This is a genomic window from Pseudoalteromonas sp. SG41-1 (genome assembly GCF_014164575.1).
GTDB lineage: Bacteria > Pseudomonadota > Gammaproteobacteria > Enterobacterales > Alteromonadaceae > Pseudoalteromonas > Pseudoalteromonas rhizosphaerae.
Window position 1 is genome coordinate 1 of the sequence record NZ_JACJFL010000004.1, and the last position, 57,671, is coordinate 57,671.

Here is a 57,671-nt window from a genome sequence, read left to right on the forward strand (position 1 = left end):
AAATAAAGCGCTAACTGCGTTATAATTTTTTCAAGTAGAACAACTACATGTCAAAATTTACGCCTTGTTATCACTGTATTTATCTGTCGCTATAAATGGTCAGTAACTTAACACGATTGGTATTACAAGCACACAACAATCATAGCGACTGCAGCAGCTAAACCAACCAGCCATGATAAAGAACGCAGTACGTCTAAATTTAGATAGTAAAAAGCACAATATAGAACGCGGGCAATAATATAAGTAATGGCTAATAGCTCAGTAACTTGGTGGACATTATTGGTGCCCAGCACGGTGGCTAACGCTACAGCAAACACGGCCAATGATTCAAAACAATTTTGATGTGCTGCCAGCGCCCTTGCGCCAAATCCGGTGAGCTTAGACTGTTGCTCTCTTGGCTGCTTATTATCGTAGCCATCGAGCTTGTTCATTGCAAATGCCACGGGGGCCTTGGCAAAGTAAGGCATCAGTACAGCAAGTAGTGCGCAAATAAGTAATATCGTCATCGTTACTCCTAATCATAGTTTTCATTAACTTAGCACAGCTAAACTGATCGCGTAATTGACTTGAGTAATAAAAAAGCCGCAATGACTTATATGAAATAAATACAAGGCATTGCGACTAACAATAACATCGCGATAACTATAGCCCAAAAAGTTGGATTTGCAGCTGTGGCATATTGTCGCAGCAAAGATATTTTCATTTTATGGAATCTTAGTTCGCTTTAGAGCCCTGGCACTGGTAACTTATCCGCCTCTGTGAATTGCTGTTTTTTCATTATGACTTGGATCTTTTTAACTATTTTAGCCGCTTTTATGCAGTCGTGGCGCAACGCTTTACAAAGTAAACTAAGTGCGCATGTGAGTGTTGCAGGCGTCACCTTAGCGCGCTTTATACTTGCAAGCCCACTTGCTTTGGCATATCTCATTTCATTATATCTCTATCAAGATGCTCCCTTACCCACCTTCAACCTAGCTTTTATTAGCTACATTGTCGGCGCGAGCATAGTGCAAATTATTGCAACAGGATTAATGGTGACGTTATTTAAAATGAATAACTTTGCTGTTGGTGCTGGTCTTGCAAAAAGTGAAGCTCTCGTTGCGGCTATACTAGGAGTATTATTTTTTGGCGCGACGCTATCTTTATTAGGCTGGCTTGGCGTGTTTATTGGCTCAATTGCAGTATTACTATTAAGTGGAATTGCTAACATTAAGCACTTTAGCTTAAAAACAGCCTTACTAGGCTTGGCCTGTGGGACAGCATTTGCACTCTCCTCATCATGGATACGCGAAGCAAGCCTAAACTCAGGTCTGTCGTTTCCTTATTCCGCAGCATGGGTTTTACTGCTTATTATCAGCCTGCAAACTATCATGCTATGTGGTTATATTACAGTAAGGGAACGCTCAACATTTCACGCTATGTGGAACCATAAAAAAACCACCAGTGCAGTGAGTTTTTTTAGCTGCATAGGCTCGATTGGTTGGTTTAGTGCGATGAGTTTACAGCATGTTGCCTATGTCAAAACCTTAGGGCAAGTAGAAGTATTTTTTACAATCTTGATCTCAGTTTTATGGCTCAAGCAGCCTTTAAAACGCCAAGATACCGCAGGGCTGGTGTTAATTGCTATAGCCGCAGTATTAGTCATGTTACCTTCGATATAAACAACAAAGGCGGCTCACTGCAACGTGGCCGCCTTTCGATTTTTTAATTCACTGAATTAATGGCTGATTTTCAATGTGATAACACCGCTAATAATCATTAATACACCGGCAATACGGCCGAATGTTGCTGCATCATTATAAAATAGTATCCCTACTAAAAATGTTCCTGCCGCGCCAATGCCTGTCCACACTGCGTAGGAAGTCCCCATCGAAATATCACGCTGTGCCAGCCATAACATAAAACCACTGGCGACCATAAACGCCACTGCAATGCCAATACCTAACCAGCGATGTTCACCCTCTTGCGACATTTTTAATCCTACAGGCCAGCCAATTTCCAGCAAGCCTGCAATAATTAAATAAATCCACGCCATTAATTTTCTCTCTTTTTCAATATTACATCGTACAGATCTTCACGACGATCTTTTAAGTTACGCACCGTGCCTTCACTGTGCAGAACTTTTAATTTATCCATATCTAAATCACTAAATAACAGCATTTCAGTATTGGGGGTTGCTTCATTAAGCGTAGCATCATGAGGGAACGAAAAATCAGACGGTGTTAATACCGCTGATTGTGAATACTGCACATCAAGACTTTCAACTTCTGGTAAGTTACCTACCGATCCGGCAATAACCACGTAGCATTCGTTTTCAATGGCCCGCGCCTGCGCGCAGTGGCGTACTCGTAAATAACTATTTTTGGTGTCGGTCCAAAATGGCACAAACAGAATATCGAGACCTTGTTTTGCTAAAATACGTGACAATTCAGGAAATTCAACATCGTAACAAATTTGAATACCCACGCGTCCAGCATCAGTATCAAATACCGCAATTTTGTCACCACCTTGAATCACCCAGTCATTTTGTTCATGAGGCGTGATATGAATTTTACGTTGTTCGTCAATTTTACCACTGCGATGGCATAAATAACTGACATTATAGATTTTATCGCCTTCAGCAAGCGGCATTGAGCCGGTGATAATATTCGCATTATACTCAATCGCCATACGCGACATCGCATCACGAAAAGTCTCCGTGTATTCGGCTAAATAACGAATAGCCTCGGTCTGATTTCTTTGCTCTGTAAGCCCCATTAGTGGCGCATTAAAAAACTCCGGAAAAAGAATAAAATCACTTTTGTAATCAGACACTGTGTCTACAAAATATTCGACCTGCGTGAGCATTTCTTCAACCGACTCAACACTGCGCATTTGCCATTGCACTGCGCCTACTCGCACTATCGACTTCGTTGATTCAAGTACCGTGTCGGTCGGTTCAAACATAATGTTATTCCACTCAAGTAGCGTGGCATAACCCACCGAATTTTGATCTTCCGGTAAATACTTTTTAAGTAAGCGTTTAACCTGGAAATCATTCGACAATTGAAAACTTAAAATTGGATCATACAGCTCTTTATGATCGACTTTGGCAATATATTCTGTTGGACTCATGTCACTGCTATGATTGTAATAACGCGGAATACGTCCGCCCGCCAAAATAGCCCGCAGATTATACTGACGACATAATTCTTTACGCGCATCATAAAGCCTGCGCCCTAAACGCATACCACGATGAGTAGGCGAAATAACCACATCTAAGCCATACAGCGCATCACCATCGGGGTCACTAAATACCCGGTCATGGCCGTCAACAATATCTTCATAGGTGTGCGGATTAGAAAAGCGCGTGTAATCAACTTGCACACTCAACGCAATCCCTACCAGCACGCCATCATCCACCATGCCCAACTGCCCTTCAGGGAACTGGTCAATCAGTCTAAATATAGTATGGCTTGGCCATGCACCACCTAAATCTGGATAAGCCTGATCCATCAAAGTTTTTACTTGTGGATACTGCTCTTTAGTTAAATTACAAATCTCAAGATGGGTTTTTTCTGCCGACATACACAACTCCTTTAGGCGTAGGACATTAAATTTGATAGTTCAATACGCGCATAATACGTGATCAGCTCTGAACGCTTGCTTAGTGCAGCATACCTAGCGCTGGTTTATTTTTAAGATAGCACCAACAACAGTGTTGAAGTAAGTATAAGTAGGTATAAATTTTTAGTTTTACACCTCTTTGCTCAGCTAACATTAACGCTGGTTTAGCGGTTTTCGACCTAAAGCTTAGGTTAATTGCACTTTATAAGAGTAAAAGTAATGGCCGAAATCAAGCGGCCACTACCTCAAAACAAGGTGGCTTTACTCATTTAAAGCTCATTTGCAGGTAATATTGTGATCTCATGCATTAGTGTTTTCGGTAATAGCGGCGTTGGTTTTGCAGCTACGTAGTCATCAAATCCTGCGCGATAAAATGGCGATAGTGGATGACCTGACTGGCCACCGGGAATGGCCATTATGGCGTTTTCTAAATGCCCAGGTTGAGCAATAAATCGCTGTGACGCACCAAAACTACGCCCCTGCACTGCTGGCATATAACTGTCGCCAAATCCTGGCGCTGTCGGCATATTTAATAATTTACTTAGTTGTGGTATTTGCTGTGCGAATGGATGCTCAATAACCAATTCATTAACTGTCCCCCACTGCCAACCTTTTAAGTTACTGCCAAACTCTTTACTTAAATTACTGACAACTTGACTAAATGAATCAGTTAATTGTGCATCCCAATCAGCAAATTGTGGATTTAACCAGCTATCTGGTTGCTGTTCAATAAGCTGCCATATTGCCGGCTCTAAATCACGTTTAACATACTTTAATGAACCGCCCTGAGCCTGTAAATTTGCTTGCATAGCCGTAAATACACTATTGATAACTTCATCACGATAACGCCTAACCAGCGTGTAGCCTATTGACGTTGCACAGGCGCAACCTTGCCAGTTATCTAACTCTTTTATGTACTGCTGATTAGCCGAACTATTTCTATTAAGCTGTTGCAGCAATAAGCTATGCCACGGTTGTAAAAAGCGCGCCTGATTATCATGCTGCAACTGGTTAAAATTAGCTTCATTAAAATGTTGCTTTTCATACAATCTATCACGAATTTGACTCGATCGTGCTCCCAAGGCATAACCACCATTACCAAAACGCTGGTCATCCAAAGCCGATACAACGCGAGAGTTCCCAGTCCATAAACGGCCATCAACAGGATTTTTAACTTCCGGCCTTTGCTGTTCATTATGCTGCCAAAGTGTTGAGTAGTCATTTTCCTGAACAGCTAGTTCACTGGGCTTAATACGCCCTGGAATGGCTCCCATATTTTTCCAACCCGCATTGCCTTGGCTATCTACCACCATTAAGTTTTGTACTGGAATACCCACTTCACTGGCAATCAGCAGCGCGTCATCGACAGTTGTTGCTTGTTCTAATTTCAATAAATCCATATCGACTGCATAAGGTTGATGGCCAACCCAGCTAAGCGCATAAGGCTTGCCATTTATTTCTCGCACTGGACCATACTCACTCAATGTCAGCTTATATTCTTCAATTGACCCATCGGGTAGTGCTATTTGCTCAACTTCTTGCCATGTTTTACTGTTATCAGTTAATGCTACCCAATCGGCAGTATCGAGGTAACCATTAGTAAATCCCCACGCAATATTGTTATTAGTTCCCACCACAATTGCTGGTGCGCCAGGCAAGGAAACCCCTGTCACTTGGCTCACTTTTCCTGACATTGCATAGTTAAGTTGCGCACGATACCAAATAACCGGCACCGCCATCGACAAGTGCATATCATCCGACAGCATCCCAGCACCTGTGGTAGTTAACTGCCCAGTCACCGCCCAGTTATTACTACCACGTTCTTGATTTGCATCAATCCTGAGTAAAGCTTGTAAGGTTTGCTTAGGAAATTCAGGAATAGTTAAATTATATGGTGCGAGTGTGCTGCCATCTAAAGCCGCTTGATATTGACTGGGTTGAGTTAAAAAACTGACCATTTCTGGGCCATAAATATCGGCAATTTGAATTAACGCTTGGTCACGTTCAAAGGTCGCCGTTTGTAAATCTAAGTACATACTGTAAATCACTAACAAACTGTCTTCACTGCGCCAAGGCTTTTGCTCAGCGCCTGTTAGTAAATATTCAAAACTGCTAAAACCTACCTGTGCTAAGCCTTCGTTAACGCCAGCGGCATAACTTGTTAATAATGCTTGATCTGCTTGAGGCAATTGCTCAACTATCGCAGCGCTGCGTTTTCGTAACTGGTGGAAGCGCATTTTTTTATCCAAACCTAATGCTGCTTTACCAAACAGTTCACTCAATTCACCTGCAGCATTACGGCGCAACAAATCCATTTGAAAAAATCGGTCTTGACCATGTGCGAAACCTAAACCATACGCAGCATCAAGGCGGTTCTCAGCTGAAATAACTGCTTGACCCAGTTGGTCTCGGGAGATTTTTACCGCTTGGCTGACGTGGTTACTACGCCCATTACCATCAAGCGCCGGTAAGCTAATTGACAGTACACCATAAATAACTGCTGTTGCAGCCAATCCTAAAATTACGATTGCTAACACCAACCACTTGATAATTTTAAACATGAACCAGTCCTTTCACTCTTAATTAGCTCTATCATAACCATAGTTTTATGAAAAAAGTGGGGTAATTTAAATAAAAAAAACAAATAGCTCAATTGATCGGACTATTTTTATTTCCGTGATAAATTGACTATAGTTGAACAGCCAAATATAAAAGCACAAGTCGCTAATGCCATTGTTAAAAACAGATGATCACAAACAAGTCTACAAATTTAAACTGATATTTTGGTGCTCGCTCGTTTTTATTTTATTAATCAGTTTAGTGCTTGATCAGATCAGTTATAAACGTGCCCAAGAATCTCATCGACTATTAATTTTATCTGAAGTAAGTAGCTACCGTACTCAACTTGAATCAACATTAGTATCGAATATTCAATTGGTGCGTGGTTTAGCTGTTGCAGTTGCTGCAGAGCCTAATTTAGATCAACAACGTTTTGCCCAAATTGCCGCGCCATTATTCGACACCTCATCTGAATTACGCAATATCGGTGGTGCACCTAATATGGTGATCCGCATGACTTACCCATTGGCAGGCAATGAAAAAGCCATAGGGCTAAACTTTTTAGATAACAAAGCACAACGTGCAGATGCAATTCGTGCGCGTGATAACAATGAAATAGTTATGGCAGGCCCACTTACATTAGTGCAAGGTGGCGAAGCATTAATTGCCCGAGTCCCTGTGTACCTTCCCCCTGACAAGCATTTTTGGGGACTGCTCTCGGTGGTACTCGACATAGACAAAATATATAAAAGAGCGGGTATCTACGAACTAGAAGAAGACTATGATGTTGCCATTCAAGGACGCAATGGCTTGGGTCTAAAAGGAGAGTTTTTCCGTGGTAAAGCGGATATTTTAGAGCGTAACCCTCTGGAATTTACTTTAACCTTTCAAGGTGGCGAGTGGGAAATTTTTGTTACTCCTAAAGTTGGTTGGGCACCTCCGAACTCTGCGATTTGGCCGCTGAGATTAGCAATATTTACTATTTGCGGGTTACTAATTTTAGCTTTCTTATTATTCTTAAAAATGCTCAATCGCCAGCTAAGAAATGAAAAAATGCTAGTGACAATGAGTAGTCTTGCAAAAATTGGCGCTTGGTCATTTAACCTTGAAACACAACAAGGATATTGGTCAGATATGACCAAAAACATTTTCAAATATCCGCTAGACGAACAACCGAATTGGCCAACGAACTTTACTTACTTTAAAGAAGGCGAAAGCCGTGACACGATAAAAAAGCTCGTTGAGCGAGCGATTAAATATGGTGAAAGTTACGAAGTTGAGCTCGAAGTTATCGATTCTAAAGGTAATGCTTTATGGGTGTTAGTGCATGGTGAGGCCGAAATCCGTAATGGCCGTTGTATTAAGATTTTTGGCTCTTTACAAGATATAAACGTCCGTAAATGCATTGAATTAGAAAGCAGTAAAACTGCTTTGCACAATGAGGTACTCGCCTCACTTACCGTTAATAACGCAGTGCTAACTGGTAATTTAAAACAAGCAAAAGATATTATTACACAATCAATTTGCGATGCATTTAATGTTGAACGTGCCAGTATATGGCTGTTCAATGATGCAAGAGATCAACTGCAATCATTTGCCCATCATGGTAAACACACCCCAAAGAACACTGCGTTACCAGCATGGCAGCAAACTGAGTTAAATGATTTTTTTACAGCGATTGATAATCAAGCTGTGATCCGCGCCTCAAATGCACTGAGCAATAAATTTACAGCCCCGCTTACAGCGCACTATTTAGCCCCTTTCGACATAAAATCAATGCTTTGTGTATCTATTCCTACTGGAAGCGGGGCGATTGGTATTGTTTGTGCTGAGCATTGTCAGTATCCGCGGGCATGGTCGCGTAACGAAGAAAGCTTTTTAATTGCCGTTGCCGCTTTAATTGGCAGTTTATATTCTAGCGAGCAACGTATAGAAACCGAGCAACAATTAGTCACAGCAAAAGAAGCAGCGGAACAAGCTGTAACCGCTAAAGGTGAGTTTTTAGCGAGCATGAGCCACGAAATTCGCACCCCGATGAACGGTGTGCTCGGGATGCTTAATATTGTGCAACAGACTAAGTTAGATCCTCAGCAAGCGCATCATATTGAATTAGCACAATCATCAGCGCAATCGCTGCTTAATATAATTAACGATATTCTGGATTTTTCAAAAATTGAAGCTGGTAAATTAAATATCGAAAAGATTGCTTTTAATTTACCGAAATTACTCGGTGAAGTGGTCGAGTCATTTGCCCTTAAAGTAGAGCAACATAATACTAAACTGATTTTAGATGCCACTAAAATTAATGTAAATAAGATTGTTAGTGACCCAAATAGGCTTCGCCAAATTATTAATAATTTACTCGGTAATGCCGTTAAATTTACTCATAATGGTGAAATTATCGTGAGCGCAAACTTAAAAAATACCACTAACGGGACTTTTTTAGATTGCTCAATTATTGATACCGGTATTGGTATTAAAGCCGACAAACAAGCTTCGTTATTTGATTCTTTCACTCAAGCCGATACCTCAACTACTCGCCAATATGGCGGCACAGGCTTGGGCCTGGCGATTGTTAAGCAGCTGTGTAATTTGATGGATGGAGAAATCAATGTCACGAGTGTTTATGGCCAAGGCAGTACATTTACTTTTTCCATTAAAGTACAGCCGCTACTGGGTAAAGAACAAGACTTACCGAGTCATTTAATTACAAACAAACATATTTTAATTGTCGATACTTGTCCGTTAAATAGCTCAATTGCGCAAAAACAACTGAATGTGTGGGGGGCACGTGCGCATATCCTCAAAAACTACCTAGCTTTGAGTTACTATCTCAATTCTAGCGATGAATTGATTGATGCTGTGCTGCTTGATTATAGCTTTTTTCAGCAAGCCGACGCCGCTGCAATTAATACATTGAAAACTTACCTAAGCAAGCATCACGTAAAACTGATCCTTATGGCACCAATGAGTTTCTCACAAGAAGCACATGCAAACTTGCCAATCGAAGCCGATTGCATGATTTTTAAACCACTAACGCCTTCGGACTTGTTTGATTCTTTGGCGAATGAAAAATTTATCGAGCAACAACAAAATAACAATGCACTACCAGCAAGTATTGCAATCAACAATACACACTTTGTAAATCAAGACAAAATCCTGCTGGTAGAAGACAATAAAGTAAATCAAGTCGTAGCCTGTGCATTACTAAAACAAGCAGGCATAAGTTTTGATATCGCTGAAAATGGTCTGGAAGCTATTGAAAAACTAAAAAACAAAACCACAGAACCATACAAGCTATTGTTAATGGACTGCCAGATGCCAGAAATGGATGGTTACCAAGCAACTAAGGCAATCCGTAATGGGGATGCGGGTGAATACTACAAAAACGTAACTATTATTGCGTTAACCGCAAATGCTATGCAAGGCGATAGAGATAAATGCCTCAGTGCAGGAATGACTGATTACCTAACCAAACCACTCGATTTTGATGCGCTTAATCCGAAACTGCAACAATGGCTTGGTAAACAATAAAGGTGTAAGCTAAGGCATAACAAAAAGAAGGATTTATTATGCAACTCACTGCTATTGAACAACGTGTGATCGGCTGCCTACTTGAAAAACAAAGCACCACACCAGAGCATTACCCGCTGTCACTAAATGCATTGACCAATGCGTGCAATCAAAAATCGAACCGAGAGCCAGTGCTCACGCTCAGCGAAACTGAAGTACAAGAGGCGCTAGACTCGCTAGTTTCCCAGCGGTTAGTTACATTAGACGAAGGGTTATCTGGACGCGTAACTAAGTTCGCACATCGCTTTTGCAATACTGAATTTGGTAATTTACAGTTAACGGAGCAACAGCGCGCTATTATTTGTTTAATGCTGCTACGTGGCCCACAAACCCCTGGTGAATTAAGAACCCGCAGTAATCGGCTCGCTGAGTTTAATAATGTTGCTGAAGTTGAGTCGGCATTAAATGCCTTGATGACTGCCGAACATGTGACTAAACACCCGCGAGAACCCGGCAAACGTGAAAGCCGTTACAGCCATTTATTTGCTGATCCACAAAGTGCTGTTGCAGTAGAACCACCTGAATTACCTGCACTCAAAGCTGACGAGTTGAATGAGTTACTTGCTGAAATTGATGAGCTAAAAGCTGAATTACAAAAAATTAAGCTACATTTAGGGCTTTAAATTAAACCCTTTGAATTAGATAATAATTCCAATTGCATTAAATAGAGATCATGCTTTTAAGCTAATTGGTATAACCATGACAACCAATAATATTATTAGGAGAGCTCAGCATGCGCGCTGAAATAGTGGCAGAAATGAAAGTCCAGCCAAATATAGACGTCAACAACGAGATCACACGCCGCGTAAACTTTATAAAAAACCGTTTAGTGGCAGCACATTCACGCTCTTTAGTGCTGGGGATTAGTGGCGGTGTAGATTCATCTACCTGTGGTCGCTTATGCCAACTCGCCGTTAACGAATTAAATGCGCAGCAGCAAACCGACAAGTATCAATTTATTGCGGTTCGCTTACCGTATGGTGTGCAAGCTGATGAAGCTGAAGCGCAATTGGCTGTTGATTTTATTCAACCAAATAAACGCCTAACAGTGAATATTAAACCCGCAGCAGACGGCATGCATGAGCAAGCATTAGCGGCAGTGGTAGGTTGCGGTGATGCACTGCCGGAACAAGCACAAATTGATTTTATAAAAGGTAATGTGAAAGCCCGCCAACGCATGGTCGCGCAATATGAAATTGCCGGACTGTGCCAAGGCCTCGTTGTTGGTACTGATCATAGCGCCGAGAACATTACTGGCTTTTATACTAAATTTGGTGATGGCGCATGCGACTTAGCGCCATTATTTGGCTTATCAAAACGCCAAGTACGCGCATTAGCCAAGCAGTTAGGTGCACCCGATTTACTCGTTAATAAAGCGCCAACAGCCGACCTAGAGTGTGATCGCCCTGGCCTTACTGATGAAGAAGCCCTTGGTTTAAGCTATGAACAAATTGATGACTTTTTAGAAGGCAAAGAAGTCAGTGACGAGGTAAGTGAAAAACTCATCGCAATTTATCTACGCACTCAACATAAACGCCAAGCTATTCCAACCATTTACGACGATCTTTAGGCTGTCATAAGTTCATAAACCGTAAATGACACTTCTAGGGCAATTAACAATAAGAAAAATGTGATTAATTGCCCGCTTTTCACTTTAGCACAAACATAAGCCCCTAACGGTGCTCCTACTACAACCACTGGAATAGCCGCTAATAAATACGACTGTATTTCGCTGCTTAAGCTATTGAAGAACCATACGTTAGCAATGCTTGCCACTACAGACGTTATTGCCATGATAATCACCGAGGTTGCAGTCGCTTTTTGAATATTAGCGTTGCAGGCGATAATCAATAACGCAAAAATAGCAATGTCAGCTCCCGAACCAACTAAGCCAGATGCAACTCCTCCAATAACAGCAACTAATGCAACTGTAAATGTACTAACGTGTATATCGGTTTGACTACATACATGTTGCACCCTGCAGTAAATACGCCATAAAAGAGTTAATGCGAAGCATATTAAAAGTACGCTAAAGACTCCTTTAACCACCAGTCTTGGTAATTGATCGGCAATAAAAGTAAGGCTTAGTAATACGCCAACTAATGCAGCAGGAGCTGCGATTAATACCACTTGGCGATAATATGGAATACCAGTAAAAATAATGGTTAATGCGGCCGCACTCATACCAAAACTTTGAATCGCTAACGAGAATACTTTTGCGGTTACAGGATCTATTGCCAGTAACTTAGCCATCACAGGAAATGCTACTGCGCCACCACCAAGTGCAGTGCCACCAGCAACAAAAGACCCAAAAGCCATAGTCACAACAATGCTAAACTCTGCGATAACACTTTGTAGCGCAGCATTTGCGCCTTGCCAAGCAATTAATGAACAATACACGCCAGCAACAAATAACCAGGGGATCATACGCAGTTTATGGATCGGTTTAGGTGGTGATTGCATAGTTACAGATCATAAATTGAAGTTTTATTATTATGCCTGACAATCATCGCAGAGCAAATGATCGCAACTGTTCGTTACGGCGTACAAACAGATTGTTATATGAGTGCAATATCTTTGCAGTAAAGATGAAATAGTTCTGTAATTTAGTTTATAGTTGTTAGTAAACACATGGCAATCCAGCTCATCGCATTAAAAAACCTAAGGATTTGTATTTAGTTATGACATCGCCCATTTTAATAACAGGTGCCGGCCAACGTATTGGTTTAGCACTGGCAAAACATTTTATAGCCCAAGGGCAAGCTATTATCGTTACTTACCGAACTCGCCATCCCGCTATTGATGAATTATCTGCCCATGGTGCTGTATGTGTTTACGCAGACTTTAGCACTGACAACGGCATTAATGAGTTTGTCAGTCAATTAAAGCTGCACACAAATAGCTTAAAGGCGGTGATCCACAATGCATCGAGTTGGGACTGCGAAGCGAATAATCCAGATAGCAGTACGCTATTTGATAACATGATGCGGATCCATGCAAAAGCACCTTACTTAATTAACTTAGCGCTTAGCGAGTTACTGTTAAATTTTCAGCAACAGCAGCAACACCCTGCTGATATCATTCATTTAACTGATTATGTTGTTGAAAAAGGAAGTCCAAAGCATATCGCATATGCCGCAAGTAAAGCCGCCTTAGAAAATATGACAAAATCATTTGCAGCTAAGTTTGCCCCGAATATTAAAGTGAACGCTATCGCCCCTTCATTAATTATTTTTAATGATCACGATAGCGATGAGTACCGAGAAAAAACCCTTAAAAAATCATTAATGGGCATCGAGCCCGGTTGTCGCGAAATTATAAACAGCGTCGATTTATTGCTTAGCAGCCATTACATCACGGGACGTTCTTTACCCGTAGATGGTGGCAGACATTTAAAATAACGGATTAATCGAGAAATTTATGCACGATCAATTAAAAAATAGTTACCACGAAATTATTACTGCTGTAGGTGAAGATCCACAACGTGAAGGCCTATTAGACACGCCAAAACGCGCCGCCAAAGCGATGGAATATTTGACCAAAGGCTATCGTCAAACATTAGAAGAAATTACCAATAATGCGGTATTTACTTCTGATGCAGATGACATGGTTTTAATTCAAGATATAGAGCTTTATTCGATGTGTGAACATCATTTATTACCATTTGTAGGGCGCTGTCATATTGCTTATATTCCTAACGGCAAAGTGCTGGGTTTATCGAAATTTGCGCGTATTGTTGATATGTTTGCACGCCGCTTTCAAATTCAAGAACAACTGACTCATCAAATCGCTAAAGCGGTTGAAGAAGTCACCGGTGCTAAAGGCGTTGGTGTAATAGTGGAAGCAAAACATATGTGTATGATGATGCGTGGGGTTGAAAAACAAAACTCAAGTATGCGTACGTCGGTAATGCTAGGTAACTTCAGAGCCGATCCAAAAACCCGCAATGAGTTTTTACAACTTGTAAAAGGCTAATCCTATGGCCAATGCAATTATCCATGTAACTAACTTACGGCTGCGCACTTTTATTGGCTTTAACCCCGATGAACGTGAGAAAAAGCAGGATGTAGTGATCAATTTAGAAATTCACTATCCTGCTGAGCAAGCCTGTGAAACGGATCAAGTTGAACAAGCACTTAATTATAAAGTGATCACCAAAGAAGTGATTAGTATTGTTGAGCAAGGTCACTTTTTATTGCTTGAAAAACTAGTGGCAGAAATACTCAGTGTTTGCCATAGCCATAGCAGCGTGAATTATGCAAAAGTGCGAGTTGATAAACCTCACGCTTTGCGTTTTGCAGATTCAGTATCGCTAACACTCGATTGGAGTAAAGCTTAAAGCAACTTATCCAGCCCAACGGCAAAGGCTAGTACAAGCAAGTAACGTGCGCCTTTGCCAAGGGTAACCAGCCATAAAAATGTCCACCAGCGCACTTTAAAAATGCCTCCTACAACTGTTAGCGGATCACCAATAATTGGTAGCCATGCCAACAACAGGCTATAAACACCATACTTTTCAAAGCGCTCTGCAGCCTTATCGATACTTGCCTGTGACACGGGAAACCATTTCCGATCCTTAAAACGTATGACTTGCGTGCCTAACCAGTAATTAACGCAACTACCTAGTACGTTACCAACTGTGGCACTGAGCCATAACAACCAAAGTAAATATTCTCCTTTGGTCACCATTGCTGTGAGTACCACTTCTGATGAGCTTGGCAATAATGTTGCCGAAATAAACGCAGTAAAGAACAGAGTTAAATAAGCCATCTAAGCCTTTATTAATACATATAAAAAACCCAGCATTTGCTGGGTTTGATAAAAATGAAGAGTAGTTTATTTTATCAATTGTAAGCTAAATGGGTAGTTAAACTCTTTACCGTCATTAGTTTTGATTGCGCCAATCACCACCATAATAAACGAGAAAATAGCGACTATAGGTAATAGAATTACTCCGATAACTGCAAACATCAAAATCAAACACACTATATATGCTATGAACATAGTGATTTGAAAGTTAAGCGATTTACGCCCATGTTCAGCCACTAATGGCATTTCGTCTTTTTTTATTAACCAGACAATCAGCGGACCGATGATACTACCCATAGGTATAATAAATCCGGCTAATGCGCTTAAATGACATAACATCGCCCACATACGCTCATCTTTACTCGTTATAACTGGTTCAACCTGTTGATTATCTTCCATTACCATCTCCTTATTTCGTTAATACCTATATGCTGACCTTTTTCAGTCTTAATGTCTAGATTTTAATCAGCGTCGTCGATACTGCTAAGCTCGAGCAAGTGTGCAAAACCACAACACTTAATTTAGACAAAAAATTAAGACGTAACCTAAGTCACGCCTTAATTGTAAAACACTAAAATCAGTTATTACTTTTTAATACCAGCTAAATCTAAGATAAATGCATAATTTAGAGCTGTATCTTGAAGGCTTTTAAAACGCCCAGATGCGCCACCATGGCCTGCTTCCATATCAATTTTAAACAGTAATTTATTATCATCGGTTTTAAACTCACGTAATTTTGCAACCCATTTTGCTGGTTCAAAATATTGCACTTGAGAATCATGCAAACCTGTGGTGACCAACATATTTGGATACGCTTGTTTACTCACTTGATCGTACGGTGAGTAAGACAGCATATAATCATAATATAGTTTGTCATTTGGGTTGCCCCACTCGCCGTACTCGTTGGTTGTTAATGGTAAGCTCGCATCTAACATAGTGGTCACTACATCAACAAATGGCACAGCCGCAACCATCCCCTGATAAAGCTCTGGTGCTTGGTTTGCCACGGCGCCCATTAATAAGCCGCCCGCACTGCCGCCCATCGCGAATATTTTATCTTGCGCACCATACTGCTGGGTAACTAAGCCTTTGGTTACATCAACAAAGTCATTAAAAGTATTCTTTTTATTGAGTAGCTTGCCATCTTCATACCAAGGACGACCAAGCATCTGCGAGCCACGAATATGCGCGATAGCAAATACAAAGCCTCGATCAAGTAAACTCAAACGGCTACTAGAAAAACTTGGATCCATGGTTGCCCCATACGACCCATAGCCATATTGTAACAATGGATTAGTGCCATCTTTTTTGAATTTATCTTTGCGATAAACTAAACTCACCGGTACTTTTACGCCATCTCGCGCAGTAATAAATAGTCGCTCCGATGCATAATTATCGGCATTAAAATCACCGATCACTTGTTGCTGTTTTAACAGTGTTTTCGTTGTGCTATTCAAATCGATATCATACGATGAACCAGGCGTCGTCATACTGGCATAATATACTCGTAAGCTTTCGCTATCTAATTCATTATTACCATATGTACTGACCATATAACTGCTGTCATTAAAGCTCAGCTGCTGTTCATCACCCGACTTTAAGTTGCGTATCGTTAAACGAGATTGCCCCATTTCACGCTCTTTATACACTAAATGGTCAGTGAACAAATCGATGCCTTCAAGCTTAATATCATCACGCGCAGCGATCAGTGTTTGCCAATTCGCTTTGTCGTGCGCTTTATCTTTATCCACCGTCATTAGCTGAAAGTTTACTGCGTTAAGGTTAGTGACTATGTAATAAGTATCACCGAGTTTAGCAATATCATATTCTAGGTTTTCTTCACGTTCAATTAAGCGCTTTGGCTGTGCCTTGACGTCATTAGCATCAATTACCGACACACCTGAAGCGTTAGTACTGCCATGCCAAATATAAATTTCTTGTTTGTCTTTACTCTTACCAAGGCCAGTGTAATAACTTGTGTTAGTCTCTTCGTACACTAACTCATCTTGTGCTTGTGACGTACCTAAGGTATGGCGATAAACCTGATAACCTAGCAATGTCTGTAAGTCTTTTTTAATGTAATAAAAAGTTTTATTATCATTCGCCCAGACGATATCACCATCTGTCCCTTCGAGCTTATCTTCTAGTAATTTACCGGTCTTTAAATCTTTCACTAAAATAGAGTAGATTCGTCGACTTACCGTGTCTTCACCATATGCTAATAAGTGACCATTTGGGCTGACAGATAAACCTGTTGCCGCGAAATAGTCATGGCCTTTTGCCAACTCATTTACATCTAATATAACGTGTTGATCAGTGCCCTTATCATCGCTACTGCGAACATAAGTCGGGTATTCATTATCCCCTCGCGTTTGCGATGAATAATAATAATCGCCACTTTTAGTTGGCACGGAGTCATCATCTTTTTGAATGCGCCCTTTTAACTCTTCAAACAAAGTAGTTTGTAAAGCTTTAGTATGCTTTAGCATCGCATCAGTATAGGTATTTTCTGCATTAAGGTGTGCTATGACAGCTGCATCTTTTCGTTCATCGTCACGCATCCAATAGTAATTATCGGTGCGCGTATCACCATGAATAGTCATTTCGAAAGGGATCTTATTGGCTACCGGTGCAGTTACATTAACCACTGCAGCTTCACTCTGTACAGCCTCGGATTTTATATTATTTTGTTCTGGAGCTTTATTACAGCCCGCTAAAATAGCTAACGACAAAGCCGCTAACGCAAATGATTGACGTGTTTTCATAGTATTCCCTAGAGTTATTATTATTCCACTACTAGCAATATATCTAACTAGCTGTTGATTACCTATATTAGTTTGTAAAGCAATGTAAAAAGGGAGCCTAAGCTCCCTTTGTTTGATTAACTTTGCTCGTTAATCACTGATAATTAAAATGACTAACTAAACAATTAATTACTTTTGTTTTCGGCGGCGCATAAATGCAAATGGTGCAATAAGCAATGTTAACCATGCTAGTGAACCGCTGTCACCGTCATTATTATCGTCATCTTTGCCCACAATATTCTTTACTCGTACTTCAACATCAACAGCTTTAGAGTTATTACCCGCACTATCAACAGCGATAACACTAAATGTAAAGTTACGCTCATATTCATAATCAATACTACCTACAACAACAATTTCACCCGCAGCATTAACAGTGACTAAGTCAGTGCCTGACACAATAAACTTAGTAACAGGACTTACATCAGCATCTGGATCACTAAAGTTAAGTTTACCAATCACAGTGCCAAGCGCTGTATTTTCATCAACACTAAAGCGTTGATTATCAGCAATAACTGGCGTGTTTTCTAATGCGTCTTGCGCTACAGTGATTGTTACTTCAACAGCTGCAGATTGATTACCAGCACTATCCGTTGCGCTAACCATCAGCTTTATCTCAGGTGTTGCATCATAATCAACGTCACCCGCCACTGTGATTTGGCCAAGTTCATCAATTGCAATACCGTTATGACCTGCAACTGTGTAGCTTACAATTGGTGTTACTGCTGTATCTGGATCAATAGCACGTATTTGACCAATCACAGTGCCTACCACGGCATTTTCTTGCACTTTAAAAGTTTGCCCGGCTTCGATAATTGGCGCAACTTCTGCTCCTTCATCAGCGACATTTAACACGTTAATCGTCACAATTTCAGCAGCTGACTGATGACCATCTTCATCAATTGCGACTATCTCTAACGTAATAGTACTTTGCTCTTCAAAATTAAGTAGTTGAGCAACGGTTAGCATCCCCGTATTATCAATCGTGATTGCATCACTTCCCGCTACAGTAAACATAGTGATTGAACTGTTATCTGGATCTGTGAAAGCTAATTGAGCAAATGCGGTAGCTACTGGGGTGTTTTCTGCAACAGAGAATACTTGGCCAGAATTTATAATTGGGGTTACTTCGCTCGCTTCATCTGCAACATTGGTAATGTTAATAGTAATAACAGCTGGCTCTGATGTATTTCCCAAAGTATCGATGGCAACAACGACTAGTTCAGCGATGTGCTTACCAACTTCAAAATCAACTAACTCGCTGTTTGATACAAGAATTTGCCCTTTATTATCAACACTAAAGCCTTGATGAGTTTGCGATTGCACATAAAACTCAGCAATCGCTAAATCTCTATCTGATTCCACAACACTCAAGGTGCCAACGAGATGGCCGTTTTCCGCATTTTCAACAACATCAAATGATGCATTTGCAAGCTTAGGAGCCTGCGTTTTTGGTAACACTAAGTCTTCAGCAGTCACTAGTTTCAGTACATCTTGTAATGACGATGCTGTAAAAGCAAATGGCGCACTAGCATTCACAATCGCTTTTTCACCTGGCGCAAGTTGATTTACGACTGTATCACTGCCATCCACCGCAGTTAAACTCACTGACGCTGAAGAACTAAAGGTCGTAGCGCCAACTAGACTATCTGTTTCAAAGTACACGCCGCCACCATAAGATGGATAGCCTACAGATGCCTTAATATTTAACGGATCACCTAAATTATCACGTGTTAATCCAAGTGTGCTGCTACATACCGAGAAGGTAATAGTATCTGCACCGGCTGATTGATATAACGGTGTCAAAAACCGAAGCGTTTCTGCGCCAGCGTCATCGATAGTACCAATAACAGTACGTGAACGCCCTGGCGAAGTCGTTTTACGACCTCGGTCATTGTAGTTCTGCATAAGGAAGTCATAGGCACCATCGTTGTTGGTGTCTATATCTAAACGATAACCTGCTTGGAATACATGAGTGATCTCATCACGTAACTGAATCGATGCTGTAACTAATACACCAGATTCACATCCTTCAGCTGCTATTGCATTGAATGTAGTTGCAAGAATATTGAACGGTGCCTCTGCTGCTGACTTAACTTTACCAGTTGCAACAATATTTTCTGTCATTGTTGAAACTGTTGTTGCCCCGGTATTCTCAACGATAAGTTGCATCTCATTACCAACCACTTCCGGAGCAATACTTAATTCACTAGCCGCTTTTGGTAGCGCATGATAAACAACATGTAGCGCATAATCTGAATCAGTATCATCCACATCGTCAAACACTAAGGCGCCGTCAAACTCTGCGAGCGTTAATGCGGCGCTTCGTGCAGCTACCGACTCGGCATCAAATGGGTTTTCCAGTTTCCACTCGTGCAATTTACTAGGATCAACCGTTAGCGTTACATCAAACTCTGTAGTTTGACCTGCGGGAATTGTTACGCTGGCTGGAATATCCCAACTGATTGCACCGCTGTTTTTATCATTTGCGTAACGTGCTTCAGTCCGTAATTTGTAGGTTTTTTCTTGTGTCGAGAAATTTTTCACGGTGACTGTTTTGCTGATTGACCTAACGCCAGTAAAATTTTCTAAGCCAAACGATAATGCCGCTTGTTTAGTTTTAAACTCGGTATTATCAACCCATGCTGCAACAGGCAGATTAACCGCTTTTTCAACGTTAACTAAACCAGCACCAATCATACTAATTGGTGCTAATTCAGAATCTGGATTTGTGCTAAGCGGCTCATTAGTCACATTTAGATCTGCCGTATTCATTAATGTTGCTTTAATTTCAAAGGCATTACGCTGTGGGTGCGCTGCGCGTACTAACGCAACCGCACCGGCAGTAATCGGTCCTGAAAAGGATGTACCTGAAGCTGGAGCTAGTTGATCTTGCGTACCAGTTGCTGCAACCATAATGCTTGTACCTGGCGCTGTGATTTCAGGTTTTAATAAACCATCCATTGATGGACCGCGCGATGAAAAGGTTGCCACAGCACCTGATGTTACTTTACGCTCAACAACTAAGCTATATGTAGCCTTGCCTGATACTTTAAGCTCCGCTTTTATCGCTGCCCCGGCAGCATAAGTAATGCCAATATTTGGGATGGTAACCGTGGCATCAAATCCACCCATTGAAGCAGGAGTACCGTCATCTTCGTTATTTGCAATAAATACAAACGATGCGCCGCGCTGTTGTGCATGCAGTACTTTTTTCGTGAAATTACATTCACCACGATCTATAAGCACCGCTTTATTATTAAAATCGGTGTCTTCTGAAAATGCTTCACAGCCATTTTGATTTGCGGTTGGGTAAACAAGTTCAGCATCGGTATCTGCCATAGCAAATGCGGTTTGCGGACCAAAACCTGAAACTTGAAAAACAACCTCTTCTCCAAGCACGGTACCTGAAGCAATCCCAATATCTAATGTTGGATGCGTCATCGCACCAACTGCAAGTGCGTTTGGCGTGGTACTTGGTCCCCCAATACGAAAAGGATGATCGCCATCATTGCCTGCTGAGATAACAACATTTACACCTAAATCAACCGCTTTTTGAATTAAGTATTGAGTACCTCCGTCAGTTTCAGTGCCACCAAACTCGCCACCTAAAGACATATTAATAACATCTACGCGGTCAGAGATATCGCCATCACCATTAGGATCCATTGCCGCTTCTAATGCTGATGCTTGTGCTGCACTTGGACAACCACCACCACACACTGAGTACACATATAACTCTACTTCAGGAGCAATTCCAGTGACAGAGTGAGAAACAGACGTACCATGACTGGTCGGTTCATCAACATCGGGGATCACGACTACAGGATCATGTTCAATTGGATCAGCATCGTCACGAATAAAGTCGTAGCCACCATGTACGATGCCTTGCGGCCAAGCTACAGAAGTAGGATCAGCTTGAGCTGCGTCATACGCCTCTACGGTACCCGCACCACCAAAAACGTTGTGCGTGTAGTCAACACCTGTATCCAGTACCGCTACCGTTTGACCTTTACCTGTTACAACCCCATTTGCAACCAATGGTGAAGCTTTTAAATAATCTGCAGATGCGGCGACATGTAATTCATAATCATACATTGGCAGCACTTTCTCAACTCGGTAGTCACGGGCAATTTTTTCTAACGCCTCAGGGCTTGCTTGTACAATCAAAGTAGGCGCCAGCACTTTAGTTTGGCCGATTACTTTTGTACCAAAATCTAGACTACTTAGTTCAATTGTCACTTCACTTTGCACTTGCTCAATTTGTGCAATGGTTGCACGGCTGTCACCTATTTGATAAATACCTTGCGCCATTAGATCGGCGGCGGTTGTCGCTCTTAGCACAATCATATGAGCTGATGGTAACTGTTCTTTAACTTCGGTTTCATTAAATGTAGCTGTAGAGAAATTATTGAGAGCGGTAATACTGTGTGCTGTTTGCACTGTTTGTGCATTTACCGATGCCGCCATTAGCGCTGATGATACTGCAATTGATAAGGCTGTTTTTGTTATTAACTTGTTAGACATAAATTCCTCTGATGAGATTATTGTTATTAAATGTCCCCAAAAAGAAACATCAAGTCCCGAATACTACACCAGCAAGAAACAAAAAAACAACATTGAAACAAAAAGTGTAACCATTTTAGGTAATCACAATAAATTTAAAACAAAAAAAATACCGCCCAATGGCGGTATTTTAACTAAAGCTATATGCCTTTAGAGGCTATATTACTACTTTTGTTTACGGCGACGCATAAATGCAAACGGTGCTACAAGCAGCGTTAACCATGCTAGAGAACCAGAGTTGTCATTGTCGTCATCATCGTTCGCACGTAGATTGTTAACACCAACAACAACACTCACGGCTTTAGACACATAACCTTTGCTATCTTCAGCTTGAACACTGAATACGATTTCACGGTCAAATTCGTAATCAATTTCGCCAGCAGTAACAATTGTTCCATCTGGATTTACTGAAACTAAATGGCTACCTGATACAATAAAGCGTTCAACTGGTGACACATCAGAATCAGGGTCAGAGAATGCAAGAGTACCAATAGTTGTTCCTAAAGCAACATTTTCATCAATTCTGAAACGTTGATTCATCTCAATCATCGGTGCATGTGAATTAGGATCAATTTCCACGTTAAGCATTACAGTAACAGGTGCAGACTCTAAACCGCTATCATCAGTTAGCGTAACTTCTAACTCAAGTGTTGGCATTGCATAATGATTTAGGCTACCAGTAACGACTAATTCACCCATTTCATTAATTGCAATTACGTCAGAACCTTTAACACTGCCTGAAACAATCATCGTTGCTGAACTTTCGAAAAGCTCCGCTGCTAGTTTACCAATAACAGTACCTTCAGCTGCAGATTCAATCACGTTGAATTTTTGACCTTCAGCAACAACCGGAAGTTCATCAGCTACGTTATTGATTGTTACTGTAAATGTTACTGGTGCAGACTCAGTACCAATAACGTCAACAGCTTTTACTGTGATTGTAATTTCTTTAAGACCAGCTTCTGAGTCAATTAAATCAGTGTTATCAACAATGATATCACCAGTATCAGCATCAACAATAAGACCCGGAGCAGACATACTCAAAGTTTCAAAATAAGCAATATCAAGTGCTGCCTCAGCATCGAGTTTGATTGTGCCAATAGTTAAACCAGTAAGCATTGTTTCGTCGATTGCAAAATCTTCAATTACTAAGTTAGGTACTTTAGGTGCACCAGGAATATCTCGTGGCGCAGATAAATAAACTTTCGTTCCTGCAGGTGATGTAAGAGCAAACGCACCGCTAGATTTAACAACAGCTTTTTGACCTGGCTCTAGTTTAGTGATTGCATTATCTACGCTATCAGTCGCATACATTGTTACTGCAGGGTTCGCTGTAAACACAGTAGAACCAGCTGCACTATCTGTTTCGAAGAATACACCAGCCTGATAACTTGGGTAACCAACTGAAGCTGCAATATTAATTGTTCCTCCCAGCATGTTTGCATCTAATCCTAACAGATTACTACATCCAGAGAAGGTCACTGTATCTTCGCCAGCAGCATGATACATAGGTGTACCCCATTGCCATACATCCTCACCCGCCGCATCGATTTCACCAATTAATGTACGGCTGCGTCCAGGTATTGCAGCATCACGGCCAACATCATTAAGATTCATCATAAAGTGATCATAAACACCGTCATTATCAATATCGAGATTCATACGAACACCGACTTGACGCATATGGGTAATTTCATCTCGTAATTGAATTGAAGAGGTAATAAACACTCCAGAATCACATGTTTCAGATGCATAAGCAGCAAATGTAGTGCTAAGAATGTCAAAATCTATCTCAGCATTTTCAGGGCTAGATGCAACGACCTGCTCAGATGTTGGCTCTACAGCCAGCGCACCAACGTTCTCAACAACTAACTGCGTAGAACCATCGATATCTTCAAAAGAGAATTCTAACTCAGCACCGGCCTTAGGTAATGCATGATAAACAATGTGTAAGTCGTGATCCGTATCGGCTGTTGAAGTATCATCAAATACCAATGCGCCATCAAATTCAGCCATTGTCAGTGACGGACTACGAGCAGCTAGATCATCTTGGCTAAATGGGTTTTCTAATGTCCACTCATGAAGTTTAGATGGATCAACTGTCATGGTTACTTCGAATGTTGTTACCGTATTTGCCGCAACAGTTACACTACGTGGAATATCAAAGCTAACAGCACCTGTATCCACATCATTCATATAACGCTCTTCAATACGAAGGTCATATGTTTTGTCTGCATCAGAGAAGTTTTTCAGCGTCACTGTTTTTGTAAAGCTGGTTGTTTCTGTCATGCGTTCTAAACCGAATGATAACGCAGCCTGTTTAGTTTCATACTCATCATCTTCAACCCATGCTGCGACAGGTAAATTAACCGCCTTTTCAACATCCACTAAGCCTGCACCGATTAAACTAATTGGTGCAAGTGGTGAATCTGGGTTAATACTAATAGGATCTACGGTTACGTTTAAATCAGCCGCATTCATGATTGTCGCTTTTATTTCAAACGCATTACGCTCTGGATGCGCTTCACGAACTAATGCAACAGCACCGGCAGTAATCGGACCTGAGAACGAAGTACCTGTTGCTGGAGCTAGCTGATCTTGTGTACCAGTTGCCGCTACCATAATATCAGTACCTGGCGCTGTAATTTCAGGTTTTAATAAACCATCCATTGATGGACCACGAGATGAGAATGATGCAACTGCACCCGCAGTCACTTTACGCTCAATCGTTATGGTATATGTTGGCATTTCACCGGCCGCTAAAGCAGCTTTCATTGCTGCACCTGCAGCAAAGTTAATGCCAACATTAGGAATTGTTACTGCAGCATCAAAGCCACCCATTGGAGCAGGCGTGCCATCATCAGTATTGTTTGCTATAAATACAAACTTAGCACCACGGTCTTGAGCATTTAATACTTTTGCCGTGAAATTACATGCACCACGGTCAATAATTACCGCTTTACCAGTAAAGTCAGTTTCAGCAGAGAATGCCTCGCAGCCATTTTGGTTTTCTTCAGGGTAAACAACTTCAGCATCGGCATCTGTCATTACAAACGCAGTTTGTGGACCAAAACCTGACGGCTGAATTGTGGTCTCTGCGCCTTCAATTGTGCCTGTTGCAACGCCAACATCATTTGTAGGATGCGTCATCGCGCCAACAGATAATGCGTTAGGAGTTGTAGAAGGGCCACCAATACGGAATGGGTTATCGCCATCATTACCAGCAGAAATAACAACGTTTACACCAGCCTCAACCGCTTTTTGAATTAAGAACTGCGCACCGCCACCGATGTATGTGTCACCAAACTCTCCACCTAAAGACATATTGATTACATCAACACGATCTTCTGAATCACCATCACCATTTGGATCCATAGCGGCTTCTAATGCCGAAACCTGTGCTGCACTTGGACAACCGCCGCCACACACTGAATACACGTATAGCTCCACCGCTGGTGCAATACCTGTTACTGAGTGAGATACAGATGTACCATGGCTTGTTGGTGCATCTTCTTCTGTAGGAGCGGCTGGATCATTTTCAATTGGATCAGCATCATTACGTATGAAGTCATAACCACCCATAACTTGGCCTTGTGGCCAATTTACTGTGGTAGGATCTGCTTGAGCTGCCTCATAAGCTTCAACGGTTCCTTCACCACCAAAAATTTTGTGAGTATAATCAATACCCGTATCTAATACTGCAACAGTTTGCGTTGCACCTGTAACTGTACCATTTACTACTAATGGCGACGCTTTGATGTAGTCAGCGGTTGCTGCAACATGAAGGTCGTAATCAAACATAGGTAAAACACGCTCTACGCGTGAGTCTTTTGCAATTCGATCTAGCGCACCTTGACTTGCTTGAACAATTAACGTCGGTGCCAAAATTTTAGTAGAACCAAGTACTTTTACATTACTATCAAGAGTAAATAACTTATCTTGAACTTGGCTTTGTAACGTTGCTACTTGGTCATAACTTTGACGAGCATCAGAAACATTATAGGCACCTTGCTCCATCATATCAGCTGCTGTTTTTGCCTTTAAAACAACAAGGTATGCTGAAGGTTGATTTTTATTAACAATATCGGTCTGTGATACTGGTGTGTAGCTAGTATTCTTAAGTGCGCTGTTATTTATAGTATTTGCATTTACAGCACCTGCAACTAAGATGCTTGTTACAGCGGTTGCAACCGCCGTTCTTTTTATTAGATTCTTAGACATGATTTCCCCTGGGATATGTTATGTATTATTGTACTTATTGATGATCATAAATTAAGTGCGAGACTAATATAGAACTTCAACACCCAAAATGACAACAATTCGATTACATGTAAATTACAAAAAGCAATGTGAAAATTAACAAACTGACACTAAGTGACTGTTTTAAATAAAAAAACAATCAAAAAAATAAATGTAAATCTTTGTAAACGGAATAATTAAAATCTACCAATGTACCTAAAAGGAAAGCAATGAACTCTGATGTTATAAATATTCTAACAATGGCAAAAGTAATCCAAACAGCCGTTGCGCCAGTTTTTTTAATTACTGGTATTGCTGCTACGCTGGGGGTTTTATCTAATCGCTTAGCTCGAATTACCGACCGTGCTCGTCAACTTGAACGAAAATTAAAGGTAAGTACCGATGAAGAATTTAATTCATCGCTAACAACCGAGCTACGAGCACTGCTGAAACGCTCTCGCTGTATCCATATTGCCTTTAGTTTAAGTGTATTAAGTGCGGTACTTGTTTGCGCCGTGGTCATGCTGTTATTTTTGTCTCATATTCAATCAGTTAATTTAGGTGTTTCCATCGGCAGTTGTTTTGTTGGCGCAATGGCACTACTTATTTGTGCATTTATGTCTTTACTGGGTGAGGTGTTTTTAGCTACTCGTAGTATGCGCAGAGGAATGATCTTTGCTGATATTGATATCAATAATTAAGATACAATCTTAGTTTTATAATTCAATAACAGTTCAGTTTAACCGCAATATACTTGAATAATCTGACTTGCTGATATACAACAGCAACTGTACAAGCAATGAATTACATATAAGGGGCAAAAGGAATGAAGTTAAAGCAATTATTTTTAGGTGCAACACTTTGTGCACTAACATTTGGTGCAACAGCAAACTCTGTATTTGAAGAGCCTAGTGACGCCATTGAGTACCGCCAAGCGGCATTTTCAATGATCCGTGTCCAAATTGGTGATATGGGTGACATGCTAAAAGGCAAAGTACCTTTTGACGCAGAACAGTTTAAGCATCGTGCAAATAATGCTGCTGCATTATCAAAAATGCCATGGGAAGCATTCGTTGCAGGCAGTGATAAAGGTGACACATCTGCATTACCTGCTATTTGGAGCGATAACGAAACCTTTATGAAAAAAGCAGCAGCATTTCAACAATATGCTGACGAACTAGCCGTTGCCGCGCAAACAGGCGATAAAAAAGTAATTGCTAAAGCATTTGGCCCATGGGCTAAAGGCTGTAAAGATTGCCACACATCATTTAAAGACTAATCTTTAATGCGATCATCTTAAAACTAAAACGGCGCTAAATTAGCGCCGTTTTTGATCTGTTAAACAGTTTAACTAAACAAGTAAGCCACAGGCTCTGCGCCCCATGTCATCAGTAATGCCGCAAATACAACGACAAGAATAATTATCGCAGTCCACGGTGATTTTGTTAGCTCTTCATTACTATCATTATTTTTTTCAGCGGCATAGCCCGTAACCATTGCTTTGACTAAATTTTTACCTTTCATGCGATAAATTACAATTGCCACAATATGGAGAATAATCGCGTACAACAATAAATCAAAGTTCTTATGATGCACCCAGCCGGCCCATTCAACTACATTACTTGATACATACTGCACTAATGGGCCATCTGTCAAAATGTCATCGGTGGTCATTAAGCCGCTTACTAACTGCGCCAGTAATAAAATAAAAAATGCCAACACCATGTAGCTGCCCGCTGCGCCATGGCCTGGTTTATTATCTGTTTGTTTAAATGATTTTAGTGCTGCGCTAGGTGAATGAAACAATGCACTTAACTTAGCTGTTTTGCTACCAATCAAGCCCCAAATAAGACGTGTTACTAGTAGCGCTAAGGTGAAAAAGCCAGCCACAAAGTGTAATTCCATCATGCCTTCTTCAGCACTAAAATACAGCGCCGCAATTGCAATAACTAACAACCAATGGAAACTGCGAATAAACCCATCCCATACTTTAATTTTATGCATGCTTAACCTCTTTTGCGTAAAAGCTTATTATTTCAAACTTTTGTTAATTTAGCATCTTTGCTGTTCAGGGTTAATTGATCTATGGCAGACTAAGGGCATTAATTACCGTAATGAATAATATTAATGACACTTAGCACCAAACGCGCACTCCTAAAAGGCTTTTTAGATATGCTACCACTGTGTTTAGCAGTGATCCCTTGGGGGATTTTATGTGGTTCACTGGCAATTCAAAATGGCTTTAGCGCATTTGAAACCCAAGCCATGTCATTATTAGTGTTTGCCGGTTCCGCCCAACTAGTCGCTATAGAGCTAATGGCTGGCAATACGCCTTTATTAACTATTTTATTCACCACCTTCATAATTAGCTCACGGCACTTTTTATACGGCTTAGCGGTGCGTCATAAAGTGATTGATCAGTCGCTACGCTGGCGCTTACCGGTAAGCTTTGTACTCACTGATGAGCTGTTTGCGTTTTCCCATCATCGCAAAGCTTATCGAACTAAAACTCGCTTGATCTACGCGCTCAGTGCCGGCTTTAGCTTTTATATTACTTGGAACTTGTGGACATTAATTGGCATCGTAGCGGGCAGTCTGCTACCTGATCTCACTAATTTAGGCTTAGACTTTGCTATTGCTGCAACTTTTATTGCATTAGTAATTCCTGGTATTAAAAATCTAGCTACATTGGCAACGGTTGTAAGCGCTGCTGTTGTGGCTACCGTTTTAAAAAGCCAGGGGTTTGAATTATGGTTAGTAGCTGCGGCACTATCGGCGATGACTATCGGTTACCTTATTAGCCGTATCCAAGGTAAATTGGAGCATAATTGATGATAACAACTATTTTACTTATGGCATGTATTACCTTTTTTACCCGTTACTTATTTTTACATCGTGACCTACCATTTAAAGTTGGCCCGAAAATGCAGCAGTTTTTAAGTTTTAGCGCACCGGCGGTACTTACCGCGATTTGGGTACCTATTGTGTTTGTAACAGACGAGGGGATAAATTTAGATTGGCAAAACCCATACCTCAGTGCGGCAATAGCAGCTATTATTGTCGCATATAAAACGCATAACATTTACTACACAACACTTGTTGGTATGGGTTTATTTTTGATCTTAAATTAGCGCATTTGTAATGCGCTAAAAGTAGCCTTAAACGCTGGCTAATAAAATTGCACGACTCTTATCAAGCGTGACTTGCTCTCGCTCACCGAGTGCCGTCATCCCATGGCGCTCTAGTTGCGCAACAATTTTGTCTGCGACTTCTTCACCTAAGTTATAATCACTTAAACGCGTTGGCATATTAACACTATGAAAAAACGCTTCTGTTGCTGCAATCGCTTGCTCAATAGCCGTATCTTCATCGCTAATATCAAGGCCTAAAACACGCTCTGCGTATTGTAAGATTTTACCGCGCTTAGTGTCTTTTTGCTCCGCCATCATGCGCGGTAGTACAATTGCCAAGGTTTGTGCGTGATCAAGACCATAAACCGCTGTCATCTCATGGCCTAACATATGCGTTGACCAATCTTGTGGCACACCAGCACCAATTAAACCATTCAATGCCATGGTTGCTGACCACATAATGTTAGCGCGTACTTGGTAATTATCTGGCTCACTGAACGCTTTCGGTCCTTCTTCAAGTAAGGTCATTAAAATACCTTCAGCGAAACGATCTTGAAGTTTTGCACCTACATCATAGGTCAAGTATTGTTCCATGGTATGTACAAACGCATCAACAATACCGTTTGCCACTTGACGTTTTGGTAATGAGTAAGTCACCGCAGGGTCGAGTACTGCAAATTGTGGCTGTACTAATGGACTCGCAAAAGGCAGTTTATCGTGGCTATCAAGGTTTGAAACCACACTAAAAGAATTTGATTCAGAACCCGTTGCTGGCAAAGTCAATACAACACCTAATGCTATTGCTGATTTTACCTCACCGCCTTTAGCTAGAATATCCCATGGCTCGCCGTCATAATTAGCTGCTGCGGCAATAAATTTACTACCATCAATTACCGAACCACCGCCTACAGCAAGAATATAATCAACTTGCTTTTCTTTAACCAAAGCAACGGCTTTCATACATGTTTGGTAACTTGGGTTAGGTTCAATACCGGCAAATTCAAACCAAGTGTGTTCGCTTAACGCCGCAGCCACCTGATCATAAATACCATTACTTTTAATACTGCCACCGCCATAAGTAACAAGTACCTTTGCGTCTGCCGGGATCTCATTTTTGATTAAGGCAATTTGCTGTTCGCCAAAATGAATCTTGGTTGGGTTTGCAAAACTGAAATTTAACATGCTTGCTCCATTGCTTTGAGGTGCTCATTATTTAGTGTGAGCTAAAATTTGCTGACCACCTAATTGTAGGGATTTAAGCATTAATTTAAAGACTAAGCTCAGAGAATCACTTTTGCACAGCTGCAACAATAGATGGTATAAACTATAATTACTTAATATTTGAGAACTAAATTATGTGGCATGGCCTTGATGAATTTTTACATGTGGTTGAACATGGCAGCTTTACCAAAGCAGCCAAAGTCATGGAAGTATCAACTTCCCATATCAGCCGCCAAGTACAGCAACTTGAAAACCGCTTAGGCTCATTGCTATTTCAACGTACCACCCGAAAAATAAGCCTCACCGATGCCGGCCGCGAATATGCCGTAAAGCTCAAAGCAATTAAACAAGAGCTAATTGATGCTAATAATCAACTGCAAGGTGAGCAACGTAAACCCAAAGGGGTCATTAGAATTTCTGGTGCTGGTGAATTTGTTGCATGTCATGTAGCACCTAAAATTGTTGAGTTTGTAAAACGCTACCCTGAGGTTGAAGTAGATATGGACTTCAACAATCGTAATGTCGACTTAGTTGAAGAAGGTTTTGATTTAGCGATCCGTTTTGGCCGTATGCAAGACTCTAACTTAATTGCACGACCACTTAGCCCACGAATCATGACTCTCGTTGCCAGTCCAGAATATTTAGCACATCACCCAACCCCAACTACGCCTCAACAATTAACCGCTCATAATTGCTTAATTGCCATGGGGAAACGTTGGCGATTTAATTTTGCCGGCGATATTAAAGAGGTAAAAGTTGCCGGCAACTGGCGCAGTAACCATCCGCGCGCACTATTATCTGCGACATTAGCAGGCTTAGGCATTGCCCATTTAGCCACTGATATTGTTGATAAGTATATTGAAAACGGGCAACTAATTACCTTACTTGATGAGTTTCAGGTAACAGACAATGCCTCTTGGTTAGTGTATCCACGTAAAGATTTAATGCCATACAGAGTGCGATTATTGATTGAACATTTACTCAAAAGCTTTAATCATGCAAGTTAAAATAAAATGGTCTATGCAATGTGATGATAATTTAAGCTGTATGTCTATCACAACTCAGGATAGAATTTAACAAACAACAATAACTAGAGAGCAACATGAACGACTTCTATCAACTTTCAGCCAGCAATTTGCAAGGCCAAAGCATTGATTTTTCAGATTTCGCAGGCAAAGTTGTGTTAATTGTCAACACTGCCAGTAAATGTGGCTTCACTCCACAGTACGAAGGTTTACAACAATTACATGCAAAATACGCTGATCAAGGGTTAGTAATTATTGGTTTTCCGTGCAATCAATTCGGCAAACAAGAGCCTGACGGCGCAAAAGAAATAGCGCAAGGTTGTTTAATTAACTACGGTGTTGATTTTGTGATGATGAGTAAAATTGATGTTAATGGCGAAAACGCCCACCCCGTATTCAGGCATTTAAAATCAGCATTACCTGGATTTTTAACCCGCAAAATAAAATGGAATTTTACTAAGTTTTTAGTTGGCCGTGACGGCGAGGCAATTAAACGCTTTGCACCATTTACCAAACCGCAGCAAATCGAAGGTGCTATTATCAAAGCCCTTAAAAGCAGTAATATCTAAACTCTAAAAGCAATAAAGAGGCAAATTGCCTCTTTATTTAAATTATCTCTTAGTCGTTTAAATACTCATCTAAGTCATCATCGCCCAAGTTTTTACGCAAGCGTTTTTGCTCAAGGTAGTCTTCCAACTTTTTCTTAACCTTTTGCTTATTCTTGTCGTGTTGATTACGCCCGACCATTTCGTACTCGTCTTCAACAAAATCGTCATCTAGCGCATCGTAACTAAATGTCTTACCCACAACCCACTCCATAAAGTGTTTGAGACCAATTAAGGATTTTTATCACTATCATTGGTAAATTAAAAATGTTCAGCACTATTTCACCGTATGAAAAAGCACCAAAATAAAGCCATAACGCGATTCTAAAATAGTGTTATGTCGATATTGTGAATAAATAGCGCTAAATTTGAGTTCTGGAAAGTGAGAGTTTTTTATCGAAACGATAAGTATATTTTATGTATCAATGTAAATTAGTCAAAATGACTAAAAAATGGCTTTTTTATAACCTCCTAATACAATTTAAAAATAGCAAAAAACAATTAACCCTTTGTTTTTATTTACTAATAATTATTGGCACTAAACTTGATATGTATTAAATACGTTAAATACGTACTGGTCATAATCAACAAATTAGCAGGAAATAAAAATGAAAAAATTACTATTAATAAGTTCTTTATTCATTGCCACAGGGGCAATGGCACACAATGACAATGAGACGAATATTTCTTTTAGCGGCGACACATGTGACGTTGAATTTAAAAATGATGTGCGTATTAAGCCAAATGAATTAGAAATTTTTACAGCTGATAACCACACTATGACTTTTATAAATAGTGGCGAGTTAATGATTGATGGCCAAACTTTGACACTCAACAGTCAACAACACCAAGCTATCAGTAATTATTCAGACAGTCTGCGTAGCCAATTACCAGAAGTCGCGAACATTGCTCTTGAAGGCGTTAAAATTGCCGGGGTCGCCATTGAAGAAGTCGCCAATGCATTTAATATCGATGGCCTAGATAGCATTAATGAATTAATGGCTGATATTCAGGTAGAAGTACAAAACACCTTTTACCAACAAGGCGCTTTTGTAATGGGCCAACAAAGCTTTAGCCAATTTGGCGAAAACTTTGAAAGCCAATTTGATGAGCAAATAGAAAGCGCTGTACAAGCTGCGATGATGCAATCGATGGGTAGTATTTTAATGGCTGTAGGTTCAGAACTAATGGGCTCTGGTGGCGATATGCAAGCCTTTGAACAACGCATGGAAAATATGGGAGCTGAAATTGAAGCCAAAGTTGAGCAACAAGCTAACCAACTTGAAAAACGCGCTGATGCACTGTGCGGTAATTTTTCAACCATTGCTGATCAAGAGCAACAATTAGTTAAACTAGTTCCAGAATTGAAAGACTACCAATTATTTAGTTATAAACAAAATAACTAACTTGAACTCAGGTTCTAAACGCTAAAAGTTTGATATCCCTTTAGCAGCACTCTTTTTTAAAGGTGCTGCTTTTTTATGCCATGCTATTTCTTCGCTAAATGCACTAACTCACCTAGCTTTATAATAGCTTGTTCAATTTTTTCACCCCATGGCAAACCATAACTTAATCGAATACAACTGCGATATTTATTAGTGGCTGAAAAAATATAGCCCGGAGTAATGCTAATGCCACTTTCTAATGCCAGTTGAAATAGTTTTACACTATCGTAAGCCGCACCTAAATCAATCCAGATCACACATCCGCCTTGCGGATCGCTGATCCTAGCGGTACTCGGAAAGGCCTGTTGTAAACACCAAATCATTCGTTCTTTATTAGAACGTAGACGCTGTCGCAGTAGTTTTATATTACGATCATAATCACCACTAACTATAAATTCATATAACGTCCATTGATTGATCAATGAAGTAGAACAACTCAATGCACGCTTATAGCGACGCGCTTTGGCAGCAAACTTTCCGGCAATCAACCAGCCAACACGATAACTCGGCGCCGCAGTTTTAGAAAACGATGCACAGGTTAATACCAACCCTTTTGTTGAGTAAGCCTGAGCGGGTGTACCGCGCTGCGGGGTAAAATGTAAATCACCATACACATCATCTTCAATTAGCACCACATCTTGAGATTCCAATAACTCTACTAATTGTTTACGCTTATGATCAGGCATAAAACTACCCACAGGATTATTGATCGAAGTAGAGAACACACAGGCTTTAATATCGTGATCATGTAAAGCCTGGCTCAGATCATCAAGCCAGATCCCATCATCAGGACACAGCGGGATCTCGAGCGCCTTGAGGCCCAGACTTTCGATCAATTCAATGATACCAAAATAACAAGGTGACTCGATCGCCACCACATCACCTACTTTAGTGACACATTTTAGCGCGATCGCCAGTGCTTCTTGAGCACCGTTGGTGATCACAAGTTCTTGCGAGTCAACACCAATGCCAAAATCTAAATAACGATGGATTAACTGCTTTTTCAATGGTGCAAAACCATCCATCGCACCATAATTTATGGCGCGACTGCCGGCAATCGACATAACCCGGCGCATCGTACGACTTAGCATTTTATCAGTTGGAGCGGCAGCAACAGGATTAGCAATGCCAAACGGTACGACATCGGCTTGATGAATTGCATCATACACTTGCTCAATTAATACCTGCATGTTGACCGAAACTGGCTCACGATTGAGTTTAACCCGCTTTGGCCGCGCTAACTGGGTATGTGCCGTTTTTAAAAAATAGCCTGACTTTTCTCGTGCTTCAACCAAACCTTGTGCCTCAAGTGATTGGTAAGCCAATTTCACCGTCGGAATACTGACATTCAGCTTAGTGGCCATTTTACGTAATGAGGGGAGTTTTTCGCCTGGTAATAGTGTCCCCTGCTCACTCAGCTCACGCACCAGCTGCATTACTTGCTGATATAAAAAGTCATGGTTGGTTTTGCTGATCACCAGCGACATAGTAGACACCTTAAAGCCGTACAATCTGTATAGGTTGCATTTATAGTTTTCTGTGTATGTTAAGTATACAGAAGTATCTTAAAATAAACACTTAATCGACATAATGGACCAAGGCCATGAAAAGTATCGTGCTTTATGCACTAACCGTTTTAATTTGGGGCTCTACCTGGCTCGCAATCGAATTTCAACTTGGCGATATCGCCGTTGAAGTTTCACTATTTTATCGCTTTAGTTTGGCTGCAATTCTAATGTGGGTATGGGTGAATATTAAAAAATTACCGATGAATTATAGTCGTCGCGATCATGGCTTTTTCGTATTACTAGCACTGTGTAACTTTGGCCTTAATTACTTAGTACTTTACTGGGCACAACATTATTTAACGTCAGCCATGGCATCAATCGCCTTTTCAATGTTGTTATTAATGAACATTGTAAATACCCGATTATTTTTTGGTAAACCCATCGCTAAACGTATTTATACGGGTGCATTGATAGGGGTATTGGGCATCATCAGTCTGTTTTGGCCACAATTACAGCAGTTCGACTTGAGTAATGGGGCGTTGGTCGGTTTGCTACTTGCCTTAGCTGGCACCTTTGTGGCTTCATTAGGGAATATGATCAGCGTACGTAACTCTCAACAACGTATTGGCGTCATGCAGGGCAATGCATGGGGCATGTTATACAGCGCTATTGGTTTATTTGTATATGTAATCATCAGCGGTGCCGATTTTAGCCTGTCGGCCCCAGCAAGCTACTGGTATTCATTAGTTTATTTATCGGTGTTTGGGACGGTTATTGCATTTGCATGTTACTTTGCACTACTAAAAAATATCGGCCCAGAACGTGCCAGCTATGTGATTGTGTTATTTCCATTAGTTGCAGTGACTTTAAGTACATTATTTGAAGGTTTTAGTTGGCAAGCCAATACGTTTATCGGCTTTAGTTTAGTACTGCTTGGTAATGCTATTGTACTGACTCCAACAAAAAGAATTAAAGCGTTTATTGAGTCTAATAAAGCATCATTTGCTAATAAACGCTCCATCCCCAGTTAGAATGCGTATATACGCAACTAACGCCAAAAGCGCCTACTTGTTAGGCGCTTTTTTATTACTAACATATTACTCGTCATTTAACATTGCGGCATACAAAAACGCAACGCGAGCGGATGAATAGTCACCACCGCTGGGGTAACGCCTACCAGCTCACCATCTGCTTCGATTGGTAAATCAGGCGTATTTATATAAGCAATTTCTAAGCGCTGGTAGTTGAGCTCTTTCATACCGTGGTGCTTACGTAGCAATAAGCGCACAAAACTGTAGAGGTTACCTAACAAACCACGCGTAGGCACGCGATAGCACTCTAAATAGCCACTATTCAATTGTGCTTTTGGCGCTATTATCAACCCACCACCAAAATAATGATGATTTGCAAATACAGTAATCAAATTACCATATTCGCATTGCTGCCCTGCAAAACTCCCAGCCAAGCGAGAAGGCTGATAAACGAATAAACACTTAAAGCCAGCTAAACTATAACTTAAAGCGGATAATGCAGGCTTGGTTTGCAATGCCTGTACTACATGCGCATCAAAGCCAACCCCCGCAATATTAATAAAGTAACGGCTATTTATTTGGCCAATATCGATTTTTACTTGATGCTCACTAAAAATAGCATTACGCCAAGCTGAGTTTGAACAGCCAAAGCCGCGTGCAAAATCATTACCCGTCCCCTGAGGCAATAACGCCAACGAGCAACTCAATCCCATCAATGCATTTACAGCCAAATGCAGGCTGCCATCACCACCGAGCACAACAACGCGCTTTTGTGACTGAGCCAAAACCGTTATTTTTTGGCAATCATTGGTAAAATGTCCTGTGGTGTAAAAAACAGTGTAACTAATTTGACGTTTTTGACACTGCTCTAATAACCAAGTGCAATTTTTTTTATGTTTTTTTGCGTACTTGGTTTAATAATTATTAGCATCTGGATACTAGCCTATTCAAAAGTAGGGAAATAGACATTTTCAAAAAATAAATTAATCTGAATAATTAGTCACTTTATTTATTATCTAATGCATTAAAATATCAGTGGCAGTGTAATATTGCTTTTAAACAAGTGATTTAGGCGACTTTAAATTTCATAACCATGCATAATACTCAGTACGTACTATCTGAATCATACCTTAATAAAAACAATTCGGATTAGTTATTTCTATCCGACCACCCTAATTTTTATCGTTTTATTTTTGTGCAAAAAAAGCTCAGAATAGCCGTGTTGTCAAAACAGACATAACTCGGAGCAAAGTAATGAACCCAGTAAATACATTAAACGAAAATGCAGCTACTCATGTTGCAGTAAAACCGACCAACCGCAAAGCAAAAATGCTTGCCAGACTTAACCGTTTCGGCAAAAAGCTAGCTCTTGGCGGCGCAGTTCAATACAAGTAATCACCCAACCATGATTACTTTAGCGGTGCAGCAAACACCCAACCACTAAATGAAACTACTTATTTAGCTCCCTCGTTTGCTGCAACCCCTTCTTTAAACTCCCTAAAAACTCCTTTTTTATAAAAAAACCTCTTTTTTAGAACAAAAAAACAGCAAACGATCTTTTTCCTATTTACACACCCCAATCACCTGCGTATTATTCTTTCCCAACGGAGAGATGGCAGAGTGGTCGAATGCACCGGTCTTGAAAACCGGCAGGGGTTTATAGCCCCTCTAGGGTTCAAATCCCTATCTCTCCACCATTATTACGTTTTGGTGGTTCACTCGATTATCAAAATGACAATTTATGCGCCGGAGAGGTGGCCGAGTGGCCGAAGGCGCTCCCCTGCTAAGGGAGTATAGGGTTTGTAGCTCTATCGAGGGTTCGAATCCCTCCTTCTCCGCCATTTAATAACGAAAAAAGCCCCGCAATTTATTGTGGGGCTTTTTTTGTTGTTAAAAATGGCAGAAGGCGGGTGAGAACCCTCGACCAGGGTTCGATAAAATGTCAGGAACATTTTAGGCCGCTGCAAGCGTCGCGAAGCGATTGGTTACATGGACGTAAGCAAGCCCATCCCCACGTTTGACACAAATTTCAGAATGAAAAGCCTATTGTTTTATGTCCGTAACCTTTACACCGATGAAGGTGGGTGAGAACCCTCGACTAGGGTTCGACAAAATGTCTGGAACATTTTGGGCCGCTGCAAGCGTCGCGAAGCGATTGATTACATGGACGTAAGCAAGCCCATCCCCACGTTTGACTTAAATAACAGTATGAAAAGCCCGTTCTGTATAACTATGACCTTTACACCGATGAAGGAGGGTGAGAGCCCTCGACTAGGGTTCGACAAAATGTCTGGAACATTTTGGGCCGCTGCAAGCGCCTCCCGCGATTAATTACATGGACGTAAGCAAGCCCATCCCCACGTTTGACTCGCATCTCAGTATAAATTCTCCAAGCTTTATGACATTCACGGTGGTAAGCCACTCGCCTACAAGTAGTATCTACCGTGATTCTGTAGATACGTCATTTATAACGAAAACTATGCCCTACCACTTCTTTTTGCTAGTGTGCTTAGATAACTCAATTTAAGCACTAGAAACTATGACTAACACCATGACCGAACTTGAAAAAATGCAGCTGGGCTTATCTTATATAGCCTCAGATCCAGAACTCGCAAAAGCACGTACACATGCAAAGTTACTCTGCCATCAATTTAATTTAGCAGATCCAACAACACCTCATGTACGAATTAAATTTATTGCCGAGTTATTAAAACTTAAAGGTAAAGCCTATCTTGAGCCAATGTTTTACTGTGATTATGGGTTTAATATTGAGCTGGGCGATAATTTTTATGCCAACCATAATTTAACTATTTTAGATGTCTGCAAAGTGACTATTGGTAGTAACGTGATGTTTGGTCCGAATGTGATGATCTCAACAGCCACTCACCCGATAGACCCTCTTGAGCGACGCATCACTGAATCAGGCCGCCCTATAACTATTGGAAACGATGTTTGGCTTGGTGGCAACGTCTCAGTATTACCAGGGGTGAGTATTGGTAATAACTGTGTTGTTGGCGCAGGCAGTGTTGTAACCAAAGATATTCCTGCCAACTCGGTAGCCGTGGGTAACCCATGTAAAGTGATCAGAAGCATTGAGGTTAAATAACCTCTTTGGTTATGAGTATGGGTTAATCCTGCAAACTAAACCCATCGGCATCTAAATGCGCCGGGAAACTTTGCTTAAAGAGCTCAAGCGGCTGTTTGTCCAAAGTGATAATAACAACATCAGCTTTGTTATCAGTAGCGGCTGCTAACGTATCACCTTTAAAGTCATACACTGCCGTGCCGCCATTGTGCGCGACGCCATTAGCATCATCACCAATACGATTAACGCCAATCACATAACACTGGTTTTCCATCGCCCGCGCCATTAGTAAGGTGTCCCATACTTTGCGCCTTGCAGCAGGCCAGTTGGCGACATTAACCATCACATCGTAGTCATTGCGATTGCGCTGAAAGACCGGAAAACGTAAGTCGTAACAAACTTGCGGTAAAATTCTAAAGTCATTAAGGGTGAACACTTCACGTTGCTGCCCTGCGGTTACAAAATCGCCCTCTTTGCCCAAGCAAAATAAATGCCGTTTGTCGTAATACTTCACTTCGCCATTGGGCCATGCCCAATAAAAGCGATTAGCTTTTTTATTTCCTTGCGTTACCAATACCGAGCCTGCAATTACCGCATTGCTTGATTTTGCCGACGCGATCATCCAATCAAGCACTTTGCCTTGCTTTAACTGATGATCCGGCTCTGCGCAATCAAGGTTAATAGCAAAGCCGGTGGCAAAGGTTTCTGGCAATAAAATAAGCTCTACTGATTTATCTATATCAGCTATTTTATTGCCAAAGTGTGCCAAGTTGGCGTCTTTATCTAACCAATTAAGCGATGTTTGTATCAGTGCTATAGTTAAAGTTGACATAAAATCTCCGCGGCTTGTAATAGCGTGGCGTCATTTTTGGCAAAGCATAAGCGAATAACTTTATCGTTGCTTGGTTGCTGATAAAACACGCTTAGTGGAATGGCTGCAACGCCTGCTTGTTCTACTAACCACTGGCAAAATTCTACGTCATTTAAATCCGATACATCGCTGTAATCAAGCAGTAAAAAGTAGGTGCCTTCACTTGGTAAAATGGTAAAGCGGCTATCTTTTAGTGCTTTACTAAGTACATCACGCTTTTGTTGATAAAACTCACTGAGCTCATCCACATGCTCACCTTGCTGTTCTAACATATCGGCTAATGCATGTTGTGCCGGCGTAAAGCTTGAAAAAGTCACATATTGGTGAATTTTACGAAACTCGACCGCAAGTGCAGCGGGTGCGATGCAGTAACCCATTTTCCAGCCTGTGCTATGAAAAGTCTTGCCAAAGCTTGAGATCACAAAGCTGCGAGCAAACAATTCGTTATCACGCAGCACACTTAAATGCGGTTGCTGATCAAAAGTAATATGCTCGTATACTTCATCACTTATCAGGTATAAGTCATGCTTAATTACTAAGGCTTTTAGAGCATTAATATCGTGCTGTTTTAACGTTTTACCACTTGGGTTATGTGGGGTGTTGATTATAATAGCCCGCGTTTTGCTATTGATAGCCGCAGCCACCGTTTGCCAGTCAATTGCATAACTCGGAGCATGCAGAGCAATATTGACTGACTTACCACCGGCCAATTCAATCGCTGGCTGGTATGAATCATAAGCGGGGTCAAACACAATGACTTCATCACCTTCGCGCACCAGCGCCTGAATGGCAACAAACAAGGCCTCGGTCGCGCCAGAGGTTACCGTTACTTGCTGCGCGGCATCTATTTCAGCTGCATATTTTCGTTTTGCTAACTGGGCAATTTGTTGCTGCAGGCGCGGCACACCAGATGAAGGTGAATATTGATTAACTCCTTCAAGCACATAATGATTAAGCTGTTTTTTAAGTAGCTCAGGCGCATCAAACTCAGGAAACCCCTGCGATAAATTAATCGCTTCGAATTGATTTGCTAAAGCAGTCATTTGACTAAAAATACTGGTGCCTAAATTTGGCAATTTACTTTCAAACACTGGTTACCCTTAATGATGGTTTTGCGCCCAAAGCGATGCTATCATTGCTGTTAACAGATGTATAGCCGTCTAAAAAAGTATGAGGAATGTATGCATAACAATACCGCTATTTCAGAACTTATAGAAGCAGGAAAGTGGATCAGTCAACGTGGTTGGGTGCCAGCTACGGGTGGTAATTTTTCAGCGCGAACTAACACCGGTTTTGTGGTTACTGCCAGCGGTTTTGACAAAGGTCAATTAGGGTCGCATACCTTTATTGAACTGGATCATGTCGGTAATCGTAGCGCTAGCGCCGCCAAACCCTCAGCTGAAACCGAATTGCATTTGTGCATGTATAAACTTATTCCTGCTGCTAATTATGTATTGCACACTCATTCGGTTGCTGCGACGGTATTATCTCGGGTTATTAAAGGTCACAGCCTAGACTTACACGGCTACGAAATGCAAAAGTCACTAACCGGCATTACTTCACATTTAGACACCTTGAGTATTCCAATCTTTGATAACGACCAAGATATTGATCGCTTGAGTTTATTAGTGAGCGATCACCACTTACACACGCCTATTGAGCACGGCGTGCTTATTCGCGGCCACGGTTTGTATGTAGTGGGTCGCACTATTGGTGAAGTACGCCGTCAATTAGAAGGCCTTGAGTTTTTATTTGCATGTGAGATAGAACGCTTAAAATTAGTAGGATTAGAATCATGATCAAAGCACTGCTGACCGATATTGAAGGCACTATTACCCGTATTTCGTTTGTTAAAGACGTACTATTTCCATATGCCGCAAAGCAGCTCCCCGAATTTGTAAAAACTCATCAAGAGCAAAGCGCTGTAGCTGAACAAATTTATGCCGTAAAAGCGGTTATTGAACAGCCAGATGCCAGTATTGATGTCGTAATTAACACTTTACTTGAATGGATCCGTGACGATAAAAAAATCACTCCATTAAAACAGTTACAAGGTTTGATTTGGCAAACTGGCTATGAAAATGGCGATTTTACCGGCCATTTATACCCAGATGCCTACCACTTTTTAGTTGCACAGCAACAAGCCGGCCAGCAGTTGTATGTGTATTCATCAGGGTCAGTAAAAGCACAGCATTTAATTTTTAACTACTCTGACTTTGGTGATATTCGCTCCTTATTTACTGATTATTTTGATACTCAAGTCGGCGCTAAACAAGAGCAACGTTCATATCACAATATTATTGAGCAACTACCTTTTGCCGCTAATGAAGTGTTATTTTTAAGTGATGTGGCAGCCGAGCTTGATGCCGCCAAAGCCGCAGGTTTAAAAACCTTGCACCTGATCCGTGATGGTCAAGCAAGCTCGCCTGCGCATAACTATATTAACGATTTTAGCCAATTCACTGTGGAGCATTTAGCATGAGCCAACTGACTATTTTTGCTGACTGTAACGGCAATAATGCTTTATTAAACACTCAAGATACAGCACAAATTGCCACCGAGCTTAATAAAGTAAATGTACGATTTGAGCAGTGGCAAGCAACAAAAATGATTACTGCTGATACTAGCCATGAAGCTATTATTTCCGCCTATAACGCTGATATTGAAAGCTTAAAGCAACAAGGTGGTTATCAAACTGTAGATGTTATTTCGCTGGCAAAAGGCAATCCGAACGCTGCAGAATTACGTGCTAAGTTTTTATTTGAGCACACCCATAGTGAAGACGAAGTACGCTTTTTTGTAAAAGGCCAAGGATTATTTTGCCTGCATATTAACGACAAGGTTTACCAAGTACTTTGCAAGCAGGGTGATTTAATTTCAGTACCAGAGCTTACTCCCCATTGGTTTGATATGGGCAGCGATCCTGAATTTACTGCGATCCGTTTATTCAATAATACCGAAGGCTGGGTGGCACAAAGCACCGAATCTGAGATTGCTAAGCAGTTTCCTTTATTGGACTAGATATCTGTTAATAATGGAGTTTAAATGGAAAAGTTGTTTTCATACGGCACACTGCAATTAGAGCAAGTACAGCTTGATACCTTTGGCCGCTTGCTCGAAGGCCAAGCCGATACACTACAAGGTTACGTAGTAGGCGAAGTTGAGATCACCGACGCCGCCGTGCACAAAAGCAGCGGCCAGCGTTTTCATCCAGCATTAATTAAAACAGGCCTGCCAACAGATACAGTAACTGGCACTATTTTTACTATCACCTTAGAGGAACTTGCTAACGCGGATAGCTACGAAGTTAATGACTACATCCGTATTGAAGAGTCATTTAGCAGCGGCATTAATGCATGGGTGTATGTGGCAAAAGGCTGTTAAACCAGCCTTTTTAATTCACCAACTAAAACTTGTTGTTGGTCATAAACGCCAGTATCGAGTACCCAGCCGGTAATAAGCTTAGCGGGGGTTACATCAAATGCGGGATTATATACGTTAGCATTTGTAGGTGCCCATAGCGCTTCACCAAAGCTTCCGCTTACACCGCGCACTTCTGCGCTGTTACGTTGTTCTATTTCAATGTCTGCACCGCATGCTGTGTTTACATCGAGGGTTGTTAGCGGCGCTACTACATAAAATGGGATGTCATGAAAATGCGCCAGTACTGCTAAGTTATAAGTGCCTACTTTATTAGCAAAGTCACCATTTGCAGCAATACGATCTGCACCGACAAAAATTTTATCAACCTTGCCAGCAGCCATTAAACTCGCTGCCATATTATCGCAAATTAAGGTGTAAGGTACTTGCCAGCGCTCAAGTTCAAACGCGGTTAAACGCCCGCCTTGCAATAATGGCCGCGTTTCATCCACCCATACATGAATATCGCCATGACGTTGCTGCGCTTTATAAATAACACCAAGAGCAGTACCAATACCTGCGGTTGCTAAGGCACCAGTATTACAATGTGTGAGAATATTATCGCCGCTGCTAACCAATGCAGCACCATGATTTGCCATGCTTTCACACAAGGCGATATCTTCATTAAACAATGTTACAGCAGCGCTTACAATTGCCGTTACATAATCATCTTGTTGTAATGCAATACGTAACTTTGCCATACAATGCATTAAATTAACCGCAGTTGGCCGAGTGGCTTCTAAATCATCAATCGCCTGCGCTAATGCTACTTTAGCTGTGCCTTGCTCTGCCAAATGGGCAACTAGCAAACTTGCACCTAAACCAATCAGCGGTGCGCCGCGTATTTTTAAGCTTAGAATTAAATCCCTCATACTGGCTACATCATCACATTCGTGCCATACCTGCTGATGCGGCAGTAGGTATTGGTCTAACACGCTTAGTGTATTGTTTTGATATTTTAAACTGCTCGCTATGAGGTCTTGCATGATTGATCCTGAATAATCGTTAGGCTGAGGTTATTTTACAGTAGTTTTTAAAACGCACAACCCAGAAGTGTAGACATCTAAACGGTTGAAGGTATAGAATGCTATTGTTTATCATTTTCTGAGAGTACGCCGATGGCCGAATACGTTGCCTTTAATGCACAGCATGCGATTGATTATATTAAAAATCTTGTAACTAAAGATGGGTATGATTTGTTTGATCCTGACCAAACGTTATCGGCGTATGAGTTTGGAGATGGCAATTTAAATCTCGTTTTTAGAATAAGCGACGAGCAAAGTAATAGCGTTATTTTAAAGCAAGCCTTGCCTTATGCACGCTGTGTGGGTGAATCATGGCCATTAACGCTTGACCGAGCACGCATTGAAGCTGAGGTTTTACTCAATCACGGCGCATTAAGCCCTGACTACACAGCAAAAGTATTGCATCATAATCCAGAGCAAGCACTGACCATTTTAGAAGATCTTGGTCACTTACAAATTTTGCGTAGCGCACAAATAAACGCAGAGCAATTTCCGCTATTAGGTCAACATGTGGCTCACTACTTAAGCCATACTGGTTTTTATAACTCAGACTTTTACCTAACCGCGCAAGATAAAAAAGCCAAAGTCAGTCAGTTTACTAATCCAGAGTTGTGCCAAATTACTGAAGATTTGTTTTTCAACGATACCTTGCGTGAACATGAGCGTAATAACTACCCAAGCGAGTTGCAAAGTACAGTCAATAAACTACAAAATAACACCGCATTACATTTAGCGATCGCAAAACTAAAAGCTAAGTTTTTATCATGCCCGCAGACGCTATTACATGGTGATATGCATAGCGGCAGTATTTTTGTCGATCAAAAAACCACTAAGATGATCGACCCTGAATTTGGCTTTTTTGGCCCAGTTGGCTTTGATATCGGCTCATTTATCGGCAATTTATTATTAAACTACTGCGCGCAAAATGCTCGTATTAGTGAATTTGTTACACGCCGTAACTATCACACCCATTTACTGACTTGCCTGCAAGAGAGTTATTCTTTGTTTGAACAACAGTGGCTGACATTTATTGCAGAGCAAACCACAGATAACAATTTAAAAGCCGCTGGTTATGGCGAGTATTTTATGCAACAAGTATTACAAGACGCGATTGGTTACTGTGGGACAGAACTGATACGCCGCACTATCGGCTTAGCACACGTTGCTGACATTGATGGCATTGAAGATGCGCAGGCGCGTTTAGACGTACAACGCCACACTTTAGCGCTGGGTGAGCAGTTAGTACTCAACGCCCACACTTGCAATAACAAAGAAGAGTTTTTCTCTTTATTGATAAGCCAACTAAATTAAATTTATAAAAATAGCAAAAGGCACTTTATTTAGTGCCTTTTATCAACCTATTTGGGCGGGACCTAGCTTCTATTACCTAGTCTTTTAAATTACTGGTAATTTTCATACATTTTATCAAGCGGCTCTGATAAACCATTTTCTTGCACAACGCGCACATGCTGGCGGCCAAGTTCACGGGCACTAAATACCCCGCATGAGTGAGCAATTAAACCCGCACCATAATGAATGTACTTATTGTAGTTTGCTACGCGCTGCGCTTTATCGGCGACATCTAAGCCACGTTGCAACCGCTCGTTGTGTGTGGTTATCCCTGTTGGGCAAGTGTCTTTATTACATTGCAGCGCTTGAATACAACCCAAAGCAAACATATGACCACGTGCCGATACAACAAAGTCTGCGCCCAGCGCGAGCGCCCATGCAACCTTAGACGGCACAATCAGTTTGCCTGACGCAATAACTTTAATTCGCTCTCGCAGGCCATGCTTTTCGAGCATATTAACAACCAAAGGTAAACTTTCTTTCAGTGGTAAACCCACCGAATCCATCAGCGGTTGTGGTGCAGCACCGGTACCGCCATCAGCACTATCGATAGTAATAAAATCGGGCGCAGATTCAATACCACGATGATTGATCTCAGCAAACAAGGTTTCCAGCCATGCATAAGCGCCAATAACCGCTTTAAAGCCGGTTGGCTTGCCAGTCGTTTCGCGCACCGAGGCAATCATATCAAGTAAATCTGCAGGGTTTTTAACTTCAGGATGACCATTTGGGCTAATTGAATCGTGACCTTCTGGGATACCACGAATAGCCGCAATTTCAGCAGTCACTTTTTTGCCTGGCAACATACCGCCTTTACCAGGCTTCGCACCTTGGCTCATTTTAATTTCAAACATTTTTACTTGTTCATGCGCAGCTATTTGCTTGAGCTTCTCATGACTTAATTTACCTTGTTCATCGCGCACACCATATTTAGCTGTGCCAATTTGAAACACAATGTCGGCACCTCCTTCTAAGTGATAAGGGCTTAAACCACCTTCACCAGTGTTCATCCAACAACCAGCGAGTTTGGCACCTTGCGATAACGCACGTACAGCAGGTTTTGATAACGCACCAAAACTCATACCTGAAATATTGAATAGCGATTTAGTAATATAAGGGTTTCGACAATGCGGCCCTAACGTAACTGCACTAGGTTCAAGCGCTTCTTCGTCCAAGGTAGGAAACGCGCAGTTCATAAACATCACGGTCCCGGTAACTTCTAGGCTCTGAGTTGAGCCAAAGGCGGTGGTACGATCAACATTTTTAGCCGCTTTATAAACCCAACTACGATCGGCGCGATTAAATGGCATTTCTTCGCGATCCATAGCGAAAAAGTATTGACGAAAAAACTCACCTTGGCGCTCAAAAAAGTATCTAAACCGACCTATTACCGGATAATTACGTCTAATCGCTTGTTTAGATTGAGTTACATCACTGATATAAAAATAAATAACAACTAAAACTAAACACCCAAATACCACTATAAATAAGCTGGCAAACACATCAATGCTAAAAACTATTAAATTACTCATGCAGCGCCCCTTGCTGGTTGTTTTTCCAGCTTTGAGAATATAAGCAGAACAAGTTTCAAGCAAATGTTTTGTAAGGAAAGCTCGGTTACACGCTAATCAGCACGAACCGAGATAAATTGAACGGTGTAATTTAGCCGCGCTTTTCTAGCTCGGTTTCAATATATTGATGAATTTGATCTTCTAATACTGACATTGGCACAGAACCGTGGCGAAGTATTTGATGGTGAAACTCACGTACATCAAAGTCTTGCCCTAATGCTTGCTCGGTTTCTTTACGTAAGCGCTTAATAGTCAGCTCACCAATTTTGTATGATAGTGCTTGTGCTGGCCATGAAATATAACGATCAGTTTCGGTTTTCACGTTATGTAGTGACAATGCCGTATTTTCACTCATAAACTTCATCGCGCGATCTCGGCTCCAGCCATACATATGCATGCCAGTATCAACCACTAAACGAGCTGCTCGCCACATTTCATAAGTTAAACGGCCAAAGTTACTGTATGGGTCTTGGTAAAAACCCGCTTCAATTCCTAAATACTCAGAATATAACCCCCACCCTTCACCAAATGCCGATAAGTATGCATTCTGACGATAGCTTGGTAAGTTTTCTAATTCAGCATTAAGGGAGATCTGTAAATGATGCCCTGGTACAGCCTCATGAAAAGTGAGAGCTTCTAATACGTATAAAGGGCGCTTATCAAGTGCATAAGTGTTTACCCAGTAATAACCCGCTTGATCATCACGACTCGAACCAGAATAACGGCCAGTCGTGTACTTAGGCGCTATGCTTGCTGGCACCGGCGCAACACCATAAGGCATCCGTGGTAAGGTATGAAATAGCTTAGGTAATTGTGCATCCATCTTTTTAGCTATGTACGATGCTTCTTTTAATAACTCTTCCGGTGTTTTAGCATAAAATTGCGGATCAGTACGTAAAAAGTGCACAAATTCAGCAAACGTGCCTTTAAAACCAACTTGCTCAATAATCTTATCCATTTCAGCACGAATACGTGCCACTTCTTTTAACCCCAGTTCATGGATTTCTTTTGGCGTCATATCTGTGGTGGTATAATACTTGGCGCGATTGGCATAAAACGCAGCACCATTAGGTGTTGCAGAGATACCAATTTCAGTACGCGCACCTGGCTGATACTCTTCATTAAAAAATGTTAAATAATCTTGATAAGCAGTAATCACTTGCTCTTTAATAATTTTCTTTGCTTGTTGTTGTAAAGCAAAAAACTCACCATCACTCAAACCAGCGGTATTATTTAAAAATGGTTTATAAAACTCAGACTCAGTAGCGTCATCAACAATATATGCACTGATAGAGTCTTGATAACCCACAAGCACCGCTTTCGGTTGCGTTAAACCAACTTCTAAACCTTTGCGCATCCAGCTGATGTTTTGCTGAAAAAATCGAGGAACTTGCTGCAAACGTTGCAAATAAAGCTGGTAATCAGCTAATTTTTTATAATCTGAACTCGACACCATAAAAGATAAACTAGAGTGAAAGCCATATTCAGAAGTAAGCGGCATGTAGTGGCTGTTAAATACATATTCATCGATACTATTTTGTACTTGTCCACGAATTATAGTGAGATTAATACGGTTTTCATCACTGAGTTTATCTTTATCTATTGCATCTAACTGCGCTAATAATTCAGTGTTATGTTGATATTTCTTTTCAAGAAACTCAGCAGATAAATTAGTTAACAAATAACCATCAACACCCTCGGGGTTGCTATACGTGCTAATACTTTTACGATAATCAACAATTGATTGCGCAACCTGCGTAAATTGTTGATCGCTATCTACGGTGGTCATTTGGCAAGCACTTAATGTACATGCCAAGGCGATGCTTAACAGAGAATGACGCATAACCGATGAAGGTGATTTTTTCATAATAATAGGGATCTGCTACTGAAAACGTGAGGGTTAACCTAACCTAGACTGCTACAATAACCAAAAAAATGCGACCAAGGACAATAAATACAAGGTTAAATTAACCGCGACTATTGACTAGTAGTTAATCAGCACTTTTTATTGCTTAATAAGATTGTCGAGAAAACCAGCTATTGAGCGATAAAAATAGAAATTTCGCTATCAAATTACATATTTTTGCTTTTAAATATCCCCGATACAGATTAATGTAAGGCAATCCCATACGCTAGGATTGCGTCAAGACCTCACGGAGAGAGTTATTTAATTTCGCTGTTACGTGTATTTAATTGGTGTATACAATGATGTTCCATGATTCCATGGCTATTGCTCAAGAAAAAATGACCAAGGTATGTATCTTTTTAGAACATCATATATTACCACCGACTCCTCTTAATTATCACGTTGTCTACACCTACGTTAGCCAAGTTAATTCTGATTTAAATACCACTATCGATCGTGCAATTGCCCAAGGCCAAGAAATTGACTGTGTTTATGTAGAACAACTTTATTTCGATTACATGGATCAAGCCCATAAAGCTGAAACCAATATGGTTCGTAATGTTGATGGTATTATTAATTCATTATCACGTAGCGCGCACTCAACCGAAAAAGATATTATCCGCTTTGCAAGTCAAGTCAGCGACTGTGTACATTCTTTAGATGAAAATAATATTGCCCAAACTCGCCTCGCACTTGAGACATTAAATAAGCAAACTGCTCACTTGCTCACTCAACATAAACAATTTAAACAAGAGCTGATCAAAGCAAAGCGACGACAAGAAAAAACTCAACAACAACTCGTACAATTACGCAAACAACACATCACCGATCAACAAACAGGCCTTTTTAAACGTCATTATTTAAACCAGCAAACACAATTATGGTTAGACCAAAAAAAATCTGTGTGCGCGATTGCCATCCAAATAGATAACCTAGATCACTTTATTGATAACTACGGCGATATCATTGGTGAAGTAATTTTAAGCAAGGTAGCTAAACAAATTCAAAAATATGTATTTGAAAGTGGCCTACCAGGGCGAACAGGCAAAGATGCTTTTACTGTATTACTGGCTGATATCGACCCTGAAACTGCGAATGTAATTGCTGAAAAAGTCCGTAATGGAGTCGAAAAATTACGTTTCGTTAGTTCTAAAAACGGTATTAAACTTCCAGCAATCAACCTTTCATTAGGGATTGCCAAGCACTTAGACGAAAAAGATTTTAATAATCTTGCCCGTAAAGCCTCCAATGCAGCACATAAAGCCAGATCGCTTGGCCAAAGCAGCTTTATTGCCGGACAGTGAGCCGTAACTCATAAAGCTTGATCCACAAGCAATTTTCCCCAGATTCAAATTGCACCATGGCGTAACAATCAAGTACACTAGTCTTTATTACCACGATAGAGATTAATCATGAACGAGAATCCTGAAAAGACCACGCATTTTGGTTATAAAACCGTTGCCGAAACCGAAAAAGCTTCTATGGTTGCCGATGTATTTCATTCCGTTGCTACTAAATATGACGTAATGAATGATCTCATGTCGTTTGGTATTCATCGTTTATGGAAACGTCAAACCATTGCTAGTTCAGGTGTGCGTAAAGGCCATCATGTGCTGGATTTAGCCGGTGGCACCGGCGACTTAACGGCAAAGTTTAGTCAACTAGTTGGTGATACTGGGCAAGTAGTATTAGGTGATATTAACTCATCAATGCTTAAAGTGGGGCGCGAAAAGCTACATAACCTAGGTCTTGTCGGTAATATTGACTACGTACAAATGAATGCTGAAGCACTGCCTTTCCCTGATAATAGTTTTGATTTAATTACCATTGCCTTTGGTTTACGTAATGTTACAGATCAAAATAAAGCACTTCGCTCGATGTACCGAATCTTAAAGCCTGGTGGTCGTCTGCTAGTATTGGAGTTCTCCAAACCAGAGCATCAAGTATTAAGTAAAGCCTATGATTTTTACTCATTTAACTTACTACCTAAAATGGGTGAGTTAGTTGCTAACGACGGTGAATCATACAAATATTTAGCTGAATCAATTCGTATGCACCCAGATCAAGAAACACTAAAAGCAATGATGAACGAGGCTGGATTTGAGCAAACCACCTATCAAAATCTCACCGGTGGTATTGTAGCATTACATCGTGGCTTTAAATATTAAGCGTCACACTAGCTAGTAAAGTTTATTGCTAAGGTATTGTATGTTAAATAATTTCATGGTCGCACTCGTCGAAAGGGTTTTAAATACGGCGCTTAAACTCGATCCCACTCTTAGCGATAGACTGTCGTCAATATCCCAACAACGTTTATTAATTGATATACGCGATTGGCAACAGCAGTTTTTAGTGGTGTTTACTGGCCAACAACTGCATTTATACAACACTACCGAAACGCAATATGACTGCATGATAAGCGCCGATATTAATACTTTAATGGCACTTAAAAACCCTGCAATGCTGACTCAGTTAATCCGCCAAGATAAACTCGATTTGCAAGGTGATCTAAATATTGCACAAGGGTTTAGTAATGCTTTCGCTGCGCTTAATATCGATTGGCCTGAACACTTATCTGATTATCTTGGTGACGCAGCGGCACAGCAACTATGGCAGTTAGTTAAACAAACTCAACAGCAAAGTCAAAAAGCCAACAAGAAACTCTCTACAACGCTAACTACTTTATGCCAAGACGAGCTCAAAGTGACCATTCATCCTTTAGAGCTTGAGCAATTTAAGCAACACACGCGTCAACTCAAAGCACATGTTGCGCAACTTGAGTTACGTATCAACCAACTACTTCAAGCAAAATGAATCAGTAAGGATTATCTGTGTCAGCTGCTCGGCTTTATAACATCACAAAAACCCTTCTTAGCTATGGTTTGGATGAACTGATCCCATCACAAAAAATACCTTGGTATGGCAAAGTTGGCCGTGCATGTCTATTTTGGCTAACCAATAAGCACCCAGAAAAACCAGCAGGGTTAAGACTGCGTTTAGCATTACAACAATTGGGGCCAGTATGGATCAAATTTGGCCAAATGTTATCTACTCGGCGCGATTTATTACCACTAGATATCGCTTTAGAGCTAGCCTTGCTGCAAGATCAAGTACAGCCATTTGATGGTGTGTTAGCACAACAACTAATTGAAAATGCACTCGAAATCGATGATATCAGTGAATACTTTAGTGATTTTGAGCAAACCCCTTTAGCTTCAGCATCCATTGCCCAAGTACATACAGCCACTTTAGTGGATGAGCATAATCAACCACAAAAGGTGGTTATCAAAGTCATTCGCCCTGATATCAGAGAACAAATTGACGCTGATTTAGCATTAATGGAACAATTTTCTAAAATAGTGGCCAAGTTAATCAATGAAGCGAAAAGGTTACGCCCTGTTGAAGTAGTCAAAGAGTATAAGAAAACCTTACTTGATGAACTTGATCTGATGCGTGAAGGCGCAAACGCCATTCAATTAAAGCGTAATTTTGAAGGTTCTGATTCGCTTTATATTCCCTATGTTTACAGTGACTATAGTCGCGTAAATGTACTAGTCATGGAGCGAATTTACGGCATTCCAGTGTCTGATACTGAGGCATTAGTTGCGCAAAACACCAATATGAAACTACTGGCTGAACGCGGTGTGGAGGTGTTTTTCACCCAAGTGTTCCGTGATAGTTTTTTTCATGCTGATATGCACCCTGGTAATGTATTTGTATCCTATGAAAGCCCTGAAAACCCCAAATTTATCGGTATCGATTGTGGCATCGTGGGCACGCTAAACAAAGAAGACAAACGTTACTTAGCCGAAAACTTTATTGCCTTTTTTAATCGCGATTATCGTCAAGTCGCACAATTACATGTCGATTCTGGCTGGGTACCTAAAGACACCAGCGTGGAAGAATTTGAGTTTGCCATTCGCACTGTCTGCGAGCCGATTTTTAATAAGCCATTAGCAGAGATTTCATTTGGCCATGTCTTAGTTAATCTATTTAATACCGCTCGTCGCTTTAATATGCAAGTTCAACCCCAATTAGTTCTACTACAAAAAACCTTGTTGTATGTTGAAGGCCTTGGGCGTCAGCTATATCCGCAACTAGATTTATGGAAAACAGCTAAACCCTTTTTAGAAGACTGGGTAAAGCAACAGGTTGGTCCTTGGTCGGTATTTAAACAGGTATACGCAAATTTGCCATTTTGGGCAGAAAAAATGCCCGAGTTACCTGATTTGATCTATCACAACTTAAAACAACAGCGCAACAGTCCTGCACCACTGCCACAGCCATCGCACAAGCCATTATTACTTGGTCTTTTTGCTGGCTCAGCAATGATAGTATCAGGGTTATGTTATTTGCAGCATGACCTTGTCGCTGCAGGTATTGCTGCGATATGCTCTTTAAGCGGCTTTATACTTGCTTGGCGCAGCGCTGCATAAACTAAGTGCTATTTAGTGCTCGGTGAGTATAATCAGTACAATAATTTTAATTCACAGTATTTAATTAAGTGGAGAACATCATGGGTTTTGGCGGCATTAGTATTTGGCAATTGTTAATTGTTTTGGCAATCATAGTGTTACTTTTTGGTACGAAAAAATTGCGTGGTATTGGCGGTGATTTAGGTAACGCTGTAAAAGGGTTTAAAAAAGCAGTCTCTGAAGATGAGCAAAATAAACCAGCAGAACCAATTGAACAAGCAAATAACCCAATACAAAACAAAGAGTCTGTTGATAAAAGTAAAGAAGACCATAAGGCTTAATTAGCATGGGTATGTGGGAACTTGTTGTGGTGTTAATCGTCGGCTTAGTGGTACTTGGCCCTGAGCGGTTGCCAGTTGCTATTCGTACTGTTAGCCGTTGGATAAAAACTATAAAATCGCTGGCTAATTCGGTTAAGGCTGAAGTTAATGAAGAATTAAGAGTGCATGAGTTACACCAAAATTTAAAAAAAGCCGAACAACAAGGCATGCAGAACTTAAGTCCTGCAATAAAAGATTCAGTCAGCGAATTGCAAAAGGCTGCGGACTCGGTCACCCATAGTTATAAAAGAAATCCTCCTGAGCAAGCAGATAAAGTGAATGTTGATGAACAAAAATGAAATTATTTTTGTTAGCTATGGTCTATATATCGGTAACGAGTTAAATTATGACTGAACAAGTTAAATCAGGCTTTGTAAGTCATTTAATTGAATTGCGAAATAGGCTCATGAAAGCCTTATTAGCCATATTAGTATTTTTTATTGCGCTGGTTTACTTTGCAAACGATATTTACGGTTTTGTAGCGGCTCCATTAGTTGCGCACTTACCAAGTACAGCAACCATGATCGCTACAGATGTAACTGCACCGTTTTTTGCGCCGTTTAAGTTAACCTTATTTGTCGCTTTATTTGCAGCGTTTCCGTTAATTTTACACCAAATCTGGGGCTTTATTGCGCCAGGGTTATACCAACATGAAAAACGTATGTTAATGCCTGTTTTGGCATCAAGCATTATTCTTTTTTATAGTGGTATCGCATTTTGTTACTTTGTAGTGCTGCCCATTATTCTTGGCTTTTTTACTAGCGTTGGTCCAGAAATGATGACCTTGGCACCAGACATTAGTAGCTACTTAAGTTTTGCATTGAAGCTCTTTTTTGCCTTTGGGGTCGCTTTTGAGATTCCGGTAGCTATTATGCTGTTATGTTTTAGTGGCGCTACCACAACACAAAGTTTAAAAGAGAAACGCCCTTATATTGTAGTCGGGGTTTTTGTTGTAGCAATGTTTTTAACGCCACCTGATGTGCTATCACAATCTTTATTAGCATTTCCAATGCTGCTGTTATTTGAATTGGGTTTAATCTTAGCATCCTTTTATAAGGCTAAACCTCAACAAGATGAATCAGAGGAATAAATGAAAAAACAACTTTTACCAATACTTGCCTTGTTAAGCATTCCAACTGTTCATGCCAATGAAGTTAACTTACAAGCTTTACAAGCCTGTACATTTATTGAAAATGACTTCAATCGCTTGCTTTGTTACGACAATACCATGGCAGGCAAGTCATTAACTAAACCAGAAACAACAAAAACCTTAACTCCACCTGCAAGTTCAGTCACCGCAACAGCGGATGTAGTTGTTGCTAGTAAGCAAATAGTTAAAGTTAAAAATGAAGATTTTGGCTTAGAGCATAAAGAACTAGTAAAAGAAAACGACAATGAAATTACTGCCGTCGTGACTAACGTAAAAGAAGCACCTTACGGTGAGTTAATAATTAGTTTAAATAACGGCCAACAATGGCGCCAAATTGGCTCAGATAGCTTGCGTATCGACCAAGATGATACTGTAATTATTGAGCGCGGTATGTTCAACTCATTTTTATTGAAAAAAGCAGGTCAGAATCGCTCAATCCGCGTTAAGCGCACTAATTAATGACCACATCACTTATTGATGCTGGCGTAAATCTTACCAATCATCAATTTGATGCTCAACATTCGGCTATCATTACTCGTGCAAAAGCGCAAAATGTTAGCCAGATGCTGTTAATTGGTTGCGATATAAACTCCAGCCAGCAAGCTCTTCACTTAGCACAACAGTACCACCTACTTGCTACCGCCGGTGTTCACCCTCATGACGCAAAATCAGCCGATGAAAAACTAGAAATACAATTGTGCGCTCTTGCTGCAAATCCTGAGATTGTAGCAATTGGTGAATGCGGGTTAGATTACAACCGCGACTTTTCGCCTCGTGAAACTCAACGTTCTGTGTTACACCGACAACTCGCTTTAGCGGTAGAGTTAAATCTTCCGGTATATTTACATGAGCGAGATGCGAGCGAAGATATGCTGGCGATACTGCAACAGTATTCGGTGCGAGGAGTATTACATTGTTTTACCGGTGATCAACACGCCTTAGAGCAATACTTATCACTCGGTTTATACATTGGTATTACTGGTTGGGTCTGTGACGAACGTCGTGGTAAATCACTACAACAACTGGTGCCTATGCTGCCATTAGAGCGTCTATTAATTGAAACAGATGCGCCGTTTTTGATCCCACGCTCGTTAACTCCAAAACCAAAATCGCATCGCAATGAACCAAGCTATTTACCACATATATGCCAAACAATTGCGTCCTTAAAAGGTCTAGAGTTTGCAACTGTTGCAAAGCAAACTACACTTAACTTCCAACAGTTATTCAACCACAAGGGCTGATAATGAAGCGTGTTTGGTTGCTGCTTTATAGCTTTGTACTTATTTCATTCTCAGCCAATGCAACGCAGATCACCTTAGATAAGCATTTTGAACATATATTAAATATTCCTTTTGAATATTCTCAACAACCTTTAACAATAGAGCAAGCTAAGCTAGCCCCTACTCAGCAATGGCAACAACTTCCTGAGCAATCGCTCAATTTAGGACTAACCAATCAAGCCGTGTGGCTGCGCCTACAACTGGTCAACGCTGAGGATTCAGATCTACAAATTTTACTGTCCATTGATAATCCGTTATTAGATAAAGTGGCTGTATACCATTACTTTAAGCAAAACAGATTATTGTTTAAAGAAATTGGTGATGCATTACCACTCAATAACCGACAAATTAAAACAGAATCATTATTAGTAAAGCTAACACTCCCACCGAAAAGTAACTCAACATTACTACTTCATATTAAAAGTCTAGATGGTGTCAGAGTGCCGTTAAGTCTTTGGCAATATGATGAATATTTAAAATATAAAAGTAAGTTTAATTTAATGTATGGCTTGCTAGTCGGGTTTATTTTATCTTTAGCGATCACTTGCTTGGTTATGTTTGGTTTTTCACGAAAGCGCTACTTTGCACTCTGTGGCACTATTTTAATGACTTTATGGTTATTACTGATTTACTTATATGGCTTTGGCTATCGCTATTTTCACCCGTCTTTGCCTAGTCTGCAGCAGCTTGCAGTTCCAAGCATGTTGATATTAACCACTTGCTTATTCAAACTATTATTTGAACAATTACGACTGTCCACGAAAATGTGGCTGCAACCCTTACATAGATTGAGTAACTGGTTACTTTTTATCAGCCTATTTTTTATTTGGTTATTACCAACAAATATCATGCTTTATTACAGTCTACTCTTGCCCGCGCTAGTGATGTTATTACACATAGCGGCGTTAGGGATCGATATTAAGCAACAGCGAACACAGCCACTATGTGCGCTGCTATGTGGAGCGTTGATGTTTTTTTCCGCACAGCTTTACATGATTATTGTTGTGTTTAATTTCTATGATTTTAATGCGCGTGGTTTACCGTTTGTATTTTTTAGCTTTTTAATCTGCTCACTCAGTTTAAGCTTTGCTACCAT

52 protein-coding genes and 2 tRNA genes (1 of these 54 running past the window's edge) are annotated in these 57,671 nt (G+C 40.8%); 34 read left to right on the top strand and 20 right to left on the bottom strand.

The genetic code is table 11. The features are described from left to right. Positions 1 to 122: 122 nt before the first annotated feature. A complete protein-coding gene (locus tag H5203_RS04430; RefSeq protein WP_182819422.1) occupies positions 123 to 506 on the bottom strand; it encodes an MAPEG family protein in 384 nt (127 codons plus the stop codon). Between the two features lie 273 nt (positions 507 to 779). Here H5203_RS04430 and H5203_RS04435 point away from each other — a divergent pair, with 273 nt between their 5' ends. Further along, positions 780 to 1,661, top strand: a complete 882-nt coding sequence (locus tag H5203_RS04435; protein WP_182819423.1) for a DMT family transporter — start codon at positions 780 to 782, stop codon at positions 1,659 to 1,661. A 56-nt stretch (positions 1,662 to 1,717) separates the two neighbouring features. Here the strand turns inward: H5203_RS04435 and H5203_RS04440 are convergent, their stop codons facing one another. The 3 genes from H5203_RS04440 to H5203_RS04450 all read right to left on the bottom strand — a co-directional run bounded on the left by H5203_RS04440 (position 1,718) and on the right by H5203_RS04450 (position 6,167). Beyond that, positions 1,718 to 2,035 carry a multidrug efflux SMR transporter gene (locus H5203_RS04440; protein ID WP_149982191.1) on the bottom strand — a complete coding sequence of 106 codons (318 nt, stop codon included), beginning with the start codon at positions 2,033 to 2,035 and terminating at the stop codon, positions 1,718 to 1,720. Then, positions 2,035 to 3,567: a bifunctional GNAT family N-acetyltransferase/carbon-nitrogen hydrolase family protein gene (locus H5203_RS04445; RefSeq protein ID WP_145239976.1), complete on the bottom strand. Its 1,533-nt coding sequence runs from the start codon at positions 3,565 to 3,567 to the stop codon at positions 2,035 to 2,037. The genes H5203_RS04440 and H5203_RS04445 overlap by 1 nt, the downstream gene beginning before the upstream one ends. Before the next feature lie 308 nt (positions 3,568 to 3,875). Next, on the bottom strand, positions 3,876 to 6,167 hold the full coding sequence (locus H5203_RS04450) for a penicillin acylase family protein (RefSeq protein ID WP_182819424.1): 2,292 nt from the start codon (positions 6,165 to 6,167) through the stop codon (positions 3,876 to 3,878). Positions 6,168 to 6,333: 166 nt separating this feature from the next. Between H5203_RS04450 and H5203_RS04455 the strand changes: the two genes are divergently transcribed. The 3 genes from H5203_RS04455 to nadE all read left to right on the top strand — a co-directional run bounded on the left by H5203_RS04455 (position 6,334) and on the right by nadE (position 11,308). Next, positions 6,334 to 9,699 carry an ATP-binding protein gene (locus tag H5203_RS04455; RefSeq protein ID WP_182819425.1) on the top strand — a complete coding sequence of 1,122 codons (3,366 nt, stop codon included), beginning with the start codon at positions 6,334 to 6,336 and terminating at the stop codon, positions 9,697 to 9,699. Between the two features lie 38 nt (positions 9,700 to 9,737). Beyond that, positions 9,738 to 10,361, top strand: coding sequence for a YceH family protein (locus H5203_RS04460; protein WP_145239982.1), 624 nt, complete (start codon positions 9,738 to 9,740; stop codon positions 10,359 to 10,361). A gap of 110 nt (positions 10,362 to 10,471) precedes the next feature. Then, positions 10,472 to 11,308, top strand: coding sequence for an ammonia-dependent NAD(+) synthetase (gene nadE, locus H5203_RS04465; RefSeq protein WP_149982194.1), 837 nt, complete (start codon positions 10,472 to 10,474; stop codon positions 11,306 to 11,308). On the opposite strand, the gene H5203_RS04470 is transcribed toward nadE, so the two are convergent. Continuing rightward, positions 11,305 to 12,201, bottom strand: a complete 897-nt coding sequence (locus H5203_RS04470; RefSeq protein ID WP_182819426.1) for a sulfite exporter TauE/SafE family protein — start codon at positions 12,199 to 12,201, stop codon at positions 11,305 to 11,307. The two genes, nadE and H5203_RS04470, sit on opposite strands and share 4 nt — an antisense overlap. A gap of 218 nt (positions 12,202 to 12,419) precedes the next feature. Between H5203_RS04470 and folM the strand changes: the two genes are divergently transcribed. From folM to folX, 3 genes are read left to right on the top strand one after another with little or no spacing between them, the layout of a single operon-like run. After that, a complete protein-coding gene (folM, locus tag H5203_RS04475) occupies positions 12,420 to 13,139 on the top strand; it encodes a dihydromonapterin reductase (RefSeq protein WP_149982195.1) in 720 nt (239 codons plus the stop codon). 19 nt (positions 13,140 to 13,158) lie between these two features. Next, the gene (folE, locus tag H5203_RS04480; RefSeq protein ID WP_145239988.1) at positions 13,159 to 13,713 is read left to right on the top strand and encodes a GTP cyclohydrolase I FolE; all 555 of its coding nucleotides are present in this window, start codon (positions 13,159 to 13,161) and stop codon (positions 13,711 to 13,713) included. 4 nt (positions 13,714 to 13,717) lie between these two features. Then, the gene (gene folX / locus H5203_RS04485) at positions 13,718 to 14,077 is read left to right on the top strand and encodes a dihydroneopterin triphosphate 2'-epimerase (RefSeq protein ID WP_145239990.1); all 360 of its coding nucleotides are present in this window, start codon (positions 13,718 to 13,720) and stop codon (positions 14,075 to 14,077) included. Here folX and H5203_RS04490 read toward each other — a convergent pair. From H5203_RS04490 to H5203_RS04510, 5 genes are all read right to left on the bottom strand, one after another. Next, a complete protein-coding gene (locus tag H5203_RS04490) occupies positions 14,074 to 14,508 on the bottom strand; it encodes a YqaA family protein (RefSeq protein ID WP_145239992.1) in 435 nt (144 codons plus the stop codon). The two genes, folX and H5203_RS04490, sit on opposite strands and share 4 nt — an antisense overlap. A gap of 66 nt (positions 14,509 to 14,574) precedes the next feature. After that, on the bottom strand, positions 14,575 to 14,946 hold the full coding sequence (locus H5203_RS04495; protein WP_145239994.1) for a DUF4870 domain-containing protein: 372 nt from the start codon (positions 14,944 to 14,946) through the stop codon (positions 14,575 to 14,577). 185 nt (positions 14,947 to 15,131) lie between these two features. Beyond that, entirely contained in the window at positions 15,132 to 17,312 is a 2,181-nt protein-coding gene (locus tag H5203_RS04500) for a S9 family peptidase (protein WP_145239996.1), read from the bottom strand. A gap of 168 nt (positions 17,313 to 17,480) precedes the next feature. Beyond that, entirely contained in the window at positions 17,481 to 21,878 is a 4,398-nt protein-coding gene (locus H5203_RS04505) for a S8 family serine peptidase (RefSeq protein ID WP_182819427.1), read from the bottom strand. 204 nt (positions 21,879 to 22,082) lie between these two features. Then, positions 22,083 to 26,138, bottom strand: coding sequence for a S8 family serine peptidase (locus H5203_RS04510; protein WP_145240000.1), 4,056 nt, complete (start codon positions 26,136 to 26,138; stop codon positions 22,083 to 22,085). Between the two features lie 248 nt (positions 26,139 to 26,386). On the opposite strand from H5203_RS04510, the gene H5203_RS04515 reads away from it, so the two are divergent. Together H5203_RS04515 and H5203_RS04520 are read left to right on the top strand one after the other, a co-directional pair. After that, on the top strand, positions 26,387 to 26,857 hold the full coding sequence (locus H5203_RS04515) for a DUF2721 domain-containing protein (protein ID WP_145240002.1): 471 nt from the start codon (positions 26,387 to 26,389) through the stop codon (positions 26,855 to 26,857). A 125-nt stretch (positions 26,858 to 26,982) separates the two neighbouring features. After that, complete coding sequence (locus H5203_RS04520; RefSeq protein ID WP_182730735.1) at positions 26,983 to 27,435, top strand: cytochrome c; 453 nt, start codon at positions 26,983 to 26,985, stop codon at positions 27,433 to 27,435. A gap of 68 nt (positions 27,436 to 27,503) precedes the next feature. Here H5203_RS04520 and H5203_RS04525 read toward each other — a convergent pair whose 3' ends face one another. Continuing rightward, positions 27,504 to 28,160: a cytochrome b/b6 domain-containing protein gene (locus tag H5203_RS04525; RefSeq protein WP_182730734.1), complete on the bottom strand. Its 657-nt coding sequence runs from the start codon at positions 28,158 to 28,160 to the stop codon at positions 27,504 to 27,506. Between the two features lie 123 nt (positions 28,161 to 28,283). On the opposite strand from H5203_RS04525, the gene H5203_RS04530 reads away from it, so the two are divergent. Continuing rightward, positions 28,284 to 28,988 (top strand): AzlC family ABC transporter permease, encoded by a 705-nt coding sequence (locus tag H5203_RS04530; protein ID WP_259401909.1) that lies wholly within the window; start codon positions 28,284 to 28,286, stop codon positions 28,986 to 28,988. Beyond that, the gene (locus tag H5203_RS04535; RefSeq protein WP_145240011.1) at positions 28,988 to 29,287 is read left to right on the top strand and encodes an AzlD domain-containing protein; all 300 of its coding nucleotides are present in this window, start codon (positions 28,988 to 28,990) and stop codon (positions 29,285 to 29,287) included. Before H5203_RS04530 ends, H5203_RS04535 begins: the two co-directional genes overlap by 1 nt. Before the next feature lie 27 nt (positions 29,288 to 29,314). Here the strand turns inward: H5203_RS04535 and H5203_RS04540 are convergent, their stop codons facing one another. Further along, positions 29,315 to 30,469: an iron-containing alcohol dehydrogenase gene (locus H5203_RS04540; RefSeq protein WP_145240013.1), complete on the bottom strand. Its 1,155-nt coding sequence runs from the start codon at positions 30,467 to 30,469 to the stop codon at positions 29,315 to 29,317. Between the two features lie 173 nt (positions 30,470 to 30,642). Between H5203_RS04540 and H5203_RS04545 the strand changes: the two genes are divergently transcribed. Beyond that, positions 30,643 to 31,515 (top strand): LysR family transcriptional regulator, encoded by an 873-nt coding sequence (locus H5203_RS04545; RefSeq protein ID WP_182730733.1) that lies wholly within the window; start codon positions 30,643 to 30,645, stop codon positions 31,513 to 31,515. Between the two features lie 95 nt (positions 31,516 to 31,610). Next, on the top strand, positions 31,611 to 32,102 hold the full coding sequence (locus H5203_RS04550) for a glutathione peroxidase (protein ID WP_182819428.1): 492 nt from the start codon (positions 31,611 to 31,613) through the stop codon (positions 32,100 to 32,102). A 49-nt stretch (positions 32,103 to 32,151) separates the two neighbouring features. Here the strand turns inward: H5203_RS04550 and H5203_RS04555 are convergent, their stop codons facing one another. Continuing rightward, a complete protein-coding gene (locus H5203_RS04555; protein ID WP_145240019.1) occupies positions 32,152 to 32,340 on the bottom strand; it encodes a PA3496 family putative envelope integrity protein in 189 nt (62 codons plus the stop codon). Positions 32,341 to 32,746: 406 nt separating this feature from the next. On the opposite strand from H5203_RS04555, the gene H5203_RS04560 reads away from it, so the two are divergent. Next, positions 32,747 to 33,544 carry a YggN family protein gene (locus H5203_RS04560; protein ID WP_145240021.1) on the top strand — a complete coding sequence of 266 codons (798 nt, stop codon included), beginning with the start codon at positions 32,747 to 32,749 and terminating at the stop codon, positions 33,542 to 33,544. 83 nt (positions 33,545 to 33,627) lie between these two features. Here H5203_RS04560 and H5203_RS04565 read toward each other — a convergent pair whose 3' ends face one another. Then, positions 33,628 to 35,070 (bottom strand): PLP-dependent aminotransferase family protein, encoded by a 1,443-nt coding sequence (locus tag H5203_RS04565; protein ID WP_145240023.1) that lies wholly within the window; start codon positions 35,068 to 35,070, stop codon positions 33,628 to 33,630. A gap of 116 nt (positions 35,071 to 35,186) precedes the next feature. Here H5203_RS04565 and H5203_RS04570 point away from each other — a divergent pair, with 116 nt between their 5' ends. Further along, complete coding sequence (locus tag H5203_RS04570; RefSeq protein ID WP_145240025.1) at positions 35,187 to 36,122, top strand: DMT family transporter; 936 nt, start codon at positions 35,187 to 35,189, stop codon at positions 36,120 to 36,122. A gap of 77 nt (positions 36,123 to 36,199) precedes the next feature. Here the strand turns inward: H5203_RS04570 and H5203_RS04575 are convergent, their stop codons facing one another. After that, a complete protein-coding gene (locus tag H5203_RS04575) occupies positions 36,200 to 36,970 on the bottom strand; it encodes a YegS/Rv2252/BmrU family lipid kinase (protein ID WP_310736542.1) in 771 nt (256 codons plus the stop codon). Positions 36,971 to 37,376: 406 nt separating this feature from the next. Here H5203_RS04575 and H5203_RS04580 point away from each other — a divergent pair, with 406 nt between their 5' ends. The 4 genes from H5203_RS04580 to H5203_RS04595 all read left to right on the top strand — a co-directional run bounded on the left by H5203_RS04580 (position 37,377) and on the right by H5203_RS04595 (position 39,228). Beyond that, positions 37,377 to 37,517 carry a hypothetical protein gene (locus H5203_RS04580; protein ID WP_169019719.1) on the top strand — a complete coding sequence of 47 codons (141 nt, stop codon included), beginning with the start codon at positions 37,377 to 37,379 and terminating at the stop codon, positions 37,515 to 37,517. Positions 37,518 to 37,728: 211 nt separating this feature from the next. Continuing rightward, a tRNA-Ser gene (locus H5203_RS04585) sits at positions 37,729 to 37,819 on the top strand. Positions 37,820 to 37,870: 51 nt separating this feature from the next. Next, a tRNA-Ser gene (locus tag H5203_RS04590) sits at positions 37,871 to 37,963 on the top strand. Positions 37,964 to 38,661: 698 nt separating this feature from the next. After that, on the top strand, positions 38,662 to 39,228 hold the full coding sequence (locus H5203_RS04595; RefSeq protein WP_259401910.1) for a sugar O-acetyltransferase: 567 nt from the start codon (positions 38,662 to 38,664) through the stop codon (positions 39,226 to 39,228). Between the two features lie 22 nt (positions 39,229 to 39,250). Here H5203_RS04595 and H5203_RS04600 read toward each other — a convergent pair whose 3' ends face one another. Together H5203_RS04600 and H5203_RS04605 are read right to left on the bottom strand one after the other, a co-directional pair. After that, positions 39,251 to 40,039 carry an amidohydrolase gene (locus tag H5203_RS04600; protein ID WP_182819429.1) on the bottom strand — a complete coding sequence of 263 codons (789 nt, stop codon included), beginning with the start codon at positions 40,037 to 40,039 and terminating at the stop codon, positions 39,251 to 39,253. Next, on the bottom strand, positions 40,027 to 41,169 hold the full coding sequence (locus H5203_RS04605) for a methionine aminotransferase (protein WP_145240033.1): 1,143 nt from the start codon (positions 41,167 to 41,169) through the stop codon (positions 40,027 to 40,029). The genes H5203_RS04600 and H5203_RS04605 overlap by 13 nt, the downstream gene beginning before the upstream one ends. Before the next feature lie 90 nt (positions 41,170 to 41,259). Between H5203_RS04605 and H5203_RS04610 the strand changes: the two genes are divergently transcribed. Genes H5203_RS04610 through H5203_RS04625 form a run of 4 tightly spaced genes read left to right on the top strand, consistent with a single transcriptional unit; the run spans position 41,260 to position 43,462 of the window. Continuing rightward, positions 41,260 to 41,877: a methylthioribulose 1-phosphate dehydratase gene (locus H5203_RS04610; RefSeq protein ID WP_149982209.1), complete on the top strand. Its 618-nt coding sequence runs from the start codon at positions 41,260 to 41,262 to the stop codon at positions 41,875 to 41,877. After that, complete coding sequence (gene mtnC, locus H5203_RS04615) at positions 41,874 to 42,560, top strand: acireductone synthase (RefSeq protein WP_145240037.1); 687 nt, start codon at positions 41,874 to 41,876, stop codon at positions 42,558 to 42,560. The genes H5203_RS04610 and mtnC overlap by 4 nt, the downstream gene beginning before the upstream one ends. After that, positions 42,557 to 43,099, top strand: a complete 543-nt coding sequence (locus H5203_RS04620; protein WP_145240039.1) for an acireductone dioxygenase — start codon at positions 42,557 to 42,559, stop codon at positions 43,097 to 43,099. Before mtnC ends, H5203_RS04620 begins: the two co-directional genes overlap by 4 nt. A gap of 24 nt (positions 43,100 to 43,123) precedes the next feature. Further along, the gene (locus H5203_RS04625) at positions 43,124 to 43,462 is read left to right on the top strand and encodes a gamma-glutamylcyclotransferase family protein (protein WP_145240041.1); all 339 of its coding nucleotides are present in this window, start codon (positions 43,124 to 43,126) and stop codon (positions 43,460 to 43,462) included. On the opposite strand, the gene mtnA is transcribed toward H5203_RS04625, so the two are convergent. Further along, on the bottom strand, positions 43,459 to 44,484 hold the full coding sequence (mtnA, locus tag H5203_RS04630) for an S-methyl-5-thioribose-1-phosphate isomerase (protein ID WP_145240043.1): 1,026 nt from the start codon (positions 44,482 to 44,484) through the stop codon (positions 43,459 to 43,461). The two genes, H5203_RS04625 and mtnA, sit on opposite strands and share 4 nt — an antisense overlap. Before the next feature lie 132 nt (positions 44,485 to 44,616). Between mtnA and mtnK the strand changes: the two genes are divergently transcribed. Beyond that, positions 44,617 to 45,834, top strand: a complete 1,218-nt coding sequence (mtnK, locus tag H5203_RS04635; RefSeq protein ID WP_182819430.1) for an S-methyl-5-thioribose kinase — start codon at positions 44,617 to 44,619, stop codon at positions 45,832 to 45,834. 89 nt (positions 45,835 to 45,923) lie between these two features. On the opposite strand, the gene H5203_RS04640 is transcribed toward mtnK, so the two are convergent. Next, positions 45,924 to 47,405 carry an FMN-binding glutamate synthase family protein gene (locus H5203_RS04640; RefSeq protein ID WP_145240047.1) on the bottom strand — a complete coding sequence of 494 codons (1,482 nt, stop codon included), beginning with the start codon at positions 47,403 to 47,405 and terminating at the stop codon, positions 45,924 to 45,926. 130 nt (positions 47,406 to 47,535) lie between these two features. After that, positions 47,536 to 49,311 (bottom strand): DUF885 family protein, encoded by a 1,776-nt coding sequence (locus H5203_RS04645; RefSeq protein ID WP_182730727.1) that lies wholly within the window; start codon positions 49,309 to 49,311, stop codon positions 47,536 to 47,538. A gap of 356 nt (positions 49,312 to 49,667) precedes the next feature. On the opposite strand from H5203_RS04645, the gene H5203_RS04650 reads away from it, so the two are divergent. The 10 genes from H5203_RS04650 to H5203_RS04695 form a co-directional block, all read left to right on the top strand. Beyond that, the gene (locus H5203_RS04650; RefSeq protein ID WP_145240114.1) at positions 49,668 to 50,654 is read left to right on the top strand and encodes a diguanylate cyclase domain-containing protein; all 987 of its coding nucleotides are present in this window, start codon (positions 49,668 to 49,670) and stop codon (positions 50,652 to 50,654) included. Between the two features lie 108 nt (positions 50,655 to 50,762). After that, positions 50,763 to 51,518: a bifunctional demethylmenaquinone methyltransferase/2-methoxy-6-polyprenyl-1,4-benzoquinol methylase UbiE gene (ubiE, locus tag H5203_RS04655; protein WP_145240051.1), complete on the top strand. Its 756-nt coding sequence runs from the start codon at positions 50,763 to 50,765 to the stop codon at positions 51,516 to 51,518. Positions 51,519 to 51,558: 40 nt separating this feature from the next. Next, complete coding sequence (locus tag H5203_RS04660) at positions 51,559 to 52,164, top strand: SCP2 domain-containing protein (protein WP_145240053.1); 606 nt, start codon at positions 51,559 to 51,561, stop codon at positions 52,162 to 52,164. Positions 52,165 to 52,181: 17 nt separating this feature from the next. Then, a complete protein-coding gene (gene ubiB / locus H5203_RS04665) occupies positions 52,182 to 53,786 on the top strand; it encodes a ubiquinone biosynthesis regulatory protein kinase UbiB (protein ID WP_145240055.1) in 1,605 nt (534 codons plus the stop codon). A gap of 80 nt (positions 53,787 to 53,866) precedes the next feature. Continuing rightward, positions 53,867 to 54,106: a Sec-independent protein translocase subunit TatA gene (gene tatA / locus H5203_RS04670; RefSeq protein WP_064666784.1), complete on the top strand. Its 240-nt coding sequence runs from the start codon at positions 53,867 to 53,869 to the stop codon at positions 54,104 to 54,106. A 5-nt stretch (positions 54,107 to 54,111) separates the two neighbouring features. Then, the gene (gene tatB / locus H5203_RS04675) at positions 54,112 to 54,444 is read left to right on the top strand and encodes a Sec-independent protein translocase protein TatB (protein WP_182759937.1); all 333 of its coding nucleotides are present in this window, start codon (positions 54,112 to 54,114) and stop codon (positions 54,442 to 54,444) included. Positions 54,445 to 54,491: 47 nt separating this feature from the next. Beyond that, positions 54,492 to 55,235 (top strand): twin-arginine translocase subunit TatC, encoded by a 744-nt coding sequence (gene tatC / locus H5203_RS04680; protein ID WP_145240059.1) that lies wholly within the window; start codon positions 54,492 to 54,494, stop codon positions 55,233 to 55,235. Further along, positions 55,236 to 55,754 (top strand): hypothetical protein, encoded by a 519-nt coding sequence (locus H5203_RS04685; RefSeq protein ID WP_182819431.1) that lies wholly within the window; start codon positions 55,236 to 55,238, stop codon positions 55,752 to 55,754. It abuts the gene before it with no gap. Then, a complete protein-coding gene (locus H5203_RS04690; RefSeq protein ID WP_145240063.1) occupies positions 55,754 to 56,536 on the top strand; it encodes a TatD family hydrolase in 783 nt (260 codons plus the stop codon). Before H5203_RS04685 ends, H5203_RS04690 begins: the two co-directional genes overlap by 1 nt. Before the next feature lie 2 nt (positions 56,537 to 56,538). Then, positions 56,539 to 57,671, top strand: partial view of a diguanylate cyclase gene (locus H5203_RS04695; protein WP_145240064.1) — the 5' portion only. The gene runs 718 nt beyond the window's last position; the window shows 1,133 of its 1,851 coding nt (coding positions 1-1,133); it begins with the start codon at positions 56,539 to 56,541; the stop codon falls past the right edge of the window.

Bases quoted from the DNA above. Each gene is read 5' to 3' on its own strand.
- H5203_RS04495 (WP_145239994.1), bottom strand. From the start codon at position 14,946: ATGGAAGATAATCAACAGGTTGAACCAGTTATAACGAGTAAAGATGAG.
- H5203_RS04600 (WP_182819429.1), bottom strand. From the start codon at position 40,039: ATGTCAACTTTAACTATAGCACTGATACAAACATCGCTTAATTGGTTA.
- H5203_RS04650 (WP_145240114.1), top strand. From the start codon at position 49,668: ATGGCTATTGCTCAAGAAAAAATGACCAAGGTATGTATCTTTTTAGAA.
- folE (WP_145239988.1), top strand. From the start codon at position 13,159: ATGCACGATCAATTAAAAAATAGTTACCACGAAATTATTACTGCTGTA.
- H5203_RS04545 (WP_182730733.1), top strand. From the start codon at position 30,643: ATGTGGCATGGCCTTGATGAATTTTTACATGTGGTTGAACATGGCAGC.
- H5203_RS04565 (WP_145240023.1), bottom strand. From the start codon at position 35,070: ATGTCGCTGGTGATCAGCAAAACCAACCATGACTTTTTATATCAGCAA.
- nadE (WP_149982194.1), top strand. From the start codon at position 10,472: ATGCGCGCTGAAATAGTGGCAGAAATGAAAGTCCAGCCAAATATAGAC.
- H5203_RS04520 (WP_182730735.1), top strand. From the start codon at position 26,983: ATGAAGTTAAAGCAATTATTTTTAGGTGCAACACTTTGTGCACTAACA.
- H5203_RS04560 (WP_145240021.1), top strand. From the start codon at position 32,747: ATGAAAAAATTACTATTAATAAGTTCTTTATTCATTGCCACAGGGGCA.
- mtnK (WP_182819430.1), top strand. From the start codon at position 44,617: ATGGCCGAATACGTTGCCTTTAATGCACAGCATGCGATTGATTATATT.
- H5203_RS04450 (WP_182819424.1), bottom strand. From the start codon at position 6,167: ATGTTTAAAATTATCAAGTGGTTGGTGTTAGCAATCGTAATTTTAGGA.
- H5203_RS04660 (WP_145240053.1), top strand. From the start codon at position 51,559: ATGTTAAATAATTTCATGGTCGCACTCGTCGAAAGGGTTTTAAATACG.
- H5203_RS04640 (WP_145240047.1), bottom strand. From the start codon at position 47,405: ATGAGTAATTTAATAGTTTTTAGCATTGATGTGTTTGCCAGCTTATTT.
- mtnA (WP_145240043.1), bottom strand. From the start codon at position 44,484: ATGCAAGACCTCATAGCGAGCAGTTTAAAATATCAAAACAATACACTA.
- H5203_RS04535 (WP_145240011.1), top strand. From the start codon at position 28,988: ATGATAACAACTATTTTACTTATGGCATGTATTACCTTTTTTACCCGT.
- H5203_RS04580 (WP_169019719.1), top strand. From the start codon at position 37,377: ATGAACCCAGTAAATACATTAAACGAAAATGCAGCTACTCATGTTGCA.
- H5203_RS04455 (WP_182819425.1), top strand. From the start codon at position 6,334: ATGCCATTGTTAAAAACAGATGATCACAAACAAGTCTACAAATTTAAA.
- H5203_RS04510 (WP_145240000.1), bottom strand. From the start codon at position 26,138: ATGTCTAAGAATCTAATAAAAAGAACGGCGGTTGCAACCGCTGTAACA.
- H5203_RS04490 (WP_145239992.1), bottom strand. From the start codon at position 14,508: ATGGCTTATTTAACTCTGTTCTTTACTGCGTTTATTTCGGCAACATTA.
- H5203_RS04645 (WP_182730727.1), bottom strand. From the start codon at position 49,311: ATGAAAAAATCACCTTCATCGGTTATGCGTCATTCTCTGTTAAGCATC.
- tatC (WP_145240059.1), top strand. From the start codon at position 54,492: ATGACTGAACAAGTTAAATCAGGCTTTGTAAGTCATTTAATTGAATTG.
- H5203_RS04570 (WP_145240025.1), top strand. From the start codon at position 35,187: ATGAAAAGTATCGTGCTTTATGCACTAACCGTTTTAATTTGGGGCTCT.
- H5203_RS04595 (WP_259401910.1), top strand. From the start codon at position 38,662: ATGACTAACACCATGACCGAACTTGAAAAAATGCAGCTGGGCTTATCT.
- ubiE (WP_145240051.1), top strand. From the start codon at position 50,763: ATGAACGAGAATCCTGAAAAGACCACGCATTTTGGTTATAAAACCGTT.
- H5203_RS04530 (WP_259401909.1), top strand. From the start codon at position 28,284: ATGACACTTAGCACCAAACGCGCACTCCTAAAAGGCTTTTTAGATATG.
- H5203_RS04515 (WP_145240002.1), top strand. From the start codon at position 26,387: ATGAACTCTGATGTTATAAATATTCTAACAATGGCAAAAGTAATCCAA.
- H5203_RS04620 (WP_145240039.1), top strand. From the start codon at position 42,557: ATGAGCCAACTGACTATTTTTGCTGACTGTAACGGCAATAATGCTTTA.
- folX (WP_145239990.1), top strand. From the start codon at position 13,718: ATGGCCAATGCAATTATCCATGTAACTAACTTACGGCTGCGCACTTTT.
- H5203_RS04430 (WP_182819422.1), bottom strand. From the start codon at position 506: ATGACGATATTACTTATTTGCGCACTACTTGCTGTACTGATGCCTTAC.
- H5203_RS04440 (WP_149982191.1), bottom strand. From the start codon at position 2,035: ATGGCGTGGATTTATTTAATTATTGCAGGCTTGCTGGAAATTGGCTGG.
- H5203_RS04505 (WP_182819427.1), bottom strand. From the start codon at position 21,878: ATGTCTAACAAGTTAATAACAAAAACAGCCTTATCAATTGCAGTATCA.
- mtnC (WP_145240037.1), top strand. From the start codon at position 41,874: ATGATCAAAGCACTGCTGACCGATATTGAAGGCACTATTACCCGTATT.
- H5203_RS04685 (WP_182819431.1), top strand. From the start codon at position 55,236: ATGAAAAAACAACTTTTACCAATACTTGCCTTGTTAAGCATTCCAACT.
- H5203_RS04445 (WP_145239976.1), bottom strand. From the start codon at position 3,567: ATGTCGGCAGAAAAAACCCATCTTGAGATTTGTAATTTAACTAAAGAG.
- H5203_RS04690 (WP_145240063.1), top strand. From the start codon at position 55,754: ATGACCACATCACTTATTGATGCTGGCGTAAATCTTACCAATCATCAA.
- H5203_RS04435 (WP_182819423.1), top strand. From the start codon at position 780: ATGACTTGGATCTTTTTAACTATTTTAGCCGCTTTTATGCAGTCGTGG.
- H5203_RS04500 (WP_145239996.1), bottom strand. From the start codon at position 17,312: ATGAAAACACGTCAATCATTTGCGTTAGCGGCTTTGTCGTTAGCTATT.
- H5203_RS04625 (WP_145240041.1), top strand. From the start codon at position 43,124: ATGGAAAAGTTGTTTTCATACGGCACACTGCAATTAGAGCAAGTACAG.
- tatB (WP_182759937.1), top strand. From the start codon at position 54,112: ATGGGTATGTGGGAACTTGTTGTGGTGTTAATCGTCGGCTTAGTGGTA.
- H5203_RS04525 (WP_182730734.1), bottom strand. From the start codon at position 28,160: ATGCATAAAATTAAAGTATGGGATGGGTTTATTCGCAGTTTCCATTGG.
- H5203_RS04610 (WP_149982209.1), top strand. From the start codon at position 41,260: ATGCATAACAATACCGCTATTTCAGAACTTATAGAAGCAGGAAAGTGG.
- tatA (WP_064666784.1), top strand. From the start codon at position 53,867: ATGGGTTTTGGCGGCATTAGTATTTGGCAATTGTTAATTGTTTTGGCA.
- folM (WP_149982195.1), top strand. From the start codon at position 12,420: ATGACATCGCCCATTTTAATAACAGGTGCCGGCCAACGTATTGGTTTA.
- H5203_RS04550 (WP_182819428.1), top strand. From the start codon at position 31,611: ATGAACGACTTCTATCAACTTTCAGCCAGCAATTTGCAAGGCCAAAGC.
- H5203_RS04470 (WP_182819426.1), bottom strand. From the start codon at position 12,201: ATGCAATCACCACCTAAACCGATCCATAAACTGCGTATGATCCCCTGG.
- H5203_RS04540 (WP_145240013.1), bottom strand. From the start codon at position 30,469: ATGTTAAATTTCAGTTTTGCAAACCCAACCAAGATTCATTTTGGCGAA.
- H5203_RS04460 (WP_145239982.1), top strand. From the start codon at position 9,738: ATGCAACTCACTGCTATTGAACAACGTGTGATCGGCTGCCTACTTGAA.